Genomic DNA, 57,671 nt, shown 5'->3' with positions numbered 1-57,671 from the left:
TCTCGAAAGACGTTGGAACTGGGTCGTTATCGACGATTACTCTTGCCTTTTTCTCCTCTCGCTCCGGAGGACTTATTGTCATTCGACCTCCTCTCTTGATAAGGAATGAGGAATCATGTGTACCACAAAATGAACCATTACCGACATAACTCCAGAATTTTACTGAAGCCGCGATCAAGACCCGATGTGGAGAGTTGTTTCTCGTTGAATTATAAAGTCTTCACTTGTACATTGTTAGAGATATTTTAACAATAATTCAAACTTGATCAAATATTGCTGAAATTCATGCCTTAACTGGCTTTTAATTTCAAACTTTTTGTCCAAAAGTCAATAGTTTCTCTATTTAATTTACAAACAATAACAATTCTTAAAATTTATGGGTTAGCTGTATGCAGTTAATGTCCCAGTTTTTACCGCTATTACTTATGAACATTTGTATCATATTTCAATTTTTGCAAGTAAAAGGCTGTATGAAATATGACTTAATTTTAAAATTTTCTGAAATACAAAGGAAAACTGATGGGATGTGAGGCAGATTTCACCCTTTGGGCTATAGTTCCAGATGGACAGTTTGAGCCAAAATAATCTGTCAATTGTCGAAGACTATCACTGGTGCAACGCATGAACTTGTGGCAGAAAAGGGTGTTAAAGAAATTCTTCCCTCAAAGGTTCCCAATTCTTAGGTGGGTAATAACATTGGTGCTGGTATTAAGCTTGACCAGTTGTGGCGAAAAAGCCGACAGTCAGGAAGTATCTACTGGCTATAAAGAAAATTCTCCACAGATTTCTCAGATTTCAAAGCAATTTTCGGAAGTTTCCCCTCCATCTGTTATTCAAGAACTGCGTCCAATTTTGGAAGTTTATCAGCCACAAGTGACAATTGTTACTCCCAAAATTGATGAAGTTGTTCAAGATAACAAAATTACAGTTAGTTTTCAGGTTAAGGATCTACCAATATTTAAAGACCCACAATTACAACTTGGGCCACATCTACACGTAATTCTGGATAATCAACCTTATATACCTGTTTACGACCTAAATCAGCCCTTGGTATTGCCAGACTTATCTCCAGGTAGTCATACCCTGCGTGTCTTTGCCTCTCGTCCTTGGCATGAAAGCTTTAAAAATGAAGGCGCTTATGCCCAAACAACATTTCACATCTTCACCAAAACTGACGACAACACCCCAGATCCTAAATTACCCCTGCTAACTTACAGTCGTCCTCAAAGTAGCTACGGGGCAGAACCAATCTTATTAGACTTTTACCTAACTAATGCTCCTCTGCACCTCGTTGGTAAGGAAAACCCCAACGACGAGTTCAGTGATTGGCGCATTCGCTCCACTATTAATGGTGAAAGCTTTATTTTTGATCGCTGGCAAGCAGTTTATCTTAAGGGCTTCCGTCCAGGGAAAAACTGGGTAAAGCTAGAATTTCTCGATAATCAGGGAAATCCTGTCAAAAATGCTTTTAATACTACAGTTAGATTAATTGACTACCAGCCAAAGGGTAAAGACACTTTATCAAGAATTGTCAGAGGAGAACTCACAGCAGATGAGGTGCGCCCTATTGTAGACCAGAATTATAAACTTGCACCGAAACCTATACCCACACCTTCTATTGAAAAAACACCCCCAACACAACCCAAGGTAGAAAAAGAGCTGATTCCTGAAACTGAAATTCCAGAACAATCTAAAACACAGCCGGAAAAACCAAAATTAGAAGTTCCAACGGCTGCACCATCTCCTAGCTTGTCGCCAACGCCACCAAAAATTATTGAGTCTCCAGCACCAGAACCACAGCCAGAGGTAACACCAACTCCTGAATCAACGCTTTTACCCGAAAAAGTAACGCCTCAGCCAACAAAACCTAGATTTGGCGGATTTTTTAACCGTAGGGCTGGTAAAGTTCCCACCCCAGAAGCACCAGTTGCACCATCTCCTAGTTTGCCACCCACGCTACCAGAGATTATTGAGTCTCCTACACCAGAAATAATTACACCAACACCAGAACCACAGCCAGAGGTAACGCCAACTCCTGGATCTACACCATTACCCAAAAAAGTTACGTCTCAGCCAACAAAATCTAGATTTGGCGGATTTTTTAACCGTCTAACAGGTAAAACACCTACTCCCCAAGTAACAATTGCTCCATCTCCTAGTTTGCCACCCACGTTACCAGAGATTATTGAGTCTCCTACACCAAAAATAATTACGCCAACACTAGAACCACAGCTAGAGGTAACGCCAACTCCTCCATCTGCTGAATTACCCGAAAAACAAGTGCAACAGCCATAAAAAATAGGATTTAGTTTTATACCTAAAAGGCTGGTAGAGGCAGCAAAGAAGTGAAATAAATCATTTTTCTTCTGCCTCATTGGACTCAGCAATATGCGTTAGAAAATTTCAAAATTTTTGCTTTTACTGAATAACTGGGGAATTCTAAGTAGACATTGACTCTTATTGCTTACTTAGGATTAATATGGCTTTCCAGACTCCAGATTCAGATTTTCCATCAGTTTCCGGTGATATGGCCGCTGTCCAATTGGGCCGAAAAGGGTGGTTCTCAAAAATTACCAACGGCCTGAATATTGGTAACAAAATTAAATTTGGTTACAGTCTTGCCCTTGGTGTAGGAATTGTCGGAACCACAATTGGGTTAGTTTTAGGAGATCGCTATCAGCAACAGGCGTTGCAGCAACAGCAAAATGCCTTTAAGGAACTCAATTTACTCTATCGCCTCCAGACAAGTATCCTGCAAACCCGGACACACCAGCAGCAACTTATTCCCTTAGTGGGAAATCTAAAGCTGTACACAGAGGAATATACCCACATTACTAATACACATGTACCTGAAATGAAGCAGGTTTGGTTGGAACTCGAAACGTATATAAAAACTGTAGATTATACCAACCAAAAGAACACTGAGAATATTCCCCGGATGTTAAAAACTTATGAAGGTGTATCAGAAACTTATATCCAGCAACTTGAAGAACTATTTCAGCAACTTGATTTATCTCCTCAAACTGAGAATAAAATTGCGATCGCTCAACGACGGCTGTTGAAGTTTACCAATAGTGAGTTAGCACTTAAGTTTGACGCTATCTCTGATGAACTGGTTACTGTGATCAATAACTCTTATGAGGAATTACAAGCAGCAACGACGACGTTCAAGACAGTAGCACAAATACGCATTCAAATTATTGTTGCTAGCATTCTGTTGTCAGCAATAATTGCCACTTTTTTAGCTTTTTTGACGAGTCGAACCATTACCCATCCCGTCGAAGTGCTGACGAATGTAGCGCAGCGAGTCACCAAAGAATCTAACTTTGATCTGCAAGCACCTGTCATAACTACAGATGAAATTGGCATACTTGCTACTGCATTTAACCAAGTTTTGCATAGGGTTAAATGCTTACTAGAAGAACAGCAACTAGCTGCCTTTCGTCAGCAACAAATGCAAGAAGCGCAATTGCTTCAAAGTGAGAAAATGTCTAGTTTAGGACGAATGGTAGCTGGCATTGCCCACGAAATTAATAATCCGGTAAATTTTATCTACGGCAATTTAGATCCTGCTATTCAGTATGTAGACGATTTATTAGCATTATTACAAACCTATCGCCAAGAAATACTTAATCCACCTCTAGCGGTACAAAACCACGCCACCGAAATTGATGCAGAATTTGTGGAAGAAGATTTACCTAAAGTTTTGCAGTCAATGAGGTTCGGCGCCGATCGCGTCCGACAAATTGTCTTGAGTTTGAAAAACTTCTCTCGTTTAGATGAAGCAGAAGCTCATGCAGTCAATTTGCATGAATGTATTGAGAGTACGCTACTCATCCTCAATAACCGGATCAAAAAAGGTATCACGATTGAGCGCTGCTACGGTGATATTCCCAACATTGAAGGTTTTTCTAGCTCGCTTTACCAAGTGTTCATGAATATTATCAACAATGCGCTTGATGCTTTGGAAGAACAGCACAATACTCAAGACAAACCACGAATTACGATCGCTACCGAACTTCAAGACAAAAACTGGGTAATTGTCCGTATTGCTGATAACGGTTCTGGTATTGCCCCTGATACTCAAGAGAAAATTTTTGAGATGTTCTTTACCACCAAACCAACAGGCGTTGGCACTGGGATGGGACTTTCGATTAGTTATCAGATTGTTGTCGAAAAACATGGAGGACAACTAATTTGTAAATCTGAGGTGGGTGGTGGTACGGAATTTACTATTTCTCTCCCCATCAAAAGCAGGATTTAGCCAAAAATACTCAACTGCAACTCTTGTGCTAAAGCCTCAACAAAGACAAGCCCTGCTACCGGATTTCCTACCTCATCCAAAGCGGGACTATAACAAGCGATCGCTCCCTCACCTGGTACTATTGCTACAAGCCCACCACCAATCCCTGATTTCATTGGTAAACCAATTCTGACTGCAAACTCGGCAGAAACTTCGTATAGTCCACAAGTTGACATTACAGCATTGACAATCCGACGGTTTTGTGAGGATAAATAACTATTTTCACAAGCTAGCAGTTTTCCTAACAGAGCTAAATCTTCAACTCTTCCAGAAATACAGCATATTTGCTCATAAGTGTCAAGTGCTGTATCAATATTTTCTAGATGACCAGTTTCGGCGAGATAATTAGCGATCGCTTCATTGACTTTTGAACGGGTTAATCGCACCGAAGCCAGCATCACCTCATCTAAGATTAGTTGACAACCTGCTAATTGGTTGAGCCATTGACAAAATAAAACAGTGCGTTGATTAGCGTCTTTTCCTGGTAACTTATCAGACAGGGTAATTGCCCCACTATTAATCATCGGATTGCGGGGGTGTCCGCGATCGCTAATTAATTGTTCTAAAGAATTGAAGGGTGCATCTGATGGTGCAACACCAACCCAGCCGAAAACCGTTTCTGCTCCTAGATGTTCTAGCAGATAAAGTAGAGAGAATGTCTTAATAACGCTCATTAGCGGGAAAATACAAGCTGTATCCCCAAAGCTGATATTTTTCCTTGATTTACAGCAGATGTGAACTGCAAACCAACCTGGATCGGCTAAAGCTAGTTGAGGAATGCGATCGATAACTTGTCCTCGTTTAGCTTGGGTTTTGACTAATTGCACCCAGGCTGATAACTTCGTAATAGTTAGTTTATCAAATACTTTCAAATTGTAAATTTTCTAAAAGTTAATTTATTAGATAGTAAGTAAACAGTATACTCTGAACCTGATTAAGGCTTTGTAATACCGTAGAAACACGAGATTAACGAGAAAAAACTTGTGAAACCTAATTTAAAAAAGCGTACAGCGATCGCAGTTGGCTTGGTCGGGTCACTGTTATGGGGAACAACTTGCGTTCTAGAAAATCAAAATGCTATTGCACAAGTAGGGGGAATGTTTATAAGAAACGAACTATCAAACAAGTGCATTGATGTATCTGGAGATCCTGGGACCGCTAATGATACGCAATTGATACTTGCTAATTGCGAACTATCTGGATTTAGCGCTTCTGGTAAGATCACAGATCAGAAATGGGAATTTATTCGTGGGGGATTTATCAGAAATAAATTATCCAACAAATGCATTGATGTAGAGGGACAGCCTGGCACAGTTACTGGTGCGCGATTAGTACTTTCTGATTGCGAAGTATCTGGATTTAGCCCTTCTTTTGAAACCACAGACCAGAGGTGGGAATATATTGGTGCAGGATTTCTTAGAAATGGATTATCCGACAAATGCATTGCTGTATCTGGAGATCCTGGCACAGCTAATGGTACGCAATTGGTACTTTCTGATTGTGAAATATCTGGATTTAGCAGTTCTGGTAGAAGCTCAGATCAAAGGTGGCGGTGGCAACCAAGTTTTTAAGAGATTAAGGAACGGGGTGCAACGTTAAAAACATTTCTAATTTATGCAGTTATTGAAAGTTAGAAACTGGCAGTTCTCAAGACTAGCCAGTTTTAAGCTTTAAACTTGTTGGCATTTTAACTCTTGTGTTAATACTTAGCAGCACTTACTGGCTTCTCTTGCCTGTTGGCTAAACTGTTTGGCTTGCTCTTGGTTAGTTAAATATACTTCAGATGCTTTTTGCCTGAGTTCAACAGCTTGTTTACTGAGTTCTTGAATACGAGTCTTTAATTCTTCAATTGTTTTCATCTTTACTCCTGTTCTGAAATCACAATTTCCAAATTTTCGGCTTCTTCATAAAGTATATCTGCTCTACTAGCCAGCAAGCTAGCATCATCAAAATTATTGCTTACTATTGCTCTGTCATGAGCTTCTTACAACACATCAATGATTTCTTGTAATTGTGCGTAAGCTTGTAACAAGATATTTCTTGTTTGTGACTTCATATTTACTAGTTAAATATTTAATTCTCCTGGAATTAAACCGAAATTGAATTTTGTTTAAGTCTTTAGTAACAATACACGATAATATATCATTATTTTTCATCGACCTATTTCAAAAAATTAGTATAAACATCCTCTTGGAGCAAAGTATACTCTATGATTCCCCGTGTCAGAGCGCCAGAATTACCACAAAATTACTCTTGGCTCAATACCGATAAACCATTGTCTCTTAAACAATTCAAGGGTAGAGTTGTAATTTTGGATTTTTGGACATACTGCTGTATTAATTGTCTGCATATTCTGCCAAGCCTGAAATATTTAGAACAAAAATATAAAGATAGTCTTACCGTTATTGGTGTACATTCTGCCAAATTTGACAACGAAAAGGAAACAGAAAATATTCGCCAAGCTATTCTGCGCTACGACATTGAACATCCTGTTGTAGTAGATAGCGGTTTTCGGATTTGGGAAGAGTATACTGTGCGTGCTTGGCCTACATTAATAATTATTGATCCAGAAGGTTATGTGATTGCCCATATTTCTGGTGAAGGAAATCGTGACACTTTAGATGAGTTGATTCAAAAGTTAATTCAGCAACACCAAAACAAAGGCACAATTAATTTCCAAGAAATCAGCTTAACTTTAGAAAAACAGCGCCAACCATTAATCACACCTTTAGCTTTTCCTGGTAAAGTTCTAGCTACTCTAATGGGTTTATTCATTGCTGATTCTGGACATCACCGCCTAGTTATGAGTAGTTTCGACGGAGAAATTTTACATTTAATTGGTACTGGAAAATCTGGCTTAACCGATGGTGCTTTTAACGAAGCACAATTTTTTGCACCGCAAGGAATGGCTTATGATGTCGAAAATCAGATTCTTTATGTTGCTGATACAGAAAATCATGCGCTGCGGCGAGTTGATTTAAAGCACCAAATAGTCGAAACTATTGCGGGAACTGGCGAACAAAGCCGTAATATCAATCCTCATGGCGGTGCTGGTTTAGAAACCGCACTAAATTCCCCTTGGGATTTAGTGAAAGTAGGAAATACCCTATTTATTGCAATGGCTGGGCCACATCAAATTTGGCAAATGGATTTAGAAACTGGCATCATCAAAACTTATGCTGGTACTGGTGCAGAAGCGTGTATCGATGGTTCGCTTACTGAATCTGCCTTTGCTCAACCTAGTGGTATTACTAATAATGGGCAAGAATTATATATTGCTGACAGTGAAGTTAGTTCAATTCGTAGTGTTGGAATTGTCGAACCGTACCAAGTAAGAACTGTTTGCGGTAGTGGCGGTTTATTTGGTTTTGGTGATGTAGATGGACAAGGTGAAGATGTCCGTTTACAACACTGTTTAGGAGTGGAATATGCTCAGAATTTTTTGTGGGTAGCAGATACTTATAATCATAAAATTAAATTAGTAAGTCCCAGTGGCAATTGTCAAACAGTTTTGGGAGATGGTTCTGCTGGTTTACAAGATGGTCAAGGTAAGAATACTCGTTTTTTTGAACCTTCGGGATTGAGTGTTTTGAGTTCATATTTGTATATTGCTGATACTAATAACCACGCTATCCGCCGCGTAGATTTGAATACTCTTAAGGTGACAACGCTAGAGTTTTCTGGCTTATGTGCGCCAGATGTATGTATTCCGCCTAGTTTATAGAATGATTACCTCACAAAAAGGCGCATAGATGCAGAGTTTTTCTCAACACCTGTGCATAAATTTTAAAGGATAATTTTTTGAGATATTTAGTTATACTTTTTATTCAGTATTTTCACATAATTTATATTCAAAACATTACATTATAATCCATATTGGATAGAAAATCAAAAGTAATTACTACCAACTCTAAGTTGATATTTTAGGTGTTGATATGAAAAATAAATTTATTCCTTTAGAGTGTGGAGATGATGTTATCTTTTTTGAAAGTGATACCTTTAAAGTGAGTAAATTAAGAGAGCTAGTTATACGAGAAATTGTAAACAAATGGCATCAAAAAATTCCAAATGACAAAGCTAAAATCTTGGATGCTTCAGTGGGGAATCTATTTAGCAATATATCTGTTCGTGATGAGTTAATTACAATCAGTGAATTTTACCTAAATACTGTAAAAGATTGTCAATTTATTCAAAGTGGTAAAAACTTACAAAAAGGAAAATTAAAAATTAAGATATCTATATATCCTAATAGCCATCAGCCAAATAATGTATGTCTTGAATTTTACCCAGATGAAGATATCGAGAGAAAATCGTTTTGATACAAGCAACATGAACACCATTCTCCACATTACCAAACGCCAACAATGGGAACAAGCAAAAAATCTTGGTACATATCGCGCTAATTCGTTAGACAGCGAAGGTTTTATACATTGTTCAAAATCAACGCAAATACTCAAAGTTGCAAAAAGATTTTTTGATAATCAAAAAGAATTGGTACTACTTTTTATTGATTCTGAAAAAGTCCAAGCTGAAATTCGCTATGAACCTGCTGAAATAGGAGAATTATTTCCTCATATTTATGGTGAGTTAAATATTGGTGCTGTGTATCAGGTAATTGATTTTGAAGCTGGGGAAGATGGTTTATTTGATTTGCCGCAAGAAGTTATAAATTTAGAATAATCAACCACAGAGGCGCAGAAAACACGAAGGAGACATAGAGAGAATTTAAGCGATAGCTTTTGGCTAGCTAGGGCGTTCGTGGCTATATAAATACCCTCTAAACTCAGCTTTGTGGGTTTTGCTTGTGTAGACAAGAGTTTTTAACTGCCTAAATAAAGAAATTCCGCGCTTTACTTAAAGAACGGGAATTAATTTAGAGCAATTGTGACCGAATTTAATTTACAAATCCAAGAAAATAGCGATGGCTACGCCAACGGCAAGGGCGAACGCTTGTTAACTCCACTTGAGGATGCTACACCTAGCTTGCTTCCTCTTAAGAGTACGATACACTGCGTCAACACTAAAGGCGATCGCCTTGACCGTTACCTTTCCCAAGAATTACCAGACTTATCCCGTTCTCGCATCCAACAGTTAATCGAACAGGGTAACGTCCAACTTAACGACCAAGTTTGCACATCTAAGAAGATCAATGTCAAGCTAGGCGATCGCATCACTCTCGAAATACCAGAAGTTCAACCTTTAGAACTACAAGCAGAAGACATTCCCTTAGATATCCTTTACGAAGATGACCAGTTACTTATTCTCAACAAACCCGCAGGTTTAGTTGTTCATCCTGCGCCCGGTCATCCTGATGGTACTTTGGTAAATGCCCTATTGGCTCACTGTCCCAATTTACCAGGAATTGGCGGAGTCCAACGTCCGGGAATCGTCCATCGATTGGATAAGGATACAACAGGAGCGATCGCGATCGCTAAAACAGATATTGCCCATCATCATCTACAAGCACAACTCAAAGCAAAAACTGCACGACGAGAATACTTGGGCATAGTTTACGGTGCGCCAAAAACTGAAAGTGGCACTATCGATTTCCCCATTGGTCGCCATCCCCAAGACCGCAAAAAAATGGCTGTTATACCTGTTGAACAGGGCGGACGAGTCGCCGTCACTCACTGGAAAGTATTAGAACGTCTTGGTAATTTCACCTTAATTCACTTTCAATTAGAAACTGGACGCACCCATCAAATTCGTGTCCATAGCAGCAAAATAGGTCATCCCATTGTCGGCGACCCAGTTTATAGTTCTGGCCATTCCGTCGGGGTAAATTTGCCTGGTCAAGCACTCCACGCTTGGCGACTAAAATTGCAGCATCCCTTATCTGAAGAGTTGATTGAGGTGACAGCTACTCCTCCCGCCCACTTTAAAAAACTTTTAGAGATGCTAAAAAGACGAACTACACTATAAATTTATTCACCCCTTAAACACATCGACCATTGATAAAAAATCATGCCCAATGACACCAGTTGCTTCAAGTCCGCAAAGTCGCCCAACGCACTGGCTCCCCAATGCCCATAAACAACTAGCGTGCATTAGACATGGGATAGAGTCTGTTTCACTTAGTTATATCTAAATAAAACTCCTACATAACCCAAGACTTATGCACGCTATAAAGAGATCGAATGGATGTACTAGCCAGCCACCGACCAAAAATCGTTGTTATTTAATTCCTGACAGTTGCCGATAAGGTACAGACTTTTCGATATCGATGTTGTATGGCGAGACTCGTTGTGGAGGATTGCCAGTTGCATTGATATTTTGTGCCATACTCAGGAATAGAGATGGATCGCCAGCCTTGGGCTTTTGCTCTTGTGGAAGGAATCTGCGTACTTCGACCTGCCAAATAATTTGGGGGAAACCCAGTTTGGCACGGTGATAATCTTCGTATCGCGGAGATTTAATGTTAAATGGCAACTCACCCTCAGATTGGGATGGCAGTATCCGACGGCGCTGATAAGGCACTGTGGAGTATCCAAAATTGCTCAAGTACTCTTCAGTATTCAGCACTTGATCAATAAAGCCAACAATACCTTTGGTAGCGACTACAATTGACCAGGCAATTTTTTCCCGCTCGCTGTATGGATCGCGTCCCAGAACTCGCTGAATTACTTGCTCAACAAAGCGATAATTGTTGTTGAGGTTGTAAAAGCTTTTTTTAAAGGTGTTGGAAAGTACCAAGCCACGAATAAAGTCCCGTACTGTAATTTGTCCATTACGGAGTTGAGACTCTAAATATGTTTCGCGATCAGCAGTAAAAGCATAAAAGAAAATTTGACGATATGCTGCTTCGATCAAATCACCTAAATCTGATGGGGACAGTATATTGTCAGTATTAAAAATCCTTGGCTGTTCATCACCCGGTACTTCGTATGAAGCTACACGCTGATTCTGACTTGAAGGTTCATATTCTAACAGAGGAATTGCCACTCTAAAGCCTCCATGTTCTTAATTAAAGTTAACAACTTTTAATCACATATTAAGGGAGTAGTTGTATCAAAACTTCAGATTCTGATAAAATTTCACGAAACTTAACTAAGAGTAATTATAAGTATTCGCAGGATAAAAGGTTAGCTTGCTGGATTAAACCCATAGATAATCAATAAATAGGGAGTTAGGCTTCCAAGTTAATGACTACGCAAATGACTAAAGAATTTTATTCACATATTTTAGATTAGGAGATTCAGTTTCACTTTTTTAAATCAAAGTAATAATTTTTAACATTTAGTAAAAGAAATTAATGGGGGATTAGGCATTGGACAATACCCCCTGCCTCCTGCCTCCCTCAGCAACTCAGCGACCTATCCAAAATTCCAGGGGATCTATGGTTGATTGACAGTAAGGCCAGCTACGCAAAGTTGCTTCCATTCCTACCTGCCAGTAGGGTGGTTCCAGTCCTAGCCCTAAGCAAAGATGAGATAGGATGCTAGCAAACTGCTCATTGTGACCAAAGTCTCCTAGATGGGCATGGGCGTATTCATGGACGACTATACCAAACCAGTCTTTAGGTGCAACTCGACCAACATCTACCAGAATAGTGATTGGGTTGGTGAGAATGTTGCATAGCCCATCTATGCCGAAGGACTGAGCAATGGGAACTGCAAAAATTTGGATGTGGCGACGCTCTTGGGGATAAAAGCACTGATGACAAATTTCTAGATAGGCATTGATTTGAGTGTTTACGGCGTTAATATTCTCGCCGATCCAAGTGCAAATTGAGATGCGATCGCGCAGGTTCTCAAACACATTCACCATACCCGGTTCTAGGGCAAGTCCCTGTACTAGACGCAGATAATCTTGCCCACGAGTAAAAGCATCGCTCTGCTTGAGAATCATTTACCAGCCCAGAACTGAATAAAACTGTCTCTTTTCTAAAACATCCGCTCCTTGTTTTTCTGTTACTTCTTCTGAGCTAGAAGCCTCAACAGAGGTTTCAATACGGCTTTCAGTACAAAACGATGCGGTGCTAAAGCCGCCAAACCGTTTGACTGTACTGGTTCGCATTCGCATATTTGGGCTGGCGAACCAAAATCGCTCAATGGAACTCATTGTTTCATATTCGGTTGTCAACACCAGTCCATCTTCATCATCCATGTGAAAAAGACCGACTACAGGTACTATTTCGGCGTAACCTCTTTCACGAAGTAATTTGCCTTGCCTTGGGTTATCGTCATCAGGCACGATCGCAAATATGGTTTTCCCCTGATGATTCTCTTCATCCTCTCGATCCCAAGCCATTGTCCCAAGCCAACGCACACGTGAGCCACCAACTGAAAGGCTGGGGTCAATCTCATGATATCGACATAGTTCGATGATTTCTGGATGATCGGCATCTAGAGTTTCTACCTGTATATCCGATTCTCCTGTTTCTGAGCGCTTAAACGCCAGATGATGAGTTGCACGTTGCGATCGCCACTTACCAGCACTTAGCCGAAAAAATTCCATTGCGTCTATCAATCTTCTGACTCCTACTTATTACTCCTGCGGACGATGTTCACCTTATTCTTTATTTTTAGAGTAGTTGGTATATAAACATTCTAAACATTACAGCGATTAGTGGTCAGCTTCAATAAATACCCTACAAGGGGAGAGAGATGTATTGTTATGTAATTGTAAATTTTTATGAGTTTGATTTATCATCGCTTGACAAGGTAGACATTTTGCTATTCAGGTGCTAAATTGGTAAAAAGCGATCGTCTTCCACCAACAACAAATACCCTTCGATTCAATCAATCAGAGGAGTGAATAATGGACTTTCCAATCGAATTAACTTTAGAACAACAGTTTCGCTTACAAAATTTGAAAGACCAGGTAAAAAATTTAAGCCAAGAAGAGGCTCAGGAATTTTTGTTAGAAATTTTACGGCAGATGATGGTGAAAGATAATTTGGTTAAACATCTGCTAAAACAAGCTTGATAAGCTCGATCGAGTAAAAAATAATATTTTTTCCTTAAGACTTACGCAGTGGCAGAGTTACAGTCAAATGTGTAAGTCTTAATTTTTTGGGTATTGGGGAAGGTGGGGGCCCTTTTGGGGATAAGGGGTAATGAGGACTAGGGATTAGGAGATTTGAGATTCTGAGGTGGATGAATCAAGTTCTAACTCTCCGCCAGTGCCCAACCCAAGAGAAATATTACAGATTATTACTTTGTCTCTCATAGTAAAGACTAGGGTACTATTGATCCCCTATGTTTTTCTTTGGCTACTCGCAGTTAATCTGATCGAGAACACGCCAGAAATAATATCCGCCATTTGTGAATATTAAGGAGAACTCATGGTTCTTGACGCTTTTTCTAAAGCTGTAATTACAGCAGACGCCAAAACTGCTCCTATCGGTGGTGCTGATTTAGCAGCTCTCAAGAGTTTCATTTCTGATGGCAACAAGCGCCTTGATGCTGTAAACGCGATCGCTAGCAACTCTAGCTGTGCCGTTTCTGATGCCATTGCTGGAATTGCCTGTGAAAACCAAGGTTTAATTCAAGCTGGTGGTAACTTGTACCCAACTCGTCGCCATGCTGCTTGCCTACGTGATGCCGAAATCATCCTGCGTTACGTAACCTATGCGCTATTGGCTGGTGATTCTTCTGTATTGGATGATCGTGCTCTGAATGGGCTAAAAGAAACCTACACAGCTTTGGGCGTCCCCACCGGTTCTTCTGTACGTGCTGTACAGCTTTTGAAGGCTATCAGCGTTGCCCACATCACCAACACGAACACTGAAGCTAACGCTGGTAAAAGATTCCGCAAGCAAGAAGTAGTTCAAGGCGACTGCTCTGCTCTAGCTGCTGAAGCTGCTAGCTACTTCGATCGCGTTATTTCTGCTCTGAGCTAATAGCTCATGGCTAACGGCTATTAGCCAAACGAACTGAAATTCAAACCCGATCAAATCCCATCTGGAGTATAAAAAGTAATGAAATCAGTTATCACCACGGTTATTACATCTGCTGATGCAGCAGGTCGTTTCCCATCTACCTCTGATCTAGAGTCCGTCCAAGGTAGCATTCAACGTGCTAACGCTCGTCTAGAAGCTGCTGAAAAGCTGGCTTCTGGGATCGATGCTGTCGCTAAAGAAGGTTATGATGCAGCCTTCAAGAAGTATCCTTTCTTGAACCAAGACGGTGAAGCTGGCGACACCCAAGTTAAAAAAGATAAGTGCCTCCGCGACATCAAGCACTACCTGCGCCTAATCAACTATAGCTTAGTTGTGGGTGGTACTGGGCCTTTGGATGAGTGGGGTATTGCAGGTGCTCGTGAAGTGTATCGCTCTTTGAATCTGCCCACTGCTCCTTATGTTACCGCGCTGACTTACACTCGCGATCGCGCTTGCGCTCCTCGTGATTTGTCTCCTCAAGCGTTGGTTGAGTTCCGCAATCTCCTCGACTACGTAATCAACTCCCTGTCATAGTCACACGGATTGAATAGACGAGCGATTGTCATACTCTAGAACTAGGGACTCTCAGTCTGTTGCTTTGCCTAAATTAGGTTGAGTAATCGACTTGGAGTCCCTCAGTTGTGATTAATATTTATCAATTATCTCTATCTCGAACTCAGGAAATTTAAACAAGAAAATTTTATCTTATGACAATAGATTCTCTATTTGAACAACTGAAACATCCCAATCCCAATCTGCGGGAACGAGCCATGTGGGAACTGGCTGATGTCCGTGATGAAAATACTATTCCTCGGTTAATGAGTATTTTGGATCAAGAAGATATAACCTACCGTCGAGCTGCGGTAAAGGCACTGGGAGCTATTGGTATAGATGCTGTACCGCCACTAGTGGAGTCATTGGTGAACAGCGACAATGCAACTATTCGGGGCAGTTGTGCCAAAGCCCTGGCACAAGTCGCCGCCAACCATCCAGACGTACCCTTCCCAACTGAGGGGTTAGAGGGATTAAAAACAGCGCTCAATGATCCAAATGGTGTTGTTTATATTGCATCTGTGATGGCTCTGGGTGAGATTGGTTCCCCGGCCTTTGAAATTTTAACTGAAGCTCTCAAAACAACGGATAATGTTGCGGTGGCTGTAGCGATCGTCAATGCACTCGGTTCTATGGGTGATATCCGGGGAGTGGAAGTGCTGAAGGCATTGACTAACGATCAATCTGTCGATCCGTATGTACGAGAGTCAGCAGTCAGTGCCTTACCACGATTAGATCAGGTGATTAATTATAAAAGGGGGTAGCGCGATCGCTCTTACAATTACCTTTATCAATTGCCAGTAGGGCGGATAAATTAGATGAACAGACTAGGTGTCACCTTGAAGTAATCTCCGAGTGCTTTAGCTTGTGCCTTACTAATCGACCGCTTACCGTTCACAACCTCAGACACCACGCCGCTTGATCCGATGATACCCACTAAGTCAGCTTGACGGGTGTTACTGGCTTCCATAATGTGTTGGAGAATTTCATGCGGTGCAGATTCATCCATTGGATAGTTCTGTGCTTCATACGCTTCAATCAGCGTTACTATCAGCTTATGCAAAGCTTGTTGTTCTGGAGTCCGATTTTTGTAAAACGTTAGGCGCTCTGCCATAGCTAAAGCACGATCATATTCCTCTTCTGTCTCAATCACCTTGGGAGCAACTTCAGCTAGCAGACTACTATAAATAGCTTGGTCAAAAGTAAGGGTCATTTTTCCATTTCCCTTTGTCGTATTCAGCATGAGTTAGAAAGTATTTGTAATAAACCGTTCGGTTTTCGTAGTCAATACCGACAATCAGGCGATAGTCATTCCCTTTGATGTTAAAGATAGTAAAATTTCCAACCGCTTCAGCATCGCGATAAATCTGACGAACGTCCTCCAAGTTCTGCCATTCCACTTTCTTGACGGTTGCGTACCAGTCGTCAAGAAAGCTTTTTGATATCGGGGTACTGGACAGCATCAATGCGAAGGTTACGAATCGCAATCAGATGCATTTATCTATACGTTTGCCCATATTTATCAATCAACGAAAAACTAATTCCTGCTTAAATACTCTCAAAAAGAGAGGGCAATGTCAAGTCAGAAATGTCCATCGTCCTATTCCCAAGCATCTTCCTCTAACTGTCTTTCAATTTGAGAAATTGCCAACTTGAATACTGCTTGAACCCCCGCTTCTTTTTCTTGAGTCAATGCAGCTTGCAGGGGTTCTAAAGCAGCGTCATCGCCAATTTTCATCAATGCCAAAGCCGCCGCTTTTCGAGTTTCCCAATCGGCATGATGCAGTAACTCAACAAGGTTAGGAATTGCTGGTCGATAGGTCAGGCTGCCCAATGCAGCAGCAGCTTCACAGCGCACAATTTCAGATGGATCGGTGAGGGCATTAACTAAAATGTTAAATGCTCCTTCTTCAGTACCTTCTTCAGCTATTTTAGCGATCGCTCCCACCACAGCAGCGCGAACCTCAGCTGAGTCGGAGTTAATCTCTTGATATAAATATTCCTTTGCCTCTGCTCCAATAAATCCTAATGCCCATACTGCATATCCTTTGGCACTTTCGGGATACTCGTTTGATGCTAAGATTTTTAGTAATGCTGGCACAGCAGGCTTACCTATCTTGGCCAGCGCTCCCACTGTCGAGGCTTTAACCACCGTATCTTCATCATTTAACAGAGCCTTGACCAAGGTTGGAATTGCGATCGGGTCAGCGATCAGTGTCAGGGTTTTGGTGCTAGCTCGCCGTACAACTGGGTTTGGGTGATTTGCCACCGCTTCCATCAATAAAGGGGCCGCTGGTTTACCGATTTTCCCCAATGCCTCTGCAAAACTCAACCTAACCATTCCCCGTGAGTCTCCCATACTCTCAATCATCTGCTTGAGTAGGTCTTGGTCATCAGGGTTGAAGGTGTTTAAGCTTAATTGCTCACTCACCGCTGCAAATAAAGCATCAGTTTGCGCCTGAGACAGATTTAACGAATCCTCCCCGGATTGAGTTTTGGAGTTGAGCATATCACTTGTAGTTAAATTATCAAGATAGATTACTAATTGCTGAGGCTCAGGGCAGCTTGCTGATTACGGAGATCCTGGAGGGCAGAATCTATCTTGGCAAGCTCAGGCTCCAATTTTGCCATCACATTTACTTTCATCAACTTAGCCCGTTTTGCTGTTTCCATAGTTTCTTGGACTAGACGTTCCCGATACTGCTCAAGTTCTGCAATAACTTCTGCGACATCTTGAGGGGTTACGTTATCGGTTGTTGTGAATTCTGAAGTTTCATCCATAAGTTTTGTTTCCTAAATGCATATTTATTTGAATGATGTGTAGTTAATATTCCCCAGAATGTTTGTATTTGGTTACTCGTGAAACAGAGGCAACTAACTAATAGTTGGCAAATGTATATGTTTCGATCTTCTCAGATTGCGTTACCACTGGTAAAGCTTTTTGATGAAATCTTCAAAAGTACTTCTAATGAATCCCCAACATAATTTATCGCTATTTCCCAGTACCCAGTCCCTAGTACGATAGTAAACGTGACATCTGAGCAATTATCCAAGAGCAATTTACAGATCAATGGATAAACGTTTTTTTAAAATGTTTGGGCTAACAGAAGAAGAAGCGATCGCAATTATCGATACACCATTAGAACAACTCGAAGACGCTTCTGATAAGTATATTGCTGTTTCCCATTTAATTAACTTTCCAACTGAGCAATCGATCGCGGCTTTGGTGCGGGCGATTGAAACCAGCAACCCTGATGAGTTAGACCACCGGATTGTCCGACGCAAAGCTGTGGAAAGTTTAGGGCGATTGCAGGCACAATCAGCTTTACCTGTAATTCGACAGTGCCTTAAAGATAATGATATTTATACTGTTGAAAATACCGTGTGGGCAATCGGAGAAATCGGGACTAAAGATCCAGAAATTCTCGAAGAAGTGGCGCAATTGCTAGATAAACCAGGTCAAATCTATCGAGTCATTATTCACACTTTAGCTAACGCTGACTATCAACCGTCCTTAGAACGTGTAAATAAATTTACTCAAAATAACGATGAACCTACCCGTAGTGCTGCGATCGCTACAGTTTGTCGGTTTACAGGTGACTATTCCCAAATTACTGAGGTGATGGCACTGCTGCAAAGTTCTAGCGTCAATGCACGGCGTGGTTGTATTCAAGACTTGATTGATTCCCGCTACTACAAAGCCATCCCAGAAATTGCCCATTGTCCTGTATCTTTGGTGTTCCGATTACGAGCATTGCGGATGCTTTTAGATGTAGGTGTCCCTAGTGGTGAAATTACCTTTACAGAAATTCAACCTTACTTAGAGCAAGTACTCTACGATCATCCCAACGACCTCGATCTAGTACATGAGTATGATGCTACCCCTGTTCTAGATTTTGTGATTAACGAACTTTACGAAACTGATTTTGGACGCTGCTATTTAGCGACAAAAACTTTATTGGATATTTATGCACAAGAAGCACCAGCAGCGCTTTTAGCAACTTATTCGGACAAGGCATATAACGATTATGGCGCTCATTATCATGTGATGAAACTTTTCGGGTGGCTCAAATATGCTCCCGCCTATGATTTATTAGTAGAAAACCTATACAACCGCGAACCTCAGTTTCAGAAATCTCGTGCTGCGTGTGCGATCGCTCTTGGTAAATTGGGTGATTCACGAGCAATTCCTGAACTCAAAAGTTGCCTCAATACGCCGATTTGGGATTTGAAATACGCTTGTTTATTAGCACTAGACCGCTTAAAAGACTCATCCGGTCAAGAAATTTGCGCTCATGATCCTGACTGGTTAATTAGGGCGAAAGCGACGACTACTCAATAGTTAGGAGTTATATTAAGCCTACATATCCGTTAGTTCCCGGATAATACGGCAGGGGTTGCCAGCTGCTAATACCCTGGCGGGAATGTCGTGGGTGACTACGCTGCCCGCACCGATGACGCACCCCGAACCAATTGTCACACCAGGACAAATCACAGCCGCACCGCCAACCCACACATCAGAGCCGATCTCGACTGACTTGCCGAACTCTTGCTGGCGGCGCAGCTTTGCGTTTAGCGGGTGGGTGGCAGTATAAATCTGCACTCCTGGGCCGAACAGTGTGTAATCTCCGATTTTGACCTGACAGACATCAAGCACAACGCAGTTGAAGTTGAAGAAGCACTTCTTCCCAAGCAGTATATTGAACCCGTAGTCGCAGAAGAATGGTGACTGTATCCACACGTCCTCGCCTCCTGCGCCCAACAGTTCTTGGAGGATGCGCTGACGCTCCTCCTGTTGGGAAAAGCGCATGGCATTGAGGTCTTGACACAAGTCCCGCGCCCGGTCGCGAGCGCGGACTAGTTCAGGGTCAAGCTTGTCATACAACTCTCCCGCCAACATCTTCTCGCGTTCACTAAGCACAATAACGCCTCTTTACAGCAGATTGCAGGTTCATGAAGGACAATAATAAACCAGATTTCAATTTCAGTACATCGAAAAGTTTTGCGTTAGTGTACCCCTGCGGGGAAGCTAGCTACGCGTAACGTCTCGTAGAGAAGGTATCGCCCGAATCCATAACTAGCAACTTGAGTTATTCAAAGTTAAAAGTAGAAACGCACATCTGTACGCTTCTACTAGTGGTTTAGGACTTACTACTGGTGACTGCCTCGTTTAAAACTAACTCTGGTTCTGGTGTCTTCTCTTCTTCTTCTGGCAAACCGTAAATTGACCTGTACAATTTCACATACTGCTTGGCAGATTGATACCAACTAAAGTTTTGACTCATGCCCCGTTTTTGTAGTTCTAGCCATTGCGGTTTGAAATGGAAGCCTTCCCAAGCGCGGATCATAGAGGTGAAAAGGTCTAACGGTTCATAGCGGTCAAAGCAATAACCAGTACCAGCAGCATTTTCAGGGTCGTGATGGCTTACAGTGTCAACTAGTCCACCTGTACGGCGGACAATCGGCACAGAACCATAGCGCAAAGCCATCATTTGGCTAATACCGCATGGTTCAAAACGACTGGGCATCAAGAAGGCATCAGTCCCAGCGTAGATCCGGCGAGACAAAGCATCGTTATACAGCAAGTAAGTTGCCATACGTCCCGGAAAGCGGGATGCTAATTGCCACATCTGAGTTTCATAGTAGCGATCGCCTGTACCCAACAGTACAAACTGTGCATCTGTATAAGATAGGAAGCGATCGAGGATTTGCAATATCAAATCAATGCCTTTTTGTTCCACTAATCGGGTAACAATTCCAATAAAAAAGGCTTTGGAGTTGACTTCTAACCCTAATTCTTCTTGCAAAGCAATTTTGTTGGCCTTGCGTTTATTTAAAGTATCAGCAGTGAACGTTTGCTCAATGTATTTGTCATTCTCTGGGTTATAAACTTCGGTATCAATACCGTTAATAATCCCAGATAATTTACCGCTAATAAAAGATAGCAAACCTTCTAATGTTTCACCGTAAGTAGGTGTCTTGATTTGCTCGGCGTAGGTGGGCGAAACTGTATTTACCTGATTGGCAAATTGTACCGCCGCCGCCATTGTGTTGTGTCCTTGCATGTACCAGGGACACCAAGTAATTTTCTCTAAATACCAACGCCACGGCCCTTGATAAGCCAGATTATGGATGGTAAACACTGTGCTGATATCAGGATCTTGGTGCATCCACACCGGAATCATCCCGGTATGCCAATCGTGGCAATGGATAATTTCTGGCTTCCAGTAATTCCAGGCAAACTCAGCTGCACCATTAGCAAACAATGTGAACCGCCAATCTTCATCGTCTCCAGAATAGATGCGGCGCGGCATAAAGGCCGGATGTCCAAATAAGTACAAGGGAACATCAGTACCAGGCAGAACACTTTCGTATACTGCAAAGTGCTGAAACATGGCATCTCCCCACCAAATGGGTTCTTGGGGAATTTCCATTTTGTCTGGCAGGAAGCCGTAGTAAGGCAAGAATATCCGCACATCATGCCCCATTTCTCTCAGGACTTTGGGTAATGCCCCGACAACATCACCCATTCCTCCTACTTTCGCAACTGGTGCTGCCTCTGCTGCAACAAATAGAATCCGCATGGTAATTTTTGCTTCCCTGAGTCTATATTGTCAAATTAACTTTTTGATCCCGACCAACACGACTTGTCGCGTCTGGCACATCTTTAGTGCAACGGCGATCAATTATTATCTAATCACATCAGCTTGCCCAATTGCTTAGGAACCTCGTTGAATCACCGCAAAAATTTCTGATAAAATTTCTTGCGCTCCCTGTTTTCGCAACAGTTCTGCTAGTTCTATGCCTAGTGCTTCGGCGTTATTGGCAATCCCGGTAACGGTATCTTTGACGAACTTTTGACCATCTACACTGGCAACTATCCCGGTTAAGGTCAAATTCTCACCAGATATTTCTGTATTTACACCGATAGGTACTTGACATCCACCCTCTAAAGAGCGGAGAAAAGATCGTTCGGCGAGACAGCGATCGCGTGTTTCGGGATGTTCGATCGCTTTGAGTAGAGATAGCACTTCATTATCATCAGCACGGCATTCTATCCCTAAAGCACCTTGTCCAACGGCGTGAAGGGAGATTTCTTTGGAGATAATTTGATGAGTGCGATCGCTCATTCCCAATCTTTCTAACCCTGCTGCTGCCAAAATCAAAGCATCGTATTCACCTGCATCCAGTTTTGCCAACCGTGTAATTAAGTTTCCCCGCACATCTTTAAAGGCAAAGTGGGGGAAGTGATGGCGTAACTGTGCTAACCGCCGCAGCGAAGATGTGCCAATTACCGCACCTTCTGGCAACGTATCGATTTGTTTATCTTTGTGCTTTTCATGCACCACTAATGCATCTGCTGGGTTTTCTCGTTCAGTGATTGCTGCTAACGTTAACCCTTCTGGTAAGTGAGTCGGCAGATCCTTGAGAGAATGTACGGCAAAGTCAATCTCTTGATTGAGCATTCCAACTTCAAGTTCTTTAGTAAAAAGTCCTTTATCGCCAATCTTAGCTAATGCTACATCCAAGATTTTATCGCCTTGGGTAGACATGGTGTGGACTTCAAAAGTGATATCAGGGAAACTTTTCTGGAGTTGCTCTTGTACCCAGTAGGTTTGAACCAGAGCAAGTTGGCTTTTGCGCGAACCAATCCGAATAGTGCGTGGGGGACTAGAAACAACTGAAGTCATAAAACAATATAATATCGCAGGCGATAAAATTCACTTTCATCTAGACTACCGTAGTCAGTGACTCATACGAATTTTGGGTTTTGGATTTGGGATTTTGAATTACAATTCTTTACCAAAAGCTTGTTTTAGAAATCTCAAATCATACTAGGGAAGGTGGATTTTATAAAGTGCAAAACTTTGAATCCTGTATGGGACGTTAGATACGTAACCTCCCATCTTCAATTTAAAGTGTTTTATGCTACTGATAATACTTGACGTAAGTAGGGGTGTAGGAGGTAGGGTCTAAGGAAAAGAAAAGTTCATGCCGGGGTGAGTTTAAAACCTATCAAAAAATATGTATTAAAAAACACTTGTTTTTTAGTGGTGTGTGGGGTATGAAAAAAGCAAGAAAACTAGACTCTTGAGTACGAATATTAAGGAAACTCCAAAAAATAAATTATCCAATTTCACGCCTATCAAAACGCTAAAACTGGAACAGATGCGTAGGTTAAGAAGCTAAATTGCGATCGCTTGCATTCAATCGCCATAATAAGCAGAAAGTTGGGGACGTTTGTTTATTGCACTAAAATATGTGTGCTTAAATAGCCCATCACCTCGTGGGGATTGAGGTTGGTAGCACTAGCGATCGCCCTTGATTAGCTGGTAAAGAGCGATCGCTATCAGCATATAAAGAAAGCACCAATAGTGTTGTGGTATACTTTTGCAAAGATAACAATTATACGGCTTATGTGAGTTGGAGTCTGGAAAGGCGTAAATACGTCAACATGGCTAAATATCTTAGCTAAACTACAGCCTGAAACCCTTGCTATAGCTTGGGCATTTTTAATTCACATAAGATGTATTATTATTGGTTCTTCAGTTCTGGTGTTAGAGCAACTTGGGCAATGTTATTGTTATTACTCTGTTTAGAACCCCAACGGCGACGTTCTTAATACAGATCGACATTACCCAAAAGATTATTGACAAGAAAGCGGATTATATGCTTGCGCTCAAACTCATAACTCATAATGTATTTTCCCGGTAAAAGTAAAAAGAAATTTCAAACCGGAGTTAAATGGTTAGTTTGGTCTGCAATTCTAACTTTGGTAGGTATTGGTAGTTGGTTTATGTATATCAAAAGTTTCAATAAATCAACTCAACCCGTAGCAATGCCTACAATCAGCGTAGACTCTGATGACGTAAAAATTACAATTAATGAGAGTGGCACCTTAGAATTGGGAAATCAAAAAGCTCTGAAGTCTCCTGGAGAAGTGACGATAGAAAGGGTGTTAATAAAACTAGGCGATCGTGTTAAGTCTAGTCAGCAATTAGTGATTTTCCGCAACCCAGAAGGACAAAAAAATCTTACTGACTCAGATTTAAGAATTCGCAAACAGCAACTCATCGTAGTACGCAGTCGAGAGAAAGTTGTGGAAGCGCAGAACAAGCTTGCCACAGAGCAAAAGGAGCTGCGGGAGCCTATGACACAAAAACAGTTAGAAATCCAAGAACAGGAGCTAAACTTAACACGTAGCCGCGATCAAGTTGTTGATGCCAAAGAAAAACAAGTTGCGGCTATCAAGGAACTTCAGGATGTGGAAGTTTTGGCAGCAAAAGGCTTTATTTCGAGCAATGAACTCGAACAGCAACAAGAAAAAGTCCGTGAAACAAAATCTACTGTCAAACAGGCTGAATTAACAATCACTAGTGAAACGCTTAAACTCCAGCGTCTGAATTTGGAGTTGAAGCACCAAACAGAAGAGCAACAGAAGGTTGTGGATGCACACTCACAGTTGCGAGAAACTCTCTCAACACTCAACACTGAAAGTGAGGAACTCCGACGCCTACAAATAGAGAGACAAAATCTTCAGAAGGAACTACAAAAAAATATACTCACCGCACCCTTCGCTGGTAAAATCCTTGACTTAAAAATCCAGGATGGAGACGGTGTAAAATCTGGTGAAACGTTACTCACCTTAGGCGATCCGACGCAAGAAATTGTGAAACTAGAGCTAGTGACTATAGATGCTACCAAAGTCAAAGTCAACCAACCAGTGCAAATCAAAGTTCTTGGTCCCAATGCTCAAGAATTTAGCGGGCGAGTCACCAGCTTATATCCCCAGGCGATTGGTTCTGGGAGCGGATTAAGTTTATTAGGTTCAGCTAAAGTTCCTGCCACTATCAAGTTAGACAAACCTAGTGGTACTTTAATCCCTGGTAGCCAAGTCAGTGTTGAAATTATCGTACAGCAACGGCAAAAGGTAGTAGCTGTAAACATAGAAGCAATTCAACGCTCTGAACCAGAGCCTTTTGTTTGGGTACTGGACAACCAAGGCTTGGTTCAAAAGCGGAAAGTCACTCTTGGACTAGAAGGACCAACCAAGGTAGAAATAAAATCCGGCTTAAAGCTAGGTGAAAAAATCATCCTTCCCCCACCTGAAATTGAACTTCAACCAGGAATGCCAGTTACAAAAATTTCACGAGTCCCCAATCATGGGGGCTTAGAGGTTTCCTTTGAGGTTGGAAAAAAAAAGACGGCTTGAGATCAGGATCTCCCCATCTTTTTATCTTATCTCCCTCATCTTTCCGTTCTGCTTATGAGCCTTTCTCCCCTAGACCTGATCAGACTCACCAGTAACTCACTACGTAGTAATCTACTGCGTTCTTTCCTCACCACCCTCGGCGTGTTCATGGGTGTGGCGGCGGTGAATGCAACGCTACAGGTGGGTAGCATTAGTCGGGCGACGATTGCCAAGCAGTTGTCAGAAACAGAAGCACCTCAAATCTTTGTTTTCGTGGCGGGAGAACAAATTAGAGAGCCAAATTTAGAAGACATGGAATTCTTGCGCCAACGACTTAAAAGTTTGCAAGGAGTTAGTGCTTCTAGTTATGTTCCTTCTCAACAAGTTTCATTTTACGGTCGAGAAGCCCAGCCTAATATGCAGGCTGTTACCAAAGATTACTTGCTAACTTCAGGCCGAAAACTCAAAGCAGGTCGTGCCTTCTCAACTGCTGATTTTACTAACTACCGATCCGTAGCGGTGATTGATGAATTTTTATCACAGCAACTTTTTCAAGGTCAAAATCCTATAGGTAAACTGATTTTTACTACAGCAAGACCCTGTTTAGTTGTGGGAGTCATGGAGAGCAAATCACAGATGAATGGCGAGAAACCTACAGGTACTTTACTGATGCCTATATCAACTTACAGCGCTATGACGGGCAAGCAAAGTATTAACTCAATCGCAATACGTCCGCGAAACCTCGAAGACATGAAAAACATCAAAGAGCAAGCAGAAAAAATATTAAAGCAACGCTTTCCAGGTGGAGAAGTCTACACTACAAGCAATGTGGAGGCAATCTTTAAACAAAAAGAAACTTTGGATTTGGCAACGCAGGCACTAACTGTTGTAGGAGTAATCGCACTACTAATTGGCGGTGTGGGTATTGCCAATATTACCATAGCCGCCATCATTGAGCGGACTTCAGAAATTGGTTTAAGACGAGCGCTTGGTGCAACTAAAATTAATATTTTGTCGCAATTTATTTTGGAAGCAGCAATTTTAAGCCTGGTGGGAGGAATTGCCGCTATCATCACAGTATATAGTTTGACATTGATGGTTGTTAATACGTTTGAGTTGCCTTACCAATTTGAGAGCGAAACAGCTGCATTATCATTGAGTGCGGCTTTGGTAGTAGGCGTAGGTGCTTGTTTTCTCCCCGCTTTACGCGCTAGTCAACTCGATCCAGTTAAAGCATTACGTGAGGCGTAGATAATGAGCAAAAAGACAAGGAAAGCAATTCACAATGATTAATTAGCAATCCGAAATGGTATTAATATGCATCGGCATCCTCAAGAAAATTCCAAATCCTCAAACCGTTGGTCTTTTATTTCTATTTTGTTTTGCAGTCTTAATTGGGTAGGTGTTATTACTACAACTTTAGGCGTTGCAGTAGTGTTTATTCCTGCTGTTCGGACACAATTAATTGTCAAATATAACCAAATTGAAACAAAAAATAATCAAATTCAACTTCAGCAACAATTAACAGTGCCGCCTATTCTTGAAAAGAATATTAGCCATCAGCAACCTAAAACTTTTGAAAGAAAGGCTATCCCTTTTGCTGAAGAAGTTATACCATTTAATTTATTTGCCCTTGCTGACTCCTCAAACAACCAAAGGGAGTCATCTAAAACACCTTCACCAAAAACGTCTTTACTACCACTTACCAATTCTCAACCTCTGATTTTGAATCCCCACAGCCAACCACAAATAACGACAGCTTTTCCAGATCCAGTTTCACTATTAGCTCAGAAAAGTTCTTTCAAGCTAGCTCAACAGCAGTCAGCACCACAAAATCAAATAGAAAGTCAAATAATTAATGAAACTAATCCTCACTCAAATTTACCTATTAATCAGCCATCAAATCCGCAAGAAATTAAAATGAAACTTGCAGATGTTGTTATCCTGGTTTTAACGAATAACAGGACAATTAAAAATGCCTATCTCGATAGAATTACTCAAAGAAAAGACTTGCAGGTTGCAGAAAATAAATTCGCACCTTACTTCACACCAAGTTTGTCATTTACGGTGGATCAACTTGGTAATAATGGAATCACATCAGGTAATCCAGGAGTCGATCTAGATACACAAATTTTTGTAAAAATTCCTACAGGTGGAGAGGTTAGTTTTGGATGGGCAAGCAATAATCAATTTTCAAATCTTAATGATAATAGCTTCCTACAGAGTTTAAATCTAGGTTTTAGCCAACCTTTATTAAGGGGAGCCGGGACTCAAATCAACAAAGCCGATATTAAAGCTGCTCGACTAAATGAACAAAACAATATTCTTGCTTTAAAATCTATATTAAGTGAAACGATTACAAATGCTATCCTGGCATACCGTGAGTTACTTCAGGCACAGGAAAGACTAAAAATTCAGCAACTAGCACTAAAAAATGCTGAAGATTCATTACAAATCACGCAAGCTTTAATCAACGCAGGTAGAGAAGCACCGATCGCCATTATCCAAAATCAGGCATCTGTAGCTAATCAGGAAGTAAGTGTATTAGCCGCTCAGAATCAGCTTGAGGGGAGAAAGTTAGCTCTTTTGCAAATTCTTGATATTGATCAAAATACCAAGATATTTGCGGCTGAACTTCCGACGATAAAACCGACGATTCTAGAATTTAACAACCTGAAGGAAATAGCATTAAAAAATCAACCCATTTATTTGCAATCACAGCTAAACCTGGAAATAAGTAAAATTGAAGTGTTGCTGGCAGACAATGATAAACGCTGGGATTTAAACTTTAATGTTAGTTTAAATAATACTACTAATATACCAACTGATGTGAGAACCGGAATAAGTTTAAGCCGGTCATTTGGTGATTTAAGTCGAGAACAAAGACCGGAGCGATCGCGCATTGAATTACGCAAAGCACAAATCTCTTTAGAGGATTCACGGTCAACTTTAGAAATTCAATTAGCAGACATAATTAGAGATGTTAATCTGAGTTTTTCTCAAGCAAAACTTGCTCAACAAGCTACAGAATTATCTGAAAAACAACTTGATGTCGAGCAACAAAAACAGAAATTGGGCAGGGGTTCAGGAATATTCCAGATTATTCAACAGCAAACTGCTTTAGTAGAAGCAAGAAATGCTGAACTTGATGCAACTATAAACTATCTCAATACTTTGACTAACCTTGACTTATTACTTGGCACTACATTAAACACTTGGCAAGTAACCATTGAAAATTAATCATTCGTAGTAACCGTTGAAAGGATGGCACTATCAGGTTAATGTCTTGTCTAAACCATGCAACACGCTTGGGTAACTCTGAAATCCTTGTTGCCCAAGTAACTGCTCCAAAGGATAACCTAGAGTTCGCAAAGGTGATAGCCCTTGCGGAAACTGTATTGGCAAACGCTGCTGCTGAGAACTGTTTTGTTGAATCGCAAAAAAGCGCTTTCGCTGAGTCTATTGCTAAAGCCGAGTTTTGCCTATGTGGGCGCTGCGACTGCTGTTGCTGAGAGCTTTCCTCAATAAAAGTAAAAGGATGTTTTAAAAATCATTGGCGAATATAATTCACTACTACACAAACTCTCGTCCACCTGCGTAGAAAGCATTCAAAATCAAGGGTTTGCTGACCAGGGTCGGCAGGTTTTGTCTGGTGTAGCCAAATTACTGCGTTGGGGAGCCACGTTAAGTAAGTTGGCACAATCAAATCAAACTATGTGAAGAAAGATGTACTAGGCTAAAACCCTCTTCCCTTTTGCCTCTTGCCTTCTGTCTTATCCTAACAAAAATTTATACGCAGACTTGCTTATCAATTTTATACATTAATACAAATGTAGCAAGATATACAGTTTGTGTGTAAAAGCTAGGTAAAAAGCCTGTTTTTCTTTTTAAGAAAGTAATTGTGACTCCGGAATTATGCTGTATTACATTAGATTAATTTAATTTTTTTATGCATATTTGCTGATGAAAAGATGGTACTATCATGCTAGCGCACTGCCTATTGAAAGCAAATAACTGCTGTTAATTGGGATAAAACTCCAATTTTGTTCAAAAAACTAGTGGAGTCGATAGCGCAAGTAGTTTTACATAGACTCAAGTTCAACCCTCAAGAGCTAAAAACATGATTAACGCACATTTCAAAAAAGTTGCCGCTTTAACTCTCGGATCTCTGCTTACTTTTTCTAGTTCGACATTTGCAAGTACATCTAATGTAAAAGTAATAAACCATGCAACACGTTTGGGTAACTCCGAGCTGCTTACTGCTACCCTACCATCTCTAAAAGATAATATAGCGTTCGCAAAATCGATAGCCCTTGCGGAATCTGCATTGGGTCCGGCTCAAGCTGCTGCTGGTTCAGCAGCTATTGCTGGACCTAAGAAACAAGCTTTAGCTGAGTCTATTGCTAAAGCCACAACATTGATAGGGAGTGCTGTTGCTACTTCTGATTCAACTGCTACAAGTGACATAAAGGCAACTGCTCTTTCGCTAGCTAAAGCAGAAACAACCCTTGGTGATGCGCTGGCTATAGCGAATTCAGAGGCTATTAGTGGTCCTGGCAAACCAGCTCTTGCTAAATCACTAGCCAGTGCAAAAACAGCTGTAGGCTCTGCGGCTGCTGTTGCTCTGAGCTCTGCCTCATAAAACTAAGAGGATGTTTTAAAAATCATTGGCGAATATAATTCGCTACTACACAAGCTCTCGTCCACCTCTGTGGATAGTATGCAAAATCAAGGATTTGCTAACCTTCGGCAGGTTTTGTTTTGTGTAACCAAGCAACTGCGTTGAGCAAGTTTCCCCACTTGTTAGCGTAGTGTCTCTGACAGGAGAAGCAAGTGAGATGCAATTTATAATTGCCAAGATAGATAAAAATCAACTTTTAAAACATCCTCTAATCTCGACTTTATCCAAATCCAAGAATGTAAGCCTTGAAATCGGACAAAAGTTCTAGCTTTGTAGCAAAAATTTTTCTTACATGACTAGTTTTGATGAAATCGAAAAATTCAAAACCTAAGTTTCATAAAAATTTTAGGCGATGCAAACTTATCTTGTGAAATTGGATAAAGTTGAGTTGATGAATGACCTAGTTGAAGATGAAGAGACAGTTGAATTGAAGAGCAACTTTTGTCAGCACAATTCAACCTAGTACTGCAAGGCAGAATTTAAAATTCTTGCATTCATCTTGGAAAGTTTTGAGCAGGGGTTTTGTTTGCTCAGACTTGACGCAAAATTTAAAATGAATACAACATAAGCGTTTCATTTATTTTGAATGAGTGGTTTATTTATGCCGTGCTGTACTAGAAAGCGTTCTCTTGACAGGAGGGTTTCCATTGGCGCTCGGAACCCTTGAGTTCAGCGAGGATGAACCCATCCTCTAGTTTTTTAAATCAGGAGATGAGCAGGATGAAAAACAATTGCTTTAGTAAAGTACCTCTTCTAGCGATCAGCTTGCTGGTAATTTCCTCAAGTCAGGCATTATCATTGTCATCTAACAACAAAGACTTAAGTCATGGGAATGGACTGGGTAAGGGCGAGTTCGCGATCGCTCAACAGAATATATCGTTAGGTTTTGCCGTTGGCGTTGCGGTGAAGACATTAAATACAGTAGTCGTTAAATCTCAAACGGTGGCAAAGACCATACCAGTAAACGTCCCATCAGAGTATAGAGATATTGTCTTACCGAAGCTTCAAGAAGCCGTACAATCTCTAGCTAAAGCTGAAAGTTCAGCTCAGAAGGGAGATAACTCTCAAGTGGCTAAGGCGCTATCTCTAGCAGTAACGTTTCTGGGTGAGGCTCGAGCTAGCGCCGTAGCGGATGCTGGTTCTGTGCAAGCAATAACTCAAGTTATTGCTAAAACAAATGAAGCTCTAGCTATAGCAACAAGTAAGGGTTCAAGTTAGAGTGAAACTTTATCTAGATTAAAACCTGTAATTTTTAGAGTGTTGGCTGAAAAGCTAATATAGACTTCATCGCACCAATCTGGGGTTTTTGTACGCTAAGAAATTTTTAAGTGCCTGAAACGACGATTTTTGGTTCAAACTAAATCAAAACTAGCACCACAACATAGTTATCTCACCAATTTTATGGTAGAAAGCACTTGCTGAAAAGCTTACTCTATCTTAGTTTCAGCCTTAACGTATAAGAGTGCTGTTTCAAAAGGCTAACTCACAATTTGATGAATTAGATGTAATAGTGCCCTTGTTGTGGAATATGGGCTGCTTGTAGCTTTTGAGTTGTCGTTGTCCAAGACAATAACTCTACTACATCGGCCCTATTTTTCATCCTCTTTTTTTGGCAAAGGTATTGTTCATTAACTCAATTTATCAAGATTCATATATGCGGATGCGATCGCACTGATCGGCAATCAATAATCCCTGTTTGATGAAGGGCAACTTGATAAATCAAATGTAGCAAATGAGCGCAAAATATTGGTGAGGCATTCAAAGCTTACTACCACCACTCGACTTCATTGTTATAAACTAAATTATAGAAGTAAATATACATCAAAAATAATTAAGAATTTTTATCAAATTAAAAGTCGGATTTGAGATGTTCCTGTAATTATTAGATACGTAGTTTTGTGAAATTTTACAACCAACCAAACAAATGGTAGAAGTGATACTTACTTTTTCATATCTGCGTTTCTTAAACTCATAATTTGTATCTCGAAACTCTCTCCATGCTAGCTGTGCAGCAATCAATTTTTGTTTCCTAGAGCTTTATAATGTAGCTAGTAATTGTTGAACTTGATTCAATCTTTTATTTATATTGTGATAAGATAACTTCGTGCATTCATTAATTGCTATTTGAGTTTGAGAATTATTGCAGGTAAGTTTTTGAGTTACAAGTATCTGACGTAAATTAGGCACTGTAGCTGCTATGGGAATGGTGAGGGCATGTAAACTGCTGAAAGTTATCATACTTGCCAAAAATAGTAATAATTGACGCATGGTAAAATTTTTCTTTAAGTAGAGACAAAAAATACCATGATACGTCTCAGCATCAGTATGTTCCAACGCAGAATACTTCTAAACTTGTGACGAAAAGGTAAACCAGCCGTCAGAAGGAAGTCTAAATTTCATAAGAATGCTAAAAAGAATTTGGTATTTTAGCAATCTTAGTTTAGCCTTTATATTTTATGAATCGTTCCGCGTGTCTCATCTTTAATCCTATTGCGGGTCAGGGCGACCCAGATACAGAGCTAGCAGAAATTCGGGCAATATTAGAGCCAGATATCGATCTAGATATTTATTTTACAACTGAAGAAATTGATGCTGACCAACTGGCATACCAAGCGTTAGAGCGAGGAGTAGAGGCAATCATTGCTTCTGGGGGGGATGGTACTCTCTCAATAGCGGCGGCGGCTATAGTGGGAACTGATATCCCATTTGGCATCATTTCCAGAGGAACAGCAAATGCTTTTGCCACAGCCTTAGGAATTCCTGACACGATCGCAGGTGCGTGTAACACAATTTTGCAGGGAGCAACCACCCATGTAGATGTGGCTTATTGCAACGATCGACCAATGGTACTCTTGGCAGGTATTGGCTTTGAAGCTGAAACTGTAGAATTAGCAGACCGAAATGCCAAGAATCGCTTTGGAATGATGGCCTACGTTTTGGCAGGAATCCAGCAATTAAGAAATTTAAAAAGCTTTGATGTGGAAATTGAAACTGAAGATAGGATAATTAAAACTAGTGCCAGTGCAGTAACGGTAGCAAATGCCGCGCCTCCCACTTCAGTTTTGGCTCAAGGCCCAGCAGGTCTGATTTATGATGATGGCTTACTAGATTTAACAATTGTCGCTCCAACTAACAAAGCAGGAGCGATCGCTGCTACATTTCATCTCTTTCAAACGGCTTCTACAGGTAACGCTGTAGAACGAGATGATATTGGCTTTTTGCGAGCCAAACAATTTAAAATTACGACAGAGCCATCACAAAAAGTTGTTATAGATGGTGAAATAGTAGGCACAACACCTGTAGAAATTAAGTGTGTACCAGCAGGCTTAAGAATTTTCGTGCCATTAATAGAAGAAGTTGAGCCTACCGAAAAACTAGAGGGGCTTCCTAATCTGATTATTGAGATGAAAGATAAAGCAGGAGAATAAGGGCAGGGGGCATGGAGCATTGGGCATTGAGCATGAGACAGAGGGGAAAAATTTACTGCAATTTCCCCTGCTCTCATGCTCCCTTGCTTCCTTCAATTAAAGATTCAGGAGTAGGTTGCATTGAAACTTGTATCTGATCCAGCGATCGCTGACAAAATTCGGAAAATGAATCAACGGGTACGGTGGCAAGATCCGTTGATTGTAGAACGGGATATTGACCAAACTCGGCTGGTGTTGGAAGATGGTCAAACAGACAATTCTGAGTTCTCATTTTTAGTTGTCGGTGATAGTGGTTCCGGCGCGCATCGGGGACACAATCCCCAGCGACAAGTGGCCGAACTTATGCTGCCCCATCACAATGAATCCCGATTTATGCTGCATACCGGAGATGTGGTTTATTTAGTGGGATCGAGTGAATATTACCACCAAAATTTCATCCAGCCTTACCGAGAGTTTATTTTGGGCACAGAGGAGCATCGCAAACAGATTGCTTATGACCAAATGGTTTTTAAGCTGCCCATTTTACCAGTGCCGGGAAATCACGATTACTATAACTTGCCAATTTTATTGAGCTTGGCATCCCTAACAACATTACCCATTCGTCACCTGTTGCGATCGCGGTTAGACCTTGATGTGGGCTTGCATGGGTCAGGATGCGGTGATGCTTACGCAAAAGCATTTCTCGATTACCTGAAGGCATTTCAGCTTCCAGGAGAGTTAGCTAGTCATTTAGATCGGTACTACACAGCCAAGACAGACACAGGTCGTTGTCTTTCCTATCAACCTGGACAATTTACCCGTCTTCCTAATCGCTATTACACTTTTCGCTATGGCGGTATTGATTTCTTTGCCTTGGATTCTAATACATTTAACGATCCACCACCGCTACCGAAAACAAAACAAGGTGATGCCGATCGCAAACTCTTAGAAAAACGCCGTGAAGATTTCGAGCAAGAAAAGCTAGAAATCATTGAAAATTCATCCAAGCTCCGTCCTGAAAATCCCAATGAAGCTGATCAATTAGACGACTTTCACGCCAAGCTATCACAAATTGAAGAACTTATTGTTGATATCGATAAGCAACTAGCCACGAATAAAACAACACTGACGGATATCGAACAACTGGAATGGCTCAAACAAAGATTAATTGAATCTTGGAATAATAGTGAAGTTCGGGGAAGGGTGATTTATTTTCATCATCCTCCTTATGTAACTGAGGCGACAAAGTGGCTACAAGCACAAACTCTAATCGTTCGCGATCGCCTGCGTGGTGTGCTGGATGCGGTAGCGAAAGAAATCGGTTCTTTGACTCAGGGGCGTCCTTTGGTCGATTTGGTATTAAACGGTCATGCGCACTGCTTGGAACACATAGAGACAATGGATACAGGACACGCTGATTCTCATATCCACTGGATTGTTTGTGGCGGTAGCGGGTTTAGTTTGCGACGCCAACGGATTGAAGGAGCAGATTTGATGGAGGAGAATAAATTAGTGGCGCGATCGCATCTGTTCATCGGTCGCAACGGTCAAGGTTTTCAGAAGCGACGACCTTATTCAGGTTTACGTATTGACGTTAAAGGCGATGCACAACCCAAGTTTATTGTTCGTCCTTTGGTTGCCGAATGGTATCAGCGGCAATGGCATAATCGGGAACTTGAGCCACTAATTATTTAATTTGGTATTAGTTTCATTACTTTGCAATTCTCACACTTTTGGGTGAATTATTAAGTTTGCCAACAGTATCAGTTTATTTTCTGGAAGTCACGCGATCGCATCTTTTGCTCAAGGAACTCTACAAAGACCTTGACTTTCATCGGAATATATTTTCGGCTAGGATAAAGTGCATTAATTGGGACTGGAGCCAGTGACCATTGAGACAAGACGTTTACTACATTCCCACTCTGTAACTCCTGCTGAAATAGAAATTCCGGCATCAGCCCAATTCCTACTCCAGCAACGATTGCTTGATAAATCGGGGCAACGTGATTGCTGAGTAGTCGGGGACGAAAGGAGAGCGTTACTGTTTCCTGCTGTTGATTGTGCAATGTCCAGGTGACATCGTTCTGACTATGAGCCATACAAAGCAGCGTATGACTGGTCAAATCAGCGATCGCTCTTGGTTCGCCAGCAGTTTTGAGATAGGTCTTGCTGGCAAAGAGTTTCATGCGATCTGTGCTAATCCGCCGCACGATCAGGGATGAATCGTGCAATTCCCCAATCCGAATCGCTAGATCGTACCCATCTTTGACAATATCTTTGTATTCAGTCGTTGCATGGAGAATCACTTGAATATCGGGGTAGGTAAGCAGAAACTCCGGCAAATTAGGTGCGAGAATAGACTGCACAAACAACACGGTGGCTGTCACTCGCATAAGACCTTGCGGATGCCCCTGTAAGCTAGCGATCGCATCATCACCGTCATGTAACGCATTGATAATAGGTAAACAGTTTTCGTAATACAGCCGTCCTTCTTCAGTTAAAGAAACCCGCCGCGTGGTGCGATGAAATAATCGGACTCCTAGCCGTTGCTCTAGCTCATTCACCTTCAGACTGACAGTAGATTTGGGCAAGTCCAGCGATCGTGCTGCTGCAATAAATCCTCCTAGTTGTGCGACTTTGAGAAATATTAAAACAGCGTTCACGTCATCCATACCTTGCACTCGCTGCGTTGAGATTATCAAAACTTATTGTCCAGCATTATAAACAATCAATCCATAAAAACTATCTTTATCTGCATGAATTGATAAATCATACTAGTGATGTCAAAAAAAGGGAGACAGTTTTAATCAAAGCCGCATTTCTCTAATCGGAAAACCCACTAAATGTTACATAGGAGCGTTAAAACATGAAAGTATTAGTCATAGGAGCCGCTGGCAAGACCGGTAGAACTGTAGTTGAACAAGCTGTGGCTGCTGGACATCAGGTCACAGCATTCGTTCACAAAGCTGAGGAATACGATGTCTCAGACGTTCGTGTTATTGAAGGTGATGCCACCGACAGTGTTGCGATCGACGCAGCAGTAGTCGGTCAAGACGCTGTTGTTGATACAATTGGCGGCAAAACGCCTTACAAGGAAACTACGCTAGAATCAAGTGCCGCCAACACAATCATCGCTGCCATGCAGCGAAACGGCGTGCGCCGTCTGGTGGTAACTTCCATGATTGGCGAAGGGGAGAGTGAGGCAAATGCCACCCTGTATGAGCGCTTACTTGTTTCGACCTTTTTGCGCGGCGCAAACAAGGATAAAGCAGCAATGGAGTCCGCTGTTGAATCGAGCGGTCTGGACTGGGTGATTCTTCGCCCAGCCATCCTCAACGACGACCCTGCCAAGGGAAACGTTCGAGTCTTCGATACCGAAACGGGCGAGAAAGCCCATAAAATTACACGTGCCGACCTGGCTGACTTCATGCTTGCCCAGCTTAACAATAACGAATACCTCCATCAAGCCGTTACTATCGCAAATAGCTAAGGACTCTTCCTTCGGACACGCTCTCTTTTTGGGGTCAGCAGCGTGTTCGTTGAGTATCCAGGACAGTCATGGACAAACAGATGGAAATTAAAGAGTTGAGGCAACACAACCCTTCGTAATGCTCTTTCACTAAAGCCGATGGCGACGATTTGGGTAGAGTTCGCTGGTGTTATACCAATTCAAAATTCAAAATTCAAAATCAAGAATTTAGACAGGATAAGGTTTTGGAGATGTGTATCTGTCGCATTCTTTTTTCAAATTGGTATTACAAGGCTATTTCCCCAGGCGGCCCTCAAGGTGCTGCGCTCCTAAGCGGTAGTTCTTCAATACAAATCATTAGTCAGAACAATCATTATGTCTATAACAGAAACCAGTGCAAAGGATGAAGCGGTAATCAAAGCAATGATGACAACGTTTGCCGAGGCGTGGAACGCTAAAGATGCGGAGCACTTGGCGACGTTGTTTGCCGAGGATATCGATTTCGTGGATGTCATGGGTCGTTGGTTTAAAGGGCGAACCGAGACGAAACAAGCACACGTGCAGGCGCTGGCGTCGTTCTTAAGCGATAATCAGATGACTATTACTGACACCCAAATTAAATTCCTCACCTCGGATGTGGCAGTCGCACATACCACTTGGGAAACTACTGGACAGAAGAATCCTGATGAAGTACATCGAATAGAAAATACAGGTGTCTGGACAGCCGTAACAACCTGCAAGCAGGACACCTGGCAGATTACCGCTTTCCACAACACAGGCACTGTGCCAATTTCTGAATGAAGTTTTCACAACCAAGCAAGCTAAACAGAAGTGTCCTATGCAATATCTTGTTATCTTCACGCCTAAACAGAAATTTGAGACTGACGGAATGCCCTCTGACTTCCAGGAACGGGAACTCGAAGAGCAGGCACAAGCGCCTACATTTTACGCAGAGAGAAGTCTGCGTAAAATGTAGGCGCTAGATACAAAAAACCGCGGCGCAGCCGTTCTCTTTGAAGCGGAGTCACCGGGGCATTTGCAAAAAATAATCGACAGCTTTCCACTGATCAAGATTGATTACGCTGACTACCAGATATTGCCACTAGTAGTTCGCTTTCGTGACTTGGCTCTTTAAAGGGTAAGGGGGAAGGTGGGGCCCCCTTTGGGGATAAGGGGCAGGGGGAAAGGTTTTAAATCCCTTACCCTTTTCCCTTTCCCCTTTCCCCAGCCCGAAAAAGCGCATCTTTGGGTTGGCAGACTACTAGCACCGTATCCAGCATTCTCGAAGAAGTCCGTTTAATCGCACTACTATTCACCCATAAAATTAGAGACGCAATTATTGCGTCTCTAAAAACCACTTATTTAGCCTTTTTACGTGTAATTGCACCCAGCAAAAGGAAATATGTTAAATTAAATTATTCCTGGGCCTCTACCCCGGCTGTCGCCCTTATCTGTCAACTTGCCTTCCTCGTCCTGGTTAACTTCTCCAAGTTCTTCTATACGTTGTTCCCTTTGTTCTGCCGCTTGTTGGCGTGCATCACCCGGTTCTTCGTAATACATTTCCGGTTCAATTGCATAGTTATTAGACAAACCTTCATTGTCTATGGTATAGCCGTCGGTGGTACGTATACTTTCTGAATCGGTTTGATCGTCAGTAGGTGCTTCTGCTTCCCCTTCTTCCGTGGGAGTTGTTTTGAAGTTATCTCCTTCTCTTTCGATTCGAGCGGCGATTTCCGCGGGGATAATGCCGCGATCGTAATTACTTACTTCCGCTCTATCAGATGAATCTGTATCTCTATTAACTGCTTCATTAGCCATAATTTATGTCCTCATTAAAGAATCTATTAAATAACTTCAAAAACCACATTATGCTGTTTTCTATCTCCGAGCTACTATCTTGAGAAGTGACTTAAATTTAAATATAATCTGATGTTCTCTATCTTTTGATGTATCCAAAAGACTAAGACAGAATCCGATTAAATACTGTGAATTTACATTTATTGGGTAGAACAAGGGTTTTGGTTGAAGTTGATTTAATAATATAGCAGGAGGCAGGAGGCAGGAGGCAGGAGGCAGGAGGCAGAAGGCAGGAGATAAAACTATTACTATTCCTAGCTTTCACTCTTTTCAAATGTCCTAACCTATGTGACTACGGCTATAAAAGGGTTATTATAAACTACAACCATACAAAGTTATACTCAAGTCCGCAGAGGCGGACTTGAGTATGTCTAGCTGCAAATTCTATTTACCTGTATAAAACCTAATTTAATGGTTAGTAAATTTACTCACCCACAAATTGGTTTTTCAGTGATTGAATTTCATCGGCTAATTCTTGCCGAGTTGAAGCCTTCAATAGATAACGGAAAATAAACCAACTGGTATAACTAATTCCAACTAACTCAAAAAGTGGTGATAGTAGTGGAATATCATTGATTGCAGCTAGTCCAGCTAGTACTAGCCTAGTTGTAACAATCGCCGCCAAAATTAAAGCAACGGTTATTAGAGGCTGCTTGTAGTCTTGAAAAAAGTTACTTAAGTATTGGGGCAGTTGCTCTAAAAATTGAGAAATTTGTCTGCTAATTTGCTGCCATTGAGATTCAGGTTCGCGTGCTGGCGGTAACTTTGGCAAGTTTACAGTATCAGTACCTTCAAGTGCTAGCGTACCTGGCGACAAGGAAGAATTGATGGTGGATTCACGTTGCTGTTGTTCGGTTTCCATAGTTTTTATGTTCGGTAACTACAAGACTTTGTACAACTGAAATGAGCATCAATAAATATATTTATTAAAATCGTCAGTTTTGAATTATTAGTGGTCAGTTAAACTTATTACTGACCACTTAAACCAAGTAAGAGCATTTAAATCTTTTTTTGCTTGTCTACTTACTTGGATTTATTGTTAGCTACCTTATTTTTTTGGTGCGGCAACTGTTGCTTTCACAACTACACTTTTGACACCTTTAATTTTTTTAGCCTCAGGTTCAATTTTAGCCAACTCCTGCTGATTGGTTACAGTTCCGGCAACTGTAACAACACCACCGTCTGCGGCATTAACTGTTAGTTGACTCTTGGGAATATTAGCCTCCAATTTAGAACGAACTTCACTTTCTAAATCACCTTTAGCTCTTGTTGTATCGCCACCAGTAGCATTATTGCGCTGTTCACGGGCACGAATATCCTCATTTAACTGTCTTCTCCGAACATCACTTTGCGCGTCTTTTTGAGAAGCATCTGTTGTTTTTGCACTTGGTGTTTGGGCAGCTTCATTAGGATTGCTTGGTGCAGATTCACTTGTTTTAGAAGCGTTATCACAAGCAGCAACACCAAACACTAAAAGGCAACTAATTACGAAGGGGGTTAGCTTTTTCATTGATTTAATTCTTAATCAGAAAGTGAAATTTGTTGGTGTTTACAGCAAAAGTGAGGAGCAAGTTTTTTTAGTGCAGGAGCAAAGTTTTAAAATTATTGCTCTTGCAATTTTGTCTAATTAGTGTAGGTGAAAACTACTTTTGGTTAAAGTACTTCATCACGACGATCGACAATAATTACAGAAGGATCGTTTTTATTAATCTCTGTTGAGTAATTGGGGCGAATGGGATCGACTACTGCTGCATCGCGATCGCTTACTCGATCCGAACCTGGGCGATATTCACTAATCTCAGTAGCGTCATAGATTGCAAATTCTTCAATACCTCGACGTTTGAGAATCGCTTCAGCTTGCTGGATTTCAGCTTCCGTACCATCAAGAATTACTAAGTAGTCGCCTTTTTGGAAGCGATCGCTATATACTCGCGCTCTATCTTCAGGAATTCCCAAGCCAACGAGTGCGCCGACAATACTCCCGGCTGCTGCACCGATCGCACCACCAGTTAATGTTGTCGCCAAAGTTGTTGCAACTGCGCCACCTGCAATTACAGGCCCAATTCCAGGAATTGCTAGAGTTCCCAGTCCAACTAATAAGCCAGTCAAGCCGCCTAAAACACCACCTGTAGCAGCTCCAGCTTTTGCACCATCATCTGCTTTATTTCCAGTACCAACATTTCTATCTACATCTACACCACCGATCCCACCACCATTTGTATCTTTGGCAATGATGGAGACTTGATTCAAAGAAAAACCTGCATCTCGCAATTCTGTAATTGCTACTTCCGCATCTCGACGATGAGAAAATACCCCGATCGCACGTTTGCCAACACCACTATAACCCGTAGTTGGATAACCCGCAGTTGGAGTTGGAGCCACATAACCAGTGGTTGGATAATCCGCAGTTGGAGTTGGAGCCACATAACCAGTGGTTGCATTTGTCGCATCTGGATGCTCGTAAATGCCAAACTCTTCCACACCCTGATTATTTAAAATTGCTTCTGCTCTGATGACTTCTGCATCTGTACCATCAATAATTACTAAATAGTGTCCTCGTTTAACACGTTCGTCGTAAACTTTAGCTCGTTCTTCAGGAATTCCCAAACCAATTAACGCACCAAGCAAACTACCAGCTACTGCACCAATACCAGCCCCTGCAAGAGTTGTAGCTAGGGTCGTTGCTGCGGCTCCGGCCAACATAATTGGCCCAATTCCAGGAATAGCTAAAGTACCAAGACCGACCAATAAGCCAGCTAATCCGCCTAACGCACCGCCTGTAGCTGCTCCAACTTTAGCACCTTCATCAGATTGATCGCCGACACGATCGCTCACATCCGCACCAGCAATATCGTCTCTGTCTCCATCTTGGGTAATGACAGAAACTCTGTCCATGTCAAAGCCAACTTTTTTTAATTCATGTAGGGCATGTTCAACATCTCGACGATGAGAAAATACACCTACAGCACGTTTATGTAGACCTACAACCATTATTTTTTCTCCTCAGCCAAAATCAATTATCTACTAATTTATAGCTCGTAGTAACCCTCATTAATACATCTTTATGTTTATTTGTCATCAATCGCCTGGAAGAAATTTTGTCTCTATCATTAGATATAGGTGGTTTTATCTTAAGTTAGTAACTAAATCTTAGAGCAACTATAAAATATGTTTTGTTTTCTAAAGTTTATACATAATAGTTGTTTAGATTTTTAATTTATTCAATAAAAGAATAATCCCAAAAAATATTATTTTTTACCGCTAGCTACTGTAATGTACCCGTTGAAAACTTACTATATCAGTAGATACAGTTTTATCATAAAGTTTACTTTTGTTAAATAAACTTTATTTTTCAGATTGTAAGCAAGCTAAAAAAGATACATTATTACCTTGTAAGAATAAATAATAAAATATTTATTATTTTAAATACGACTTGTGGCAAATAAACCTATTACCTAAGAAAGTGTCAATTTTTATAAATAGTAATTAAGCTGAGAAACAAGCCATTTTGTGAATGGATATTTAGTTGAGTAAAAGAGAGAAAATCCTATGTTTCAAGGTGTTTTAACTATTTGGGGGTGGAATTGGCTATCTTTTGGATTAACGCCACTAACTTTAGCTCAGGAAGTACTAACTCCAGAAGAAGCATCGGTACTTTTTTCTGGGCCTCAATTCTTCGTGGCATTAATAACTGGAGTTTTGATGGCATTTGCCTTTCAATTATTATTGACAAACTTATCAGTTGCTGTCGGGATTTCATCTTGGGAAATTGACTCAGATTCTGATGATGAGTCTGAAAGTTTGGGTAAGACAATTCGTAAAGGTCAAGCTAAAGTTGGTACTTGGGCGTTAATAACCGTTAGCATCGCATTATTTATTGCTTGTTTTTTAGCAGTAAAACTGAGCCTAATTGAAAGCGCGTTTTTAGGAGCAATTATTGGTGTAGTCATCTGGTCTACCTATTTTTCACTAGTAATCTGGTTGGGTTCGTCGGCAGTAGGTTCTTTAATTGGTTCTATATCTAATACTGTCACTTCTGGTTTTCAAACTCTGATGGGCACGGCAACTGCTGGCATCGCTGCTAATAGTGCGAAAAAACAATTAGTTTCTACTGCTGAAGATATTACAGCCGCAGTCCGGCGGGAATTAACTTCCGGTTTTGATTCTGAAGGTATTAAAAATACCCTTCAAAGTTCTTTAAGCTCTCTGCAATTACCAAAGCTGGATATTAAAGAAATTCGGAGTCAATTTGACCAGCTTCTTAAAGATACAGATTTACAATCTGTTGGTAACAGTGACCTCTTACAAAATGTTAATCGTCAAACATTTGTTGATTTAATCAGCAGCCGTGGCGATTTATCTAAAGAAGATATCAATAGTCTCACTGACCAATTTGAAGGTGCATGGCAACAAGCTTTAAATCGCAAAAATCCCACAGAACAAGTACTTAACTTACTCAAGTCTGCTACTCCTGAAGAACTTAATTCTGAGCAATTGGGTGAACGGCTTCAACAACTAGTTACAATCGGAGGCGGTAATGGCAATGGTATAATCAAGCAAGCTATTAGGTATGGCTTAAGTGCTGCCGCACCAGCAGTTTTAGAAGGGGTAAACCTTTCTAATATCGATGTAAATAAAATTACAACTCAGTTGCAAAAACTGAAAGAAAAAGTTCAAGATGTTGATGTCGAGCAAATCACAGAACAATTTAAAAAGTTTAAAGAGCAAGCAACTGAGCAAGTATCTGCAAAATTACCAATATCACAGGAAAACACGATTAAAGCAGATATAGAAGACTATATATTGCAATCGTTTCCTTGGCACTTTAACCGAATTACCTTAGTAGATGAATTTAAAGAAGTCATCTATGACGTGAATGCAGATCCGACAACTGTCAAACGAGAGTTAGAAGAAATAAATCAAGAATATTTCACCAACTTGCTAAAGCAACGTAGTGATATTAGTGAAGCCAAGGTGAAAGAAATTTCCGAACAAATGGAAAGCGATCGCCTGGAAGTTTTAGAAACTGTCAAACAGGCTCAAACGCAAGAAAAAGGGCAAGATTTTCGCAGCCGCATCGAAGATTATCTGCGTTCGACGGGTAAAGACGAACTCAATCCTGAAGGTATTGAACGGGACTTTGGCAAGTTGCTGGACGATCCCCAAGCTGGTTTTGAAGATTTAAGTAGCCGCTTCGAGCAATTTGACCGCGATACTTTTGTACAATTACTCAGTCAGCGTCAAGATATCAGCGAAGAGGAAGCTAATAATATTGTTAGTCAACTCGAACGCAACCGCGATAATTTTTTGAATCGTGCAAGAGAATTGCAAGAACAAGCAAAAGCAAAAGCCGATGAACTGCGTCAAAAAGTTGAAGACTATCTGCGGAATACTAATAAAGACGAACTCAATCCCGAAGCTATCAAACGCGAGTTTAAAGTTTTACTAGACGATCCCCAAGCCGGAATTAGCCTTTTACAATCGCGCCTATCGCAATTTGACCGCGATACACTGGTACAACTGCTCAGTCAGCGTCAAGATTTGAGCGAAGAACAGGTAAACCAAACTCTCGATCAGCTTGAAGCAGTCCGAGATAGTATTTTACAAGTACCGCAACAAGCAAAGGAACAGTACGAAAAAACTACAAAAGCGATCGCCGAATATCTCCGCAATACCAACTTGGAAGAACTTAATCCAGAAGGTATTAAAGCCGATTTAGAAAAATTACTCGACGATCCTCAAGCTGGAGCCTTAGCACTGCGCGATCGTTTGTCTAATGTCGATCGAGAAACCTTGGTTAAACTCGTCAGTCAAGGCGGAGACTTGAGCCAAGAGCAGGTTAATCAGATCATTGATCGCGCTCAAGATGCCATTGGTGATATCCTGAAAGCGCCACGACGTTTAGCCAAGCGTACTACTCAACAAGCTTTAGATTTTGAAGCCAATCTCGAAGAATATCTGCGTAATACCAACAAAGAAGAACTCAACCCTGAAGGAATCAAACGCGATTTACAATTGCTGCTGTCTTCTCCCCGTGCTGGAATCGGGAGTTTAAGCGATCGCGCCTCTAAATTTGACCGTTCGACAATTGTGGCGCTATTATCCCAACGTGAGGATATCTCAGAAGAGGAAGCTAACCGAATTGTGGATCAAATTGATTCTGTTCGCAGCTCTATTGTCGAACAATTCCAGCAGATTCAGCAAAAGGTGCAATCAGTGCTGGATGGAGTTTTTGCGAAAGTTCGCAACTATCTCAACTCTCTGGATCGTTCCGAACTCAACTATGAAGGGATTAAGCAAGACTTTGCGAAAGTGTTCGACGATCCGCAAGCCGGATTTGAAGCATTGCGCGATCGCCTTAGCGAATTCGATCGTGACACCTTAGTTGCTGTATTGAGTTCTCGTGAAGATATTTCCGAGGCAGATGCTAACCGAATAATTAATCAAATAGAATCAGCGCGGGATGGCGTATTGCAACGAGCCGAACGCATCCAGAAAGAAACCAAAAAACGCCTGAAAGCGATTCAAGAGCAAACTAAAAAGCAAGCTGAAGAAACCAAGAAAACCGTTGCCAGTGCTGCGTGGTGGATATTTGGGACAGCGATTACTTCCCTTTTCGCCAGTGCAATCGCAGGTGCGATCGCTGTGACTGGGATAACTTTACCTGGATGAAAAGTGCTGAGTTCCTTTTTTCCGAATCCTGAGTTAAAAGACCGCCCACCAGGGAGAGCCAGTATCGTGGGCGGCTTTCCCGACTTGAGAGAACTGGCGTCGGGGCATTAACCATAGTACTAAAGTGCTTGAGTAAGAATAAAAATACTCTAAGCTGAGGCACAGGCTAAACGCTTCGCTGACGCTAACAGCACTCAGTACTGAGATGGTAAAATACCTTCGTCATCAGGAATTTAGAGAAATACAAAGTGGCATTCAATCTTTATAAATGAATGCCACTTTTTTGATTTATAGCCGTAGTCACACAGGTTAGGACATAAGGATGGGGTGAATGCTAGAGTTACCAATAGTTTTACCTCCTGCCTCCTGCCTCCTGGTATATAAAAAAAGTACCGTGATATCAAGTGCAGTTAGTTATAGCAATCTTCTCGGCAGTTAAGACATTGCTGATTGCTCAAAACCCTGAAATTACTGGGTTTTTACTCAGCACTCAACACTTTCCTCTAAAAGAACCTCCTAATAATGTCCAATGTCCATCCCAAATCTGATATTTTACTAACCTACAATCGTCTGAAATAAAAAACCAATAATTAGACCAACTATTCCAGCAATCAAACCGGCACAAAAAAAGTAAAAAAACAATTCAAAACTTGCTTGAGGATTTTGGGTATATCTGAAATACAATATTGCCTAAATCGCTCCAAGTATTCCTAAAATTCCTGTTGGAATCGCTACAATTGCTGTAACAGTTTGAGTTTTTATTTATTTATATATGTATAGTATTATGAACCGTAAAAGTTTCTAGTTAAATAATTAATAAGGTGTAGTCGAGATAGCCTTGCCAGTAGTCACCAGAGTTATCCTTTAGTCACATCTTTATGAAAAAAGAGTATCAGTCTAGGAATGAGATAGAGCAGTAGTTTGAGTGAGAGGAGGCAAGGATTGAGAAAAGTGCGATCGCTGATTTGGTTGGAAACTGTATTCTCTGCAATCGGTCAAATCCGTTATTCAGGAGGTATTCTCTAAAATAGCAATGATGGGGATCTAGCAGCTAAATTTGAAATTCAGCTTGCAAGAGTGCCATAACTAGTGGAAACCGACATTATTCTTTAATTTAATATTATCTGCCTTGAAAATAAGGCAGTATGCAGAATTTTGATAATTGAATAGTTAAAAAAGAGATAAATTTAGCTTGTCTCTCTTGGAAGATGTTTGAAAAGTCTGTAGTAGGTATTAAATATTTGTTTACCCCACCCTAACCCTTGATGATGCACTGGGAAGGAAACTGAATTATTTATACCGAGTTACGTTCAAAAATATTAGTTTTGGTAGGTAGGGGGAAAATACTACATCTGATTGCAACTTGGTATTAGTCTCTCTAATTTAAAGGGAAGATTAAGAAAGGTAAAAATGTGATTAAAATCACTGCCAACTACTTTTAAAATGACCTCTTATAGTTTATATTTATTAAATTGTGTTGCTTATACATCAGAAAATCAGGTAATAAAATCGCAATAGTTGCGATGATGCCACTTCATGAAAAAGATGTCAGAGAAAAGGTTTCCGATTTTGTTTTAGCGAGAGAAATAAAATAAGGTTAATTACTCTTTCTTATAGATAGAAAAAATTAGGCTTGAAAGTAATACTATAGTTTTGTGATTACAAATAGAATCAAAACGTTTTAAAATCTATGCGCTTCTGTATGAGGAAGTTTACTTATGTTATAGCAGCCTGCTACTGCAATCAGTAAAAACATAAGGACATCACTATTGACATAATTTTGATGCTAACGTCATCAATACATTCAGTGCTTGTCAAATCTTCAAACTTAAGAGCAAAGACCTGTTGCAACTAAGTGTGCGTCAGTTATCTCTTCCCACTCATTATTTCTTTACCCTGTTTTTTTGACGTTGCTGAATGACAGTGTGAAATTTAAAAATTCAATCTTTGAAACTGTTTCTTTTAGACCTTTGGAAGAAACCAAATTCATACTCATAATCAGCAACACCGTTTTCTGATGGTAAAGTTACGAGGTTATTTTTATCCTCTAAGTTCAGGAGAAATTTACTAATGGCAATTGTCAACGGTACCATTTTTAATGATAATAATACCATCAACGGTTCCCCACTTCTCTTTCGTCCTGCCCTAAATGGGGGTGCTGGCAGCGATATCCTTAACGGCGATGCCGGCAACGATATCTTAAATGGAAATGCTGGCAGCGATATCCTTAACGGCAATGCTGGTAATGATACCCTAAATGGAGGTGATGGCAGTGATATTCTCAACGGCAATGCCGATAACGATATCTTAAATGGTGATGCTGGCAACGATATCCTCAACGGCAACGTCGGCAGCGATACCCTTAACGGCAATGCTGGCAACGATATCCTAAATGGTGGTGCTGGCAGTGATGTCCTAAACGGCAATGCTGGCAACGATACCTTAAATGGCGATGGTGGCAGCGATATCCTTAGTGGCGGTGCTGGAACTGATTCTCTTATTGGCGGTGCTGGCAACGATATTTTCGATTTCAACTCAGTTTCAGATAGTCCTACTGGTTTGTTACGGGATGTGATCACTGACTTCGTTGGAAACGGTATCTTTACAGGCGATCAAATCGATCTATCTACTATTGATGCTAACTCTAGTGTAGCAGGCAACCAAGCCTTCACTTTCATTGGATCTAGCGCATTCACCGCAGCTCGTCAGGTTCGTTATTCAGGAGGTGTTCTTCAAGCTAACATTGATGGGGATCTCTCAGCTGAGTTTGAAATTGGATTGACAGGAGCACCACCACTAGTAGCAAGCGACATCATCCTTTAATCTAATAGACCTCTTGCAAAAGCGCTTCACACCATACTTCTAAGAACAAGCGCTTAGAAGTGGGGTTCTTGTTTATGATTTATACCTAATGCCAATTGCAGCAGTTTTCATGTATTTCAACCATATCTGTCATAGGGGCGCAAGGCTTTGTACCCCTATTGCGTGGTCTATTTAATTAAAAATAGCTGTAAATTAAGTTAAGACTGGAAAGTGAGAATATGAATATTAATACCAAAACGACGAAACAATAAAGGAGTTTTAGTGCAATTTTGATATGAACTTCATCAAATACATCCAGTACTTCTTAAATATTCTCAAATATTCTCAAATATTCAAACTTAATAGTCAAGACCTGTTCCAATCAGGTTTGGTTCAAGAATATATTGCTACTCGCAAGCTTTTGACCTTGTTTTGCCGGCATTGCTAAATGAAAGTGTGAAATTCCCAAATTCTATGTTTAAAATTGTTTATTTTATGCCTTTAAAGGAAACCAAATTTATACTCTTCATTCAGCAATGCCGTTTTATAATGGGGAAGTAAAGACGTAATTTTTTTTACTCTAAGTTTAGGAGAAACTCATCAATGGCAACTTCAATATCAATCTCCTCCGGTAGCGGCAGTGTTAGTGCTGGTTCTAGTAGTCATAGCAGTAGTAGCAATAATGGTCAGAGCGATAGCGGTAGCATTAGTGGTAATAATGGTACCCTTACAGGTGGTAATGGCAACAGTTTCCTTAACGGTGGTAGTGGCAACGATAACATCTTTGGTAATGGTGGCAACGATACTCTTATCGGTGGTGCTGGCAACGATGTCCTGACTGGCGGTACTGGCAAAGATATTCTCACTGGAGGATCGGGTAATGATATTTTCAAGTACAACTCAACTTCTGATAGTTTACTTTCGTCACGTGACATAATCACTGACTTTCGTGGAAACGGTAATTTGCCAGGCGATCGAATCGATCTATCTACTATCGATGCCAACTCTACTATTGGGGGCAACCAAGCTTTCACTTTCATTGGAAGTGGTCAATTCTCCGCACCCGGTCAAATCCGCTATTCCGAAGGTATTCTGCAAGGTAATACTGATGGGAATCTATCGGCTAATTTTGAAATTAGGCTTATAGGAGCACCACAATTAGTGGGAAGTGACATCATTCTTTGATTTAATATTCCTGCCTTGAAAATAAGGCAGGAGGCAGAAGGCAGAAGGCACTAGTACCACGTACCACAAGGCGGAAGTCAAAAGTCACGTATAATTGTATTTCGGGCTTTTACACCATTTGAAATGGTATGTTTATTTACGCCGTGCTGTACTAGAGAATGAAAATATCTGTTTCCAGCCCTTAGTCCCTAGTCACTATTTTCAAGGCAGATATAATTTGGAAGAAAAACTCTAGTGCAAAGTTAGAGTGTCTCCAACTTTGCACCGGAATCGATATCAATATACTGAGCTATAAACATAGAAAGTCAGTGCCTCAACTTGCGGCAATGGCTTTTTTTCATATTTAAATTCGTATTGCTATCCTATTATTTCCGCCACTCTAGATGTCTAATAGCATTTATTTATGAGGCTGTGCCAAATTTTCTTTCTTCCTTTGTGTCCTTCTCTAACGAGACGCTACGCGTAGCTTGCTTCTCCGTAGGAGTATGCGTCCTACCTGCGGGTTTGCTCTTAGCGTTCTCGTAAGAGTAGTCGCTTTATGTGGCAGTTGTTTTAAGTCGGGGAACTGCAAGGGCGCACTGCCTTGTCTATGCGGTTTGTTTCTGATAGAATTTGGCGCATCTCTATACAGAATTGGTATAACACACAATAATCATTCCTATTTTATACAAATGCTTAGATAAAGATTATTCTAATTAGGACTGACTAAAAGACACGGTGAAACATAGAGAATTACTCATATTCGATCGCATCGCCCAGCCATGAGAAAATCAGGTAATACAATCACAACTGTTGCGATGATGGCACGGAAGGAAAAAAGATGTCGGAGAATTTGAGAAGCCAAATTGTAACGCAAGGGGTGCAGCGATCGCCTAATCGAGCTATGCTGCGTGCAGTTGGTTTTAAAGATGAAGATTTCAATAAAGCTATTGTGGGCATTGCCAATGGTTACAGCACGATCACTCCCTGTAATATGGGGATAAATCAACTGGCGCAAAGGGCAGAAATTGGGATTAAAACCGCCAAAGCGATGCCGCAAGTGTTCGGCACAATTACCATTAGCGATGGAATTTCGATGGGAACTGAAGGGATGAAATATTCCCTAGTGTCGCGGGAAGTGATTGCCGATTCCATTGAAACTGCTTGTACTGGACAAAGTATGGATGGTGTGCTGGCCATTGGCGGTTGTGATAAAAATATGCCAGGGGCAATGCTGGCGATCGCTCGGATGAATATTCCTGCAATATTCGTTTACGGTGGCACAATTAAACCCGGTCACTACAACGGACGCGATTTAACTGTTGTCAGTTCTTTTGAAGCTGTTGGTCAATACAGTGCGGGAAAAATTGACGAAAAGGAATTATTAGAAGTTGAAGGTCGAGCTTGTCCTGGTGCTGGTTCCTGTGGGGGAATGTTCACAGCTAACACCATGTCTTCAGCATTTGAAGCGCTGGGGATGAGTTTACCCTATTCTTCGACAATGGCGGCAGAAGATGCCGAAAAAGCCGACAGCGCGGAAAAATCAGCATTTGTGTTAGTCGAAGCGATTCGCAAACAAATCTTACCCCGCCAAATTATCACCCGCAAATCTATAGAAAATGCCATCTCTGTGATTATGGCAGTCGGTGGTTCGACCAATGCAGTACTGCACTTTTTAGCGATCGCCCGCGCTGCTGATGTAGAGTTAATTATAGACGACTTTGAAACTATCCGCGCCCGCGTTCCCGTTTTGTGTGATTTAAAACCAAGTGGTAAATATGTTGCTACAGATTTGCACAAAGCTGGTGGTATTCCGCAAGTAATGAAAATGTTACTTGTGCATGATTTATTACATGGTGATAGCCTTACTATTAGCGGTCAAACTATTGCAGAGATATTAGCAGACATACCAGAAGAACCATCTGTTAATCAAGATGTAATTCGGACTTGGAATAACCCGATGTATCCTCAAGGACATTTAGCCATCCTGAGAGGTAATCTGGCAACGGAAGGGGCGGTCGCCAAAATTACCGGAGTTAAAAAACCAGTAATTACTGGGCCTGCAAGGGTATTTGAATCAGAAGAAGCTTCTTTAGATGCAATTTTGGCGGGTAAAATTCAAGCTGGTGATATTCTCGTCATCCGCTACGAAGGGCCTAAAGGCGGCCCGGGAATGCGAGAAATGTTGGCTCCCACCTCAGCAATCATCGGTGCTGGTTTGGGTGATGCTGTAGGATTAATTACCGACGGACGCTTTTCTGGCGGTACTTACGGTATGGTGGTTGGCCATGTTGCTCCGGAAGCGGCAGTTGGTGGTGCGATCGCTCTTGTAGAAGAAGGTGATAGTATTACTATTGATGCACCCGGTCGTTTGTTGCAGTTGAATATATCGGAAGAAGAATTGGCTCGTCGTCGTACCAACTGGCAACCTCCCACTCCGCGTTACACTAAAGGCGTATTGGCGAAATATGCCAAATTGGTATCTTCTAGCAGTATTGGTGCTGTAACAGATTTGGACTTATTTTAATTAACCTGACAACAGTGGCGCAAGTTTGCCTACCTTTAACAAGGGGCTTAAGCCCCTTGTCTGGCTAATTGAGATGGTCACTGGATTTACGCCATCCTGTAATAGTTTGATTTAGCGATCGCCTTTCTTAGAAAGCCTTAGATTTATATCATAATCTGCTGGCGAAGACATTCCGGCTTTAGAAGATTTGATTCAAAACTCGGCGTTGCAGAATAGAAAGATGAATTAGTGCGATCGCGTGATTTATACTTTGATTCAGCAACACCTACTTTTCACGCAATCGAGAAAAGTTGTGTAGGTTAGGTTGAGCAACGAAACCTAACATTGAACGTTAATTGTTGGGTTTCACTTGGATTAATCCAACCTACAATTATTTTAGTGGCTCATGGCTCATACAAAGATGCAGAGAATAGCTATGCAAGTTTTTACATTACGAATAACTTATTTAAATAACTACTAATTTCTTGACCACTCATCAATAATAGTCAAAATTGTTTTATCACCCAAACTTTTAACAGATTTTACTACATCGCGGTAATCTTCAAACTCTTGTTTGGGTTTGTTGCTTCGAGCATCAAATATACCCTTTGCAAGTTTTTCTGCACCAGGAATTCTAGAGCGTTGTAACTTTATAGATAACTCGTCTTTATCTAAAGTATTCAATATACTAAGCGGATTATGTTCGCTCTTTTGGGGAATAAGGTTTTCAAGTTGCTTGAACTGACTATCTATTCTCTGTCTTTCTTGTAAAAATTCTGACTTAAACTCATTAAATTGCTTCTCAAGACGCAATTCTAAATTTGCCAGACGTGGTTCTATTTTTGTCGTTTCAGGCTGTGGTGGTGTTACTTTACCAGAAGAATCAATTCCTTTGAGAGATGCAACTTGCTTTATTACTAAATCTTCTACTTTTGGAGCAATGACAAAAGCATTAACCATTTCACCTTGTCGAGGATTTTTTTCTCTTGCCCTGACAGCAGCATAATATTCAAAATGTCCATCAACTACCGTATAGTTCTCTACTCCTGTCATTTTCACAACTAATGGTCTAATAATTCCTCCAGTTTCTATAATTATATCTGCAAGATTTTCTAAATCAGCTTCTGCAAAATTTGAACGAGGTTCATTAGAAGCAATACTTTTGACATCTACCAAAGAAAAATTCATCATTTCTTTAACCCTATTCCTATTAATACTTCATCTGCTAAAATGTCAAATTCCATAGCAGATTTTTGAGCATCTGATTTTACTTCTTCTGCATATTTAACAACAGATTTTGGATCAGGATATTCTAAATCGCCAACTGTTATAGTCTGATTCATACATTCAGATAGTACAGTTCTATCATAAATTACTGCTTCCATCAAAGGCAGATTATAACGATCTGAAATCACACTCCTTTGTTTAGGAAAAGTATATTGTAAAAATTTAGAATTGGTAGAAATTTTTGAAGCCAGGATACCCATTAATATAATGTGTGGTTTTCCGATCATTTCTCTAAATTCATTAACTTCTATAATAAAGTTTTTGACACTTAACAATCCCTGGTTTGCAAATGGCTTTAAATCTGAAGGAATTATTAGGTAATCAGCAGCGACAAGTGCGACTTTAGCATATAAATCTCTAGATGGAGGTGTATCAATGATAACAATGTCATATTCTTGCTCTACTTTTTTTAATTTCGTAACTAATCTAGTTTTACTAGCATCAATTTGATTAAGTTTATATTGTCCTTCTATTAAATTAATATGTGCAGGAATAACATCTAATTCCGGATTGTTAAAATAATGTGACTTTCTGATTACATCAGGTATTAAGTAAAAGTCACCTGATTCTAATAAATGATAGATATTAGAATCTCGTAAATCATCATCTTCATCAAATTGAAATTTAATTAATCCTGTAGCAAAAGTAGTATTTGCTTGGGAATCTATATCAATTAAAAGTACTCTTTTACCTTTTTTACTCAACGCTGCTGCAAGATTTACTGCAACAGTAGTCTTACCTACGCCGCCTTTATTATGGTAAACCGCAATTGTTTTCATTGAATGCCGCCTTTTACTTTCCAAATTTAAAATATTTACATTTTTTTGAACTTCTGGTTTATTTACCAACTGTCTTTCTTTTAAACTATCTTTACCAATTAAACTTTTAATATTCTCTAAATTCATCTCAACTTCTTTGCCAGAACATTGAAATATTAGTTGAATATCATATTGTAATTTTTGATAAATTCTAATCTCTTTGCCATTAGTCAATAATCCATACCTGACATTCAAGCTGGTTAAATAATGCCTGAGTCGATGGATATGATTATTTAAGTTTTGTCTGGGATGCTTTGCTTCCATGACGATACTCAGTGGTGAGTTGGCATCTAAGACAAAGGGAATCACTTGTGCAGCAAATGCCAAAAAATCTAAGCGGATGCTACCAATGGCAACTTCTTGATGCCAGGTGTCAGGAGTATAACCTAGCTCTGGTAGCAAATATTGCACTATAAGTTTGCTTTCAACTTCGCTTTCGTTACGGCATAGCTCAGGATTAAAGGGCAATATTTTTCTACCTCTAAATAATTATTGGACTTGGGACAAAACCTGATATTTGCTAGATTATGGCACAGCCTTAATTATATTGAGTGATATAAATCACTTATAAAATTTAAAAAACGATCATAAAATTAGTACTTCTGCTGATAAAGTAACCAATTTTGAAAGCTAGCCATATTTAAAATTAACAGGCTACGTATGATAGTTGGCTTAGGCTTTTCTTTGAGTAAGCTAGCTTTGCAGTTCAGTAGTGAGAACGCCTGTTCTAAAATGTGATCAGATTACTTAAAAACTAGTTTTTTGAGCGTTTATAGCTCTTTATTAGCCATTTTGGTTTACTGCTGGGATAAGGGACAGAAGATACCGATTGCATCTTGGGAGTGCGATCGCGTGAGTCTGTGTGCTGAATCCGAAAGCGCCACTTTTACTACATTAGAGAATACGTTGCATTCTGATAATATGCTTCATTTTACAAACAGATGGTATTGCATTGAAACAAGTAACTTAACTAAGTGCTTAATCGTACTTATATGACTACTGAAACACTTTTAGTATAAAGGAGCGAATCTGAGGCGTGCTACTGTCAGGAGCGATCGCAGCAGTCTAATATACCAGGATTGTAATGCCAGGGTTTGTTTAAATGTAGCAACCGACATCAGTTTTTGTCGCAGAATGGAATCCATCCACAGGCTCATATTTTAATGAGCGAACAACGCTTTCGTTGTGCAGAACAGTTTTTAAATTCTCTCTTTTAGCAGTCGGAATATAAACCCAAATTAGGTGTACTGATAATAATACCAAAGGAGAAATTTTCAATGCCTCAGACTCAAAACCAAGCAAAACCAACAGATAGTCAGCCAATTTAAATGATCCACAGCGTACATTGAGTGCGATGTATTAATCCAGAGATTTTTTAAAGATGAGTTTGTTTGGGTAAAGCCGCGCTTCAAATGAAAGACGAATCTAATCATAAAAAAAATAATTAGACATAGAAAAAATTTCTGGCGGCAAAGTTAGAGTTCATAGGCTTTCTTAATCCCTTCGTTTGAGAAGAAAAATTATACAGCACATACATTTAGCTAATTAACATTTTGTTTCATGCTAAAAAGCGATCGTCTACTTAAATACTTAAACTGTTTACTCACAAATCCAGTATTAGTTATTGTACTAATGCTCACAGCATTGACGAGTGGTTGTCAAAAAAACGATCCGGCAGCAAATGCTCAAGGCCCGCCACCATTGTCGGTGAAACTTCAGAAAATTGACGCAGGCACAATCGAAGAAAGTTCTGTGTTTGTCGGCTCGTTGGAAGCGCAGCAAAAAGTCACGCTACAGCCCCAAACTCAAGGACGAATCGAATCGATTCTCGTGTCAAGTGGTCAGCGAGTGCAGCAAGGTACACAGATCGCATCCTTGAGTTTAGATCAGACTCAGGCTAATGTTGCCAATTCCATCGCTGCGGCTAGTTCAGCGCAAGCAGCATTAGGAACTGCTCAAGCAGAGCAACAACAAGCCGAAGCCCAGCGCACCAAATCAGCCGCAAATGTTCAGCTGCAACGGACACAATTCAATCGTAACCAACAGTTAGTCAACGAAGGAGCCATCGCCAGACAAGAGTTAGACATTGCCAGAAATAATTTACAAGCGGCGATCGCAGACTTGCAAGCCACAAATAAACAAGTTGCTGCATCAGGTGCAGCCATTCGGCAAGCACAGGCAAATGTGCGCCAAGCCCAAGCCAGCACGGCTGCCTCACAAGTTAACCTTAATTTTAAACGAGTGGTAGCACCGATTACTGGCGTAGTCGGTTATTTTCCAGTCAAGATTGGAGATTATGTCAACACTGGACAAACAATTACTACAATCACGCAAAACGATTCGCTAGATATCAATCTTTCTGTACCATCAAATCGATTGAACCAACTGCGAACCGGATTGCCAGTTGAGTTGATCGATCCCACCACACAGAAATTGATTAGCAACGGCGCGATCAACTCCATTTCTCCCTCAGTCAGTTCCGATCAGCAGTCAATTTTGAGCAAGGCACGCTTTGCAAATTCACAAGGACGACTGCGTGATGGGCAATACGTTCGAGCTCGGGTGATTTGGAATCGACAACCAGGTATTTTAATTCCCACTGCCGCAATTTCTCGCGTCGCCGGACAAAATTTTGTATTTGTCACGGAAAACAAAACTGTAAACGGCAAACAGCAGCAAATTGTGCATCAGCGTTTAGTGCGCCTTGGTGACATTCAAGGTACAAACTATCAAGTCCTCTCAGGACTGAAATCCGGCGAAACGATCGTGACTGCTGGCATTCTCAAACTTAGAGAAGGCGCACCAATTCAACCGCAATCCTAAATCCAGGACATCTCATCATGTCGATCGCCAACACCTTCATCAAACGCCCGGTATTAGCTACCGTTTGTACTTTAGTAATTCTGATTTTGGGGGGAGTGTGTATTCCGCTACTGCCGCTCAATTACTTGCCAGATATTGCGCCGATTCGCGTTCAAGTCTCAGCCACCTATACTGGCGCAGATGTGGAAACCGTAGAAACTGCCGTGACAACTACGTTGGAGCGACAGATTAACGGCGTTGAGGGAATGCAATATATGACCTCGAACAGTTCAGCCGGTAGTAGCCAAATTTCAGTGTATTTTGGGTCACAAACGGATAAAAATATTGACCAAGTGAATGTGCAGAATCGCATTGCCCGTGCTACACCTCGCTTGCCAACGACTGTGCAGCAATTCGGTGTGACAGCGCAAACGTCTTCAACCAGCATTTTATTAGTGTACGCGCTTTATCCCCAAAATAATGAGTATGATGCGCTGTTTATTAGTAACTATATTGACCTGAATTTACGGGATCAACTGCTGAGAACACCGGGAGTTGGCGATATCACAATTTTTGGTGAAAAAGAGTATGCGATGCGGTTGTGGCTCGATCCAAATGCACTGGCGAGTCGGCAATTAACCGTGACAGATGTGGCAACAGCACTGCGATCGCAAAACATTCTCGCCGGAGCCGGAACGTTGGGTCAACAGCCTGTACCTCCGGGTCAAAGTTATGAAATTCCGCTGCGAGTCAATGGTCAATTCAAAGATGCATCAGGATTTGAGAATCTCGTCATCAAAGCCGGGAGTAATGGCGACTTAATTAAACTCAAAGATGTCGGTCATGCCAAACTCGGCTCGGAGACTTACGCTAGTAATGCCAGAAATAATGGCAAGCCGGCGATCGGCATCGCAATTTATCAGTTACCAGGTAGTAATGCGCTGGATGTGGCGAAAAACGTTCAGGCGCAAATGAATGACTTGATGAAAGAGTTTCCGCCCGGATTACAAGCCAAGATTGTTTACGATACCGTTGGGTTTGTGCAAGCATCACTCGAAGAAGTGGTGAAAACGCTTGTGGAAGCGATCGCGCTGGTCGTCCTGGTGATTTTTCTGTTTCTCCAAGACTGGCGAGCCACAATTATTCCGATTTTTGCGATTCCGGTTTCGCTGATTGGCGCATTAGGAGTTATGTAAAAATAACTTGAACAATTAAGTGGCAACTTTGGGTTTTATAATATAGTTCCACTCGCCATGAAAAGAATTTCGTTCGATTG

48 protein-coding genes and 1 pseudogene (1 of these 49 running past the window's edge) are annotated in these 57,671 nt (G+C 40.9%); 28 read left to right on the top strand and 21 right to left on the bottom strand.

Annotation, left to right across the window (positions count from 1 at the left end; all coding sequences use genetic code 11):
• Positions 1-82, bottom strand: partial view of a photosystem I core protein PsaA gene (gene psaA, locus V7K79_RS13615; protein ID WP_335048391.1) — the start only. Its footprint begins 2,177 nt before the window's first position; 82 of the gene's 2,259 nt are visible here — the first part of the coding sequence; its start codon is at positions 80-82; the stop codon falls past the left edge of the window.
• 539 nt (positions 83-621) lie between these two features.
• Here psaA and V7K79_RS13610 point away from each other — a divergent pair.
• The gene (locus V7K79_RS13610) at positions 622-2,295 is read left to right on the top strand and encodes a hypothetical protein (RefSeq protein ID WP_335048389.1); all 1,674 of its coding nucleotides are present in this window, start codon (positions 622-624) and stop codon (positions 2,293-2,295) included.
• A 184-nt stretch (positions 2,296-2,479) separates the two neighbouring features.
• Positions 2,480-4,264: a sensor histidine kinase gene (locus V7K79_RS13605; RefSeq protein WP_335048387.1), complete on the top strand. Its 1,785-nt coding sequence runs from the start codon at positions 2,480-2,482 to the stop codon at positions 4,262-4,264.
• Here the strand turns inward: V7K79_RS13605 and glsA are convergent.
• Positions 4,261-5,175, bottom strand: coding sequence for a glutaminase A (gene glsA / locus V7K79_RS13600; protein WP_335048386.1), 915 nt, complete (start codon positions 5,173-5,175; stop codon positions 4,261-4,263). The genes V7K79_RS13605 and glsA overlap by 4 nt on opposite strands.
• A gap of 111 nt (positions 5,176-5,286) precedes the next feature.
• On the opposite strand from glsA, the gene V7K79_RS13595 reads away from it, so the two are divergent.
• Complete coding sequence (locus tag V7K79_RS13595) at positions 5,287-5,874, top strand: RICIN domain-containing protein (protein WP_335048384.1); 588 nt, start codon at positions 5,287-5,289, stop codon at positions 5,872-5,874.
• Positions 5,875-6,009: 135 nt separating this feature from the next.
• On the opposite strand, the gene V7K79_RS13590 is transcribed toward V7K79_RS13595, so the two are convergent.
• Complete coding sequence (locus V7K79_RS13590; protein WP_335048383.1) at positions 6,010-6,162, bottom strand: hypothetical protein; 153 nt, start codon at positions 6,160-6,162, stop codon at positions 6,010-6,012.
• Between the two features lie 350 nt (positions 6,163-6,512).
• On the opposite strand from V7K79_RS13590, the gene V7K79_RS13585 reads away from it, so the two are divergent.
• The 4 genes from V7K79_RS13585 to V7K79_RS13570 all read left to right on the top strand — a co-directional run bounded on the left by V7K79_RS13585 (position 6,513) and on the right by V7K79_RS13570 (position 10,225).
• On the top strand, positions 6,513-8,027 hold the full coding sequence (locus V7K79_RS13585) for a thioredoxin-like domain-containing protein (RefSeq protein WP_335048382.1): 1,515 nt from the start codon (positions 6,513-6,515) through the stop codon (positions 8,025-8,027).
• 211 nt (positions 8,028-8,238) lie between these two features.
• On the top strand, positions 8,239-8,622 hold the full coding sequence (locus V7K79_RS13580) for a KGK domain-containing protein (protein ID WP_335048381.1): 384 nt from the start codon (positions 8,239-8,241) through the stop codon (positions 8,620-8,622).
• Positions 8,623-8,632: 10 nt separating this feature from the next.
• Positions 8,633-8,983, top strand: coding sequence for a DUF952 domain-containing protein (locus V7K79_RS13575; protein WP_335048892.1), 351 nt, complete (start codon positions 8,633-8,635; stop codon positions 8,981-8,983).
• 324 nt (positions 8,984-9,307) lie between these two features.
• Positions 9,308-10,225, top strand: coding sequence for an RluA family pseudouridine synthase (locus tag V7K79_RS13570; protein ID WP_335048891.1), 918 nt, complete (start codon positions 9,308-9,310; stop codon positions 10,223-10,225).
• 252 nt (positions 10,226-10,477) lie between these two features.
• On the opposite strand, the gene V7K79_RS13565 is transcribed toward V7K79_RS13570, so the two are convergent.
• The 3 genes from V7K79_RS13565 to V7K79_RS13555 all read right to left on the bottom strand — a co-directional run bounded on the left by V7K79_RS13565 (position 10,478) and on the right by V7K79_RS13555 (position 12,769).
• On the bottom strand, positions 10,478-11,245 hold the full coding sequence (locus V7K79_RS13565) for a phycobilisome rod-core linker polypeptide (protein WP_335048379.1): 768 nt from the start codon (positions 11,243-11,245) through the stop codon (positions 10,478-10,480).
• A 363-nt stretch (positions 11,246-11,608) separates the two neighbouring features.
• The gene (locus V7K79_RS13560) at positions 11,609-12,151 is read right to left on the bottom strand and encodes a hypothetical protein (protein ID WP_335048378.1); all 543 of its coding nucleotides are present in this window, start codon (positions 12,149-12,151) and stop codon (positions 11,609-11,611) included.
• Entirely contained in the window at positions 12,152-12,769 is a 618-nt protein-coding gene (locus V7K79_RS13555) for a phycobiliprotein lyase (RefSeq protein WP_335048890.1), read from the bottom strand.
• A gap of 294 nt (positions 12,770-13,063) precedes the next feature.
• On the opposite strand from V7K79_RS13555, the gene V7K79_RS13550 reads away from it, so the two are divergent.
• The 4 genes from V7K79_RS13550 to V7K79_RS13535 all read left to right on the top strand — a co-directional run bounded on the left by V7K79_RS13550 (position 13,064) and on the right by V7K79_RS13535 (position 15,502).
• Positions 13,064-13,231, top strand: a complete 168-nt coding sequence (locus V7K79_RS13550; protein ID WP_335048376.1) for an NblA/ycf18 family protein — start codon at positions 13,064-13,066, stop codon at positions 13,229-13,231.
• 358 nt (positions 13,232-13,589) lie between these two features.
• Positions 13,590-14,147 carry a bleomycin hydrolase gene (locus tag V7K79_RS13545; RefSeq protein WP_335048374.1) on the top strand — a complete coding sequence of 186 codons (558 nt, stop codon included), beginning with the start codon at positions 13,590-13,592 and terminating at the stop codon, positions 14,145-14,147.
• 78 nt (positions 14,148-14,225) lie between these two features.
• The gene (locus tag V7K79_RS13540) at positions 14,226-14,720 is read left to right on the top strand and encodes a bleomycin hydrolase (protein WP_335048372.1); all 495 of its coding nucleotides are present in this window, start codon (positions 14,226-14,228) and stop codon (positions 14,718-14,720) included.
• A 173-nt stretch (positions 14,721-14,893) separates the two neighbouring features.
• Positions 14,894-15,502 carry a HEAT repeat domain-containing protein gene (locus V7K79_RS13535; protein ID WP_335048370.1) on the top strand — a complete coding sequence of 203 codons (609 nt, stop codon included), beginning with the start codon at positions 14,894-14,896 and terminating at the stop codon, positions 15,500-15,502.
• 50 nt (positions 15,503-15,552) lie between these two features.
• Here V7K79_RS13535 and V7K79_RS13530 read toward each other — a convergent pair whose 3' ends face one another.
• The 4 genes and pseudogenes from V7K79_RS13530 to V7K79_RS13515 form a co-directional block, all read right to left on the bottom strand.
• On the bottom strand, positions 15,553-15,951 hold the full coding sequence (locus V7K79_RS13530) for a helix-turn-helix domain-containing protein (protein WP_335048368.1): 399 nt from the start codon (positions 15,949-15,951) through the stop codon (positions 15,553-15,555).
• Positions 15,935-16,235: pseudogene (locus V7K79_RS13525) on the bottom strand (type II toxin-antitoxin system HigB family toxin). Before V7K79_RS13525 ends, V7K79_RS13530 begins: the two are co-directional and overlap by 17 nt.
• 103 nt (positions 16,236-16,338) lie before the next feature.
• Positions 16,339-17,247, bottom strand: a complete 909-nt coding sequence (locus tag V7K79_RS13520) for a HEAT repeat domain-containing protein (RefSeq protein WP_335048366.1) — start codon at positions 17,245-17,247, stop codon at positions 16,339-16,341.
• 32 nt (positions 17,248-17,279) lie between these two features.
• Entirely contained in the window at positions 17,280-17,519 is a 240-nt protein-coding gene (locus V7K79_RS13515) for a hypothetical protein (RefSeq protein ID WP_335048364.1), read from the bottom strand.
• A gap of 289 nt (positions 17,520-17,808) precedes the next feature.
• Between V7K79_RS13515 and V7K79_RS13510 the strand changes: the two genes are divergently transcribed.
• Positions 17,809-19,080 carry a HEAT repeat domain-containing protein gene (locus V7K79_RS13510; RefSeq protein WP_335048362.1) on the top strand — a complete coding sequence of 424 codons (1,272 nt, stop codon included), beginning with the start codon at positions 17,809-17,811 and terminating at the stop codon, positions 19,078-19,080.
• Between the two features lie 18 nt (positions 19,081-19,098).
• On the opposite strand, the gene V7K79_RS13505 is transcribed toward V7K79_RS13510, so the two are convergent.
• The 3 genes from V7K79_RS13505 to hemC form a co-directional block, all read right to left on the bottom strand.
• The gene (locus tag V7K79_RS13505) at positions 19,099-19,659 is read right to left on the bottom strand and encodes a sugar O-acetyltransferase (protein WP_335048360.1); all 561 of its coding nucleotides are present in this window, start codon (positions 19,657-19,659) and stop codon (positions 19,099-19,101) included.
• A gap of 220 nt (positions 19,660-19,879) precedes the next feature.
• Positions 19,880-21,322, bottom strand: coding sequence for a glycogen synthase GlgA (gene glgA / locus V7K79_RS13500; RefSeq protein WP_335048358.1), 1,443 nt, complete (start codon positions 21,320-21,322; stop codon positions 19,880-19,882).
• Positions 21,323-21,457: 135 nt separating this feature from the next.
• A complete protein-coding gene (hemC, locus tag V7K79_RS13495) occupies positions 21,458-22,429 on the bottom strand; it encodes a hydroxymethylbilane synthase (RefSeq protein ID WP_335048357.1) in 972 nt (323 codons plus the stop codon).
• A 1,007-nt stretch (positions 22,430-23,436) separates the two neighbouring features.
• Between hemC and V7K79_RS13490 the strand changes: the two genes are divergently transcribed.
• The 7 genes from V7K79_RS13490 to V7K79_RS13460 all read left to right on the top strand — a co-directional run bounded on the left by V7K79_RS13490 (position 23,437) and on the right by V7K79_RS13460 (position 34,713).
• Positions 23,437-24,951, top strand: a complete 1,515-nt coding sequence (locus V7K79_RS13490; RefSeq protein WP_335048355.1) for an efflux RND transporter periplasmic adaptor subunit — start codon at positions 23,437-23,439, stop codon at positions 24,949-24,951.
• Positions 24,952-25,005: 54 nt separating this feature from the next.
• Entirely contained in the window at positions 25,006-26,181 is a 1,176-nt protein-coding gene (locus tag V7K79_RS13485; protein WP_335048353.1) for an ABC transporter permease, read from the top strand.
• 66 nt (positions 26,182-26,247) lie between these two features.
• Complete coding sequence (locus V7K79_RS13480; RefSeq protein WP_335048351.1) at positions 26,248-28,170, top strand: TolC family protein; 1,923 nt, start codon at positions 26,248-26,250, stop codon at positions 28,168-28,170.
• Positions 28,171-29,050: 880 nt separating this feature from the next.
• Entirely contained in the window at positions 29,051-29,572 is a 522-nt protein-coding gene (locus V7K79_RS13475) for a hypothetical protein (RefSeq protein ID WP_335048349.1), read from the top strand.
• Between the two features lie 759 nt (positions 29,573-30,331).
• The gene (locus tag V7K79_RS13470) at positions 30,332-30,829 is read left to right on the top strand and encodes a hypothetical protein (protein ID WP_335048347.1); all 498 of its coding nucleotides are present in this window, start codon (positions 30,332-30,334) and stop codon (positions 30,827-30,829) included.
• 1,238 nt (positions 30,830-32,067) lie between these two features.
• Positions 32,068-33,039: a YegS/Rv2252/BmrU family lipid kinase gene (locus V7K79_RS13465; protein WP_335048345.1), complete on the top strand. Its 972-nt coding sequence runs from the start codon at positions 32,068-32,070 to the stop codon at positions 33,037-33,039.
• A 120-nt stretch (positions 33,040-33,159) separates the two neighbouring features.
• Positions 33,160-34,713: a metallophosphoesterase family protein gene (locus V7K79_RS13460; protein WP_335048343.1), complete on the top strand. Its 1,554-nt coding sequence runs from the start codon at positions 33,160-33,162 to the stop codon at positions 34,711-34,713.
• A gap of 68 nt (positions 34,714-34,781) precedes the next feature.
• On the opposite strand, the gene V7K79_RS13455 is transcribed toward V7K79_RS13460, so the two are convergent.
• Complete coding sequence (locus tag V7K79_RS13455; RefSeq protein ID WP_335048341.1) at positions 34,782-35,690, bottom strand: LysR family transcriptional regulator; 909 nt, start codon at positions 35,688-35,690, stop codon at positions 34,782-34,784.
• Positions 35,691-35,884: 194 nt separating this feature from the next.
• Between V7K79_RS13455 and V7K79_RS13450 the strand changes: the two genes are divergently transcribed.
• From V7K79_RS13450 to V7K79_RS13440, 3 genes are all read left to right on the top strand, one after another.
• Positions 35,885-36,508 carry an NAD(P)-dependent oxidoreductase gene (locus tag V7K79_RS13450; RefSeq protein WP_335048339.1) on the top strand — a complete coding sequence of 208 codons (624 nt, stop codon included), beginning with the start codon at positions 35,885-35,887 and terminating at the stop codon, positions 36,506-36,508.
• Between the two features lie 354 nt (positions 36,509-36,862).
• Positions 36,863-37,288: a YybH family protein gene (locus V7K79_RS13445; RefSeq protein ID WP_335048337.1), complete on the top strand. Its 426-nt coding sequence runs from the start codon at positions 36,863-36,865 to the stop codon at positions 37,286-37,288.
• Positions 37,289-37,325: 37 nt separating this feature from the next.
• Entirely contained in the window at positions 37,326-37,463 is a 138-nt protein-coding gene (locus V7K79_RS13440; protein WP_335048336.1) for a hypothetical protein, read from the top strand.
• Positions 37,464-37,897: 434 nt separating this feature from the next.
• Here the strand turns inward: V7K79_RS13440 and V7K79_RS13435 are convergent, their stop codons facing one another.
• The 4 genes from V7K79_RS13435 to V7K79_RS13420 form a co-directional block, all read right to left on the bottom strand.
• Positions 37,898-38,305: a hypothetical protein gene (locus tag V7K79_RS13435; protein ID WP_335048335.1), complete on the bottom strand. Its 408-nt coding sequence runs from the start codon at positions 38,303-38,305 to the stop codon at positions 37,898-37,900.
• 463 nt (positions 38,306-38,768) lie between these two features.
• Entirely contained in the window at positions 38,769-39,206 is a 438-nt protein-coding gene (locus tag V7K79_RS13430; protein ID WP_335048333.1) for a CAAD domain-containing protein, read from the bottom strand.
• A gap of 186 nt (positions 39,207-39,392) precedes the next feature.
• Entirely contained in the window at positions 39,393-39,854 is a 462-nt protein-coding gene (locus V7K79_RS13425; protein ID WP_335048331.1) for a BON domain-containing protein, read from the bottom strand.
• Positions 39,855-39,997: 143 nt separating this feature from the next.
• Positions 39,998-41,335 (bottom strand): histidine kinase, encoded by a 1,338-nt coding sequence (locus V7K79_RS13420; protein WP_335048329.1) that lies wholly within the window; start codon positions 41,333-41,335, stop codon positions 39,998-40,000.
• Positions 41,336-41,893: 558 nt separating this feature from the next.
• Here V7K79_RS13420 and V7K79_RS13415 point away from each other — a divergent pair.
• The 4 genes from V7K79_RS13415 (at position 41,894) to ilvD (ending at position 51,509) form a co-directional block, all read left to right on the top strand.
• Positions 41,894-45,016, top strand: coding sequence for an MFS transporter (locus tag V7K79_RS13415; RefSeq protein WP_335048328.1), 3,123 nt, complete (start codon positions 41,894-41,896; stop codon positions 45,014-45,016).
• Between the two features lie 2,070 nt (positions 45,017-47,086).
• Positions 47,087-47,839: a calcium-binding protein gene (locus V7K79_RS13410; RefSeq protein ID WP_335048326.1), complete on the top strand. Its 753-nt coding sequence runs from the start codon at positions 47,087-47,089 to the stop codon at positions 47,837-47,839.
• Positions 47,840-48,421: 582 nt separating this feature from the next.
• The gene (locus tag V7K79_RS13405) at positions 48,422-49,003 is read left to right on the top strand and encodes a M10 family metallopeptidase C-terminal domain-containing protein (protein ID WP_335048325.1); all 582 of its coding nucleotides are present in this window, start codon (positions 48,422-48,424) and stop codon (positions 49,001-49,003) included.
• An 820-nt stretch (positions 49,004-49,823) separates the two neighbouring features.
• The gene (gene ilvD / locus V7K79_RS13400; protein WP_335048323.1) at positions 49,824-51,509 is read left to right on the top strand and encodes a dihydroxy-acid dehydratase; all 1,686 of its coding nucleotides are present in this window, start codon (positions 49,824-49,826) and stop codon (positions 51,507-51,509) included.
• Between the two features lie 456 nt (positions 51,510-51,965).
• On the opposite strand, the gene V7K79_RS13395 is transcribed toward ilvD, so the two are convergent.
• From V7K79_RS13395 to V7K79_RS13385, 3 genes are all read right to left on the bottom strand, one after another.
• A complete protein-coding gene (locus tag V7K79_RS13395) occupies positions 51,966-52,679 on the bottom strand; it encodes a ParB N-terminal domain-containing protein (protein WP_335048321.1) in 714 nt (237 codons plus the stop codon).
• Positions 52,676-54,061 carry an AAA family ATPase gene (locus V7K79_RS13390; protein ID WP_335048319.1) on the bottom strand — a complete coding sequence of 462 codons (1,386 nt, stop codon included), beginning with the start codon at positions 54,059-54,061 and terminating at the stop codon, positions 52,676-52,678. Before V7K79_RS13390 ends, V7K79_RS13395 begins: the two co-directional genes overlap by 4 nt.
• 630 nt (positions 54,062-54,691) lie before the next feature.
• Positions 54,692-54,916: a hypothetical protein gene (locus tag V7K79_RS13385; RefSeq protein WP_335048318.1), complete on the bottom strand. Its 225-nt coding sequence runs from the start codon at positions 54,914-54,916 to the stop codon at positions 54,692-54,694.
• Between the two features lie 309 nt (positions 54,917-55,225).
• Between V7K79_RS13385 and V7K79_RS13380 the strand changes: the two genes are divergently transcribed.
• Positions 55,226-56,416 carry an efflux RND transporter periplasmic adaptor subunit gene (locus tag V7K79_RS13380; RefSeq protein WP_335048316.1) on the top strand — a complete coding sequence of 397 codons (1,191 nt, stop codon included), beginning with the start codon at positions 55,226-55,228 and terminating at the stop codon, positions 56,414-56,416.
• A 17-nt stretch (positions 56,417-56,433) separates the two neighbouring features.
• The gene (locus V7K79_RS13375; RefSeq protein ID WP_335048314.1) at positions 56,434-57,591 is read left to right on the top strand and encodes an efflux RND transporter permease subunit; all 1,158 of its coding nucleotides are present in this window, start codon (positions 56,434-56,436) and stop codon (positions 57,589-57,591) included.
• Positions 57,592-57,671: the final 80 nt, after the last annotated feature.

The sequence above is a fragment of the Nostoc sp. genome (genome assembly GCF_036917575.1).
Classification (GTDB): Bacteria; Cyanobacteriota; Cyanobacteriia; order Cyanobacteriales; family Nostocaceae; genus Nostoc.
The sequence above is the reverse complement of the archived record's forward strand: the minus strand, read 5'-3'. Positions and strand labels throughout refer to the sequence as shown.

Bases quoted from the DNA above. Each gene is read 5' to 3' on its own strand.
- V7K79_RS13610 (WP_335048389.1), top strand. From the start codon at position 622: ATGAACTTGTGGCAGAAAAGGGTGTTAAAGAAATTCTTCCCTCAAAGG.
- V7K79_RS13605 (WP_335048387.1), top strand. From the start codon at position 2,480: ATGGCTTTCCAGACTCCAGATTCAGATTTTCCATCAGTTTCCGGTGAT.
- V7K79_RS13590 (WP_335048383.1), bottom strand. From the start codon at position 6,162: ATGAAAACAATTGAAGAATTAAAGACTCGTATTCAAGAACTCAGTAAA.
- V7K79_RS13585 (WP_335048382.1), top strand. From the start codon at position 6,513: ATGATTCCCCGTGTCAGAGCGCCAGAATTACCACAAAATTACTCTTGG.
- V7K79_RS13580 (WP_335048381.1), top strand. From the start codon at position 8,239: ATGAAAAATAAATTTATTCCTTTAGAGTGTGGAGATGATGTTATCTTT.
- V7K79_RS13575 (WP_335048892.1), top strand. From the start codon at position 8,633: ATGAACACCATTCTCCACATTACCAAACGCCAACAATGGGAACAAGCA.
- V7K79_RS13560 (WP_335048378.1), bottom strand. From the start codon at position 12,151: ATGATTCTCAAGCAGAGCGATGCTTTTACTCGTGGGCAAGATTATCTG.
- V7K79_RS13550 (WP_335048376.1), top strand. From the start codon at position 13,064: ATGGACTTTCCAATCGAATTAACTTTAGAACAACAGTTTCGCTTACAA.
- V7K79_RS13545 (WP_335048374.1), top strand. From the start codon at position 13,590: ATGGTTCTTGACGCTTTTTCTAAAGCTGTAATTACAGCAGACGCCAAA.
- V7K79_RS13540 (WP_335048372.1), top strand. From the start codon at position 14,226: ATGAAATCAGTTATCACCACGGTTATTACATCTGCTGATGCAGCAGGT.
- V7K79_RS13535 (WP_335048370.1), top strand. From the start codon at position 14,894: ATGACAATAGATTCTCTATTTGAACAACTGAAACATCCCAATCCCAAT.
- V7K79_RS13530 (WP_335048368.1), bottom strand. From the start codon at position 15,951: ATGACCCTTACTTTTGACCAAGCTATTTATAGTAGTCTGCTAGCTGAA.
- V7K79_RS13520 (WP_335048366.1), bottom strand. From the start codon at position 17,247: ATGCTCAACTCCAAAACTCAATCCGGGGAGGATTCGTTAAATCTGTCT.
- V7K79_RS13515 (WP_335048364.1), bottom strand. From the start codon at position 17,519: ATGGATGAAACTTCAGAATTCACAACAACCGATAACGTAACCCCTCAA.
- V7K79_RS13510 (WP_335048362.1), top strand. From the start codon at position 17,809: ATGGATAAACGTTTTTTTAAAATGTTTGGGCTAACAGAAGAAGAAGCG.
- glgA (WP_335048358.1), bottom strand. From the start codon at position 21,322: ATGCGGATTCTATTTGTTGCAGCAGAGGCAGCACCAGTTGCGAAAGTA.
- hemC (WP_335048357.1), bottom strand. From the start codon at position 22,429: ATGACTTCAGTTGTTTCTAGTCCCCCACGCACTATTCGGATTGGTTCG.
- V7K79_RS13490 (WP_335048355.1), top strand. From the start codon at position 23,437: ATGTATTTTCCCGGTAAAAGTAAAAAGAAATTTCAAACCGGAGTTAAA.
- V7K79_RS13485 (WP_335048353.1), top strand. From the start codon at position 25,006: ATGAGCCTTTCTCCCCTAGACCTGATCAGACTCACCAGTAACTCACTA.
- V7K79_RS13480 (WP_335048351.1), top strand. From the start codon at position 26,248: ATGCATCGGCATCCTCAAGAAAATTCCAAATCCTCAAACCGTTGGTCT.
- V7K79_RS13475 (WP_335048349.1), top strand. From the start codon at position 29,051: ATGATTAACGCACATTTCAAAAAAGTTGCCGCTTTAACTCTCGGATCT.
- V7K79_RS13470 (WP_335048347.1), top strand. From the start codon at position 30,332: ATGAAAAACAATTGCTTTAGTAAAGTACCTCTTCTAGCGATCAGCTTG.
- V7K79_RS13465 (WP_335048345.1), top strand. From the start codon at position 32,068: ATGAATCGTTCCGCGTGTCTCATCTTTAATCCTATTGCGGGTCAGGGC.
- V7K79_RS13455 (WP_335048341.1), bottom strand. From the start codon at position 35,690: ATGGATGACGTGAACGCTGTTTTAATATTTCTCAAAGTCGCACAACTA.
- V7K79_RS13450 (WP_335048339.1), top strand. From the start codon at position 35,885: ATGAAAGTATTAGTCATAGGAGCCGCTGGCAAGACCGGTAGAACTGTA.
- V7K79_RS13445 (WP_335048337.1), top strand. From the start codon at position 36,863: ATGTCTATAACAGAAACCAGTGCAAAGGATGAAGCGGTAATCAAAGCA.
- V7K79_RS13440 (WP_335048336.1), top strand. From the start codon at position 37,326: ATGCAATATCTTGTTATCTTCACGCCTAAACAGAAATTTGAGACTGAC.
- V7K79_RS13435 (WP_335048335.1), bottom strand. From the start codon at position 38,305: ATGGCTAATGAAGCAGTTAATAGAGATACAGATTCATCTGATAGAGCG.
- V7K79_RS13430 (WP_335048333.1), bottom strand. From the start codon at position 39,206: ATGGAAACCGAACAACAGCAACGTGAATCCACCATCAATTCTTCCTTG.
- V7K79_RS13425 (WP_335048331.1), bottom strand. From the start codon at position 39,854: ATGAAAAAGCTAACCCCCTTCGTAATTAGTTGCCTTTTAGTGTTTGGT.
- V7K79_RS13420 (WP_335048329.1), bottom strand. From the start codon at position 41,335: ATGGTTGTAGGTCTACATAAACGTGCTGTAGGTGTATTTTCTCATCGT.
- V7K79_RS13415 (WP_335048328.1), top strand. From the start codon at position 41,894: ATGTTTCAAGGTGTTTTAACTATTTGGGGGTGGAATTGGCTATCTTTT.
- V7K79_RS13410 (WP_335048326.1), top strand. From the start codon at position 47,087: ATGGCAATTGTCAACGGTACCATTTTTAATGATAATAATACCATCAAC.
- V7K79_RS13405 (WP_335048325.1), top strand. From the start codon at position 48,422: ATGGCAACTTCAATATCAATCTCCTCCGGTAGCGGCAGTGTTAGTGCT.
- ilvD (WP_335048323.1), top strand. From the start codon at position 49,824: ATGTCGGAGAATTTGAGAAGCCAAATTGTAACGCAAGGGGTGCAGCGA.
- V7K79_RS13395 (WP_335048321.1), bottom strand. From the start codon at position 52,679: ATGATGAATTTTTCTTTGGTAGATGTCAAAAGTATTGCTTCTAATGAA.
- V7K79_RS13380 (WP_335048316.1), top strand. From the start codon at position 55,226: ATGCTCACAGCATTGACGAGTGGTTGTCAAAAAAACGATCCGGCAGCA.
- V7K79_RS13375 (WP_335048314.1), top strand. From the start codon at position 56,434: ATGTCGATCGCCAACACCTTCATCAAACGCCCGGTATTAGCTACCGTT.